Origin of the sequence: Stenotrophomonas veracruzanensis (assembly GCF_032911525.1) — a bacterium.
Lineage (GTDB): Bacteria > Pseudomonadota > Gammaproteobacteria > Xanthomonadales > Xanthomonadaceae > Stenotrophomonas > Stenotrophomonas africana.
Map to the genome: position 1 here is coordinate 1 of NZ_JAWJTI010000033.1, position 46,391 is coordinate 46,391.

47 protein-coding genes and 2 tRNA genes are annotated in these 46,391 nt (G+C 66.8%); 27 read left to right on the top strand and 22 right to left on the bottom strand.

Going from position 1 to position 46,391, the window contains the following annotated elements; all coding sequences use genetic code 11:
• Positions 1-203: 203 nt before the first annotated feature.
• From R1H25_RS16360 to R1H25_RS16395, 8 genes are all read right to left on the bottom strand, one after another.
• Positions 204-280: transfer RNA gene (locus tag R1H25_RS16360), tRNA-Arg, on the bottom strand.
• Positions 271-1,197, bottom strand: a complete 927-nt coding sequence (locus tag R1H25_RS16365) for an alpha/beta fold hydrolase (RefSeq protein WP_317224109.1) — start codon at positions 1,195-1,197, stop codon at positions 271-273. The genes R1H25_RS16360 and R1H25_RS16365 overlap by 10 nt, the downstream gene beginning before the upstream one ends.
• On the bottom strand, positions 1,194-2,003 hold the full coding sequence (gene thiD / locus R1H25_RS16370) for a bifunctional hydroxymethylpyrimidine kinase/phosphomethylpyrimidine kinase (RefSeq protein ID WP_317224110.1): 810 nt from the start codon (positions 2,001-2,003) through the stop codon (positions 1,194-1,196). Before thiD ends, R1H25_RS16365 begins: the two co-directional genes overlap by 4 nt.
• Before the next feature lie 64 nt (positions 2,004-2,067).
• Positions 2,068-2,736 carry a YoaK family protein gene (locus R1H25_RS16375; RefSeq protein WP_010484284.1) on the bottom strand — a complete coding sequence of 223 codons (669 nt, stop codon included), beginning with the start codon at positions 2,734-2,736 and terminating at the stop codon, positions 2,068-2,070.
• Positions 2,737-2,747: 11 nt separating this feature from the next.
• A complete protein-coding gene (locus tag R1H25_RS16380; RefSeq protein WP_317224111.1) occupies positions 2,748-3,254 on the bottom strand; it encodes a hypothetical protein in 507 nt (168 codons plus the stop codon).
• Positions 3,251-4,651: a PhoH family protein gene (locus tag R1H25_RS16385; RefSeq protein ID WP_010484287.1), complete on the bottom strand. Its 1,401-nt coding sequence runs from the start codon at positions 4,649-4,651 to the stop codon at positions 3,251-3,253. The genes R1H25_RS16380 and R1H25_RS16385 overlap by 4 nt, the downstream gene beginning before the upstream one ends.
• An 84-nt stretch (positions 4,652-4,735) precedes the next feature.
• On the bottom strand, positions 4,736-5,215 hold the full coding sequence (locus tag R1H25_RS16390) for a peroxiredoxin (protein ID WP_049445310.1): 480 nt from the start codon (positions 5,213-5,215) through the stop codon (positions 4,736-4,738).
• A 79-nt stretch (positions 5,216-5,294) separates the two neighbouring features.
• Positions 5,295-5,855 carry a glycine cleavage system protein R gene (locus tag R1H25_RS16395; RefSeq protein ID WP_005409051.1) on the bottom strand — a complete coding sequence of 187 codons (561 nt, stop codon included), beginning with the start codon at positions 5,853-5,855 and terminating at the stop codon, positions 5,295-5,297.
• 164 nt (positions 5,856-6,019) lie between these two features.
• Here R1H25_RS16395 and dapA point away from each other — a divergent pair, with 164 nt between their 5' ends.
• Positions 6,020-6,913 (top strand): 4-hydroxy-tetrahydrodipicolinate synthase, encoded by an 894-nt coding sequence (dapA, locus tag R1H25_RS16400; RefSeq protein ID WP_317224112.1) that lies wholly within the window; start codon positions 6,020-6,022, stop codon positions 6,911-6,913.
• Positions 6,914-6,945: 32 nt separating this feature from the next.
• Positions 6,946-7,461 carry a hypothetical protein gene (locus tag R1H25_RS16405; RefSeq protein WP_049410369.1) on the top strand — a complete coding sequence of 172 codons (516 nt, stop codon included), beginning with the start codon at positions 6,946-6,948 and terminating at the stop codon, positions 7,459-7,461.
• Between the two features lie 216 nt (positions 7,462-7,677).
• On the opposite strand, the gene fdxA is transcribed toward R1H25_RS16405, so the two are convergent.
• The gene (gene fdxA / locus R1H25_RS16410; RefSeq protein WP_004153066.1) at positions 7,678-8,001 is read right to left on the bottom strand and encodes a ferredoxin FdxA; all 324 of its coding nucleotides are present in this window, start codon (positions 7,999-8,001) and stop codon (positions 7,678-7,680) included.
• Between the two features lie 192 nt (positions 8,002-8,193).
• Here fdxA and R1H25_RS16415 point away from each other — a divergent pair, with 192 nt between their 5' ends.
• Positions 8,194-9,618 (top strand): sugar porter family MFS transporter, encoded by a 1,425-nt coding sequence (locus R1H25_RS16415; RefSeq protein WP_241881124.1) that lies wholly within the window; start codon positions 8,194-8,196, stop codon positions 9,616-9,618.
• A 526-nt stretch (positions 9,619-10,144) separates the two neighbouring features.
• On the opposite strand, the gene R1H25_RS16420 is transcribed toward R1H25_RS16415, so the two are convergent.
• Positions 10,145-10,219 (bottom strand) — tRNA-Glu (locus tag R1H25_RS16420).
• Positions 10,220-10,271: 52 nt separating this feature from the next.
• Between R1H25_RS16420 and pcnB the strand changes: the two genes are divergently transcribed.
• The 9 genes from pcnB (at position 10,272) to R1H25_RS16465 (ending at position 19,872) form a co-directional block, all read left to right on the top strand.
• Positions 10,272-11,651: a polynucleotide adenylyltransferase PcnB gene (gene pcnB, locus R1H25_RS16425; protein WP_057500709.1), complete on the top strand. Its 1,380-nt coding sequence runs from the start codon at positions 10,272-10,274 to the stop codon at positions 11,649-11,651.
• A gap of 3 nt (positions 11,652-11,654) precedes the next feature.
• Positions 11,655-12,140, top strand: a complete 486-nt coding sequence (gene folK, locus R1H25_RS16430) for a 2-amino-4-hydroxy-6-hydroxymethyldihydropteridine diphosphokinase (protein ID WP_049445301.1) — start codon at positions 11,655-11,657, stop codon at positions 12,138-12,140.
• Between the two features lie 34 nt (positions 12,141-12,174).
• Positions 12,175-12,990: a 3-methyl-2-oxobutanoate hydroxymethyltransferase gene (panB, locus tag R1H25_RS16435; RefSeq protein ID WP_049445298.1), complete on the top strand. Its 816-nt coding sequence runs from the start codon at positions 12,175-12,177 to the stop codon at positions 12,988-12,990.
• Complete coding sequence (panC, locus tag R1H25_RS16440; RefSeq protein ID WP_164158934.1) at positions 12,987-13,826, top strand: pantoate--beta-alanine ligase; 840 nt, start codon at positions 12,987-12,989, stop codon at positions 13,824-13,826. Before panB ends, panC begins: the two co-directional genes overlap by 4 nt.
• 67 nt (positions 13,827-13,893) lie before the next feature.
• Positions 13,894-14,391, top strand: a complete 498-nt coding sequence (locus R1H25_RS16445) for a hypothetical protein (protein ID WP_317224113.1) — start codon at positions 13,894-13,896, stop codon at positions 14,389-14,391.
• An 87-nt stretch (positions 14,392-14,478) separates the two neighbouring features.
• Positions 14,479-14,859 (top strand): aspartate 1-decarboxylase, encoded by a 381-nt coding sequence (panD, locus tag R1H25_RS16450; RefSeq protein ID WP_005409061.1) that lies wholly within the window; start codon positions 14,479-14,481, stop codon positions 14,857-14,859.
• Entirely contained in the window at positions 14,856-16,370 is a 1,515-nt protein-coding gene (pgi, locus tag R1H25_RS16455; RefSeq protein WP_317224114.1) for a glucose-6-phosphate isomerase, read from the top strand. The genes panD and pgi overlap by 4 nt, the downstream gene beginning before the upstream one ends.
• Positions 16,371-16,685: 315 nt before the next feature.
• Positions 16,686-16,892 (top strand): DUF6229 family protein, encoded by a 207-nt coding sequence (locus tag R1H25_RS16460; RefSeq protein ID WP_049423517.1) that lies wholly within the window; start codon positions 16,686-16,688, stop codon positions 16,890-16,892.
• Positions 16,893-16,974: 82 nt separating this feature from the next.
• A complete protein-coding gene (locus tag R1H25_RS16465) occupies positions 16,975-19,872 on the top strand; it encodes a type 2 lanthipeptide synthetase LanM family protein (RefSeq protein ID WP_317224115.1) in 2,898 nt (965 codons plus the stop codon).
• 21 nt (positions 19,873-19,893) lie between these two features.
• Here R1H25_RS16465 and R1H25_RS16470 read toward each other — a convergent pair whose 3' ends face one another.
• Both R1H25_RS16470 and R1H25_RS16475 read right to left on the bottom strand, forming a co-directional pair.
• Complete coding sequence (locus R1H25_RS16470; protein WP_054171466.1) at positions 19,894-20,457, bottom strand: response regulator transcription factor; 564 nt, start codon at positions 20,455-20,457, stop codon at positions 19,894-19,896.
• Complete coding sequence (locus R1H25_RS16475; RefSeq protein WP_049445282.1) at positions 20,454-21,680, bottom strand: ATP-binding protein; 1,227 nt, start codon at positions 21,678-21,680, stop codon at positions 20,454-20,456. Before R1H25_RS16475 ends, R1H25_RS16470 begins: the two co-directional genes overlap by 4 nt.
• A 114-nt stretch (positions 21,681-21,794) precedes the next feature.
• Here R1H25_RS16475 and ispG point away from each other — a divergent pair, with 114 nt between their 5' ends.
• The 3 genes from ispG (at position 21,795) to R1H25_RS16490 (ending at position 24,639) form a co-directional block, all read left to right on the top strand.
• Entirely contained in the window at positions 21,795-23,060 is a 1,266-nt protein-coding gene (ispG, locus tag R1H25_RS16480) for a flavodoxin-dependent (E)-4-hydroxy-3-methylbut-2-enyl-diphosphate synthase (RefSeq protein WP_317224116.1), read from the top strand.
• A complete protein-coding gene (locus tag R1H25_RS16485; protein WP_317224117.1) occupies positions 23,041-23,790 on the top strand; it encodes a phosphatase PAP2 family protein in 750 nt (249 codons plus the stop codon). The genes ispG and R1H25_RS16485 overlap by 20 nt, the downstream gene beginning before the upstream one ends.
• Positions 23,791-23,991: 201 nt before the next feature.
• Positions 23,992-24,639 carry a response regulator gene (locus R1H25_RS16490; RefSeq protein WP_004153112.1) on the top strand — a complete coding sequence of 216 codons (648 nt, stop codon included), beginning with the start codon at positions 23,992-23,994 and terminating at the stop codon, positions 24,637-24,639.
• A gap of 413 nt (positions 24,640-25,052) precedes the next feature.
• On the opposite strand, the gene eda is transcribed toward R1H25_RS16490, so the two are convergent.
• The 5 genes from eda to zwf all read right to left on the bottom strand — a co-directional run bounded on the left by eda (position 25,053) and on the right by zwf (position 31,065).
• Positions 25,053-25,712 (bottom strand): bifunctional 4-hydroxy-2-oxoglutarate aldolase/2-dehydro-3-deoxy-phosphogluconate aldolase, encoded by a 660-nt coding sequence (gene eda / locus R1H25_RS16495; RefSeq protein ID WP_049447612.1) that lies wholly within the window; start codon positions 25,710-25,712, stop codon positions 25,053-25,055.
• Between the two features lie 218 nt (positions 25,713-25,930).
• Complete coding sequence (edd, locus tag R1H25_RS16500; RefSeq protein ID WP_049447611.1) at positions 25,931-27,847, bottom strand: phosphogluconate dehydratase; 1,917 nt, start codon at positions 27,845-27,847, stop codon at positions 25,931-25,933.
• Positions 27,848-27,905: 58 nt separating this feature from the next.
• Entirely contained in the window at positions 27,906-28,628 is a 723-nt protein-coding gene (pgl, locus tag R1H25_RS16505) for a 6-phosphogluconolactonase (protein WP_057500717.1), read from the bottom strand.
• Positions 28,625-29,632, bottom strand: a complete 1,008-nt coding sequence (glk, locus tag R1H25_RS16510; RefSeq protein WP_049447609.1) for a glucokinase — start codon at positions 29,630-29,632, stop codon at positions 28,625-28,627. The genes pgl and glk overlap by 4 nt, the downstream gene beginning before the upstream one ends.
• Positions 29,629-31,065, bottom strand: coding sequence for a glucose-6-phosphate dehydrogenase (gene zwf, locus R1H25_RS16515; protein ID WP_088479157.1), 1,437 nt, complete (start codon positions 31,063-31,065; stop codon positions 29,629-29,631). The genes glk and zwf overlap by 4 nt, the downstream gene beginning before the upstream one ends.
• A gap of 352 nt (positions 31,066-31,417) precedes the next feature.
• Here zwf and R1H25_RS16520 point away from each other — a divergent pair, with 352 nt between their 5' ends.
• Complete coding sequence (locus R1H25_RS16520; protein ID WP_049447607.1) at positions 31,418-32,500, top strand: ABC transporter ATP-binding protein; 1,083 nt, start codon at positions 31,418-31,420, stop codon at positions 32,498-32,500.
• A gap of 134 nt (positions 32,501-32,634) precedes the next feature.
• Here R1H25_RS16520 and R1H25_RS16525 read toward each other — a convergent pair whose 3' ends face one another.
• The gene (locus R1H25_RS16525; protein WP_049447606.1) at positions 32,635-33,510 is read right to left on the bottom strand and encodes a folate-binding protein YgfZ; all 876 of its coding nucleotides are present in this window, start codon (positions 33,508-33,510) and stop codon (positions 32,635-32,637) included.
• A 39-nt stretch (positions 33,511-33,549) separates the two neighbouring features.
• Between R1H25_RS16525 and R1H25_RS16530 the strand changes: the two genes are divergently transcribed.
• From R1H25_RS16530 to R1H25_RS16575, 10 genes are all read left to right on the top strand, one after another.
• Positions 33,550-33,720 carry a DUF1674 domain-containing protein gene (locus R1H25_RS16530; protein ID WP_317224118.1) on the top strand — a complete coding sequence of 57 codons (171 nt, stop codon included), beginning with the start codon at positions 33,550-33,552 and terminating at the stop codon, positions 33,718-33,720.
• Positions 33,721-33,776: 56 nt separating this feature from the next.
• Entirely contained in the window at positions 33,777-34,169 is a 393-nt protein-coding gene (sdhC, locus tag R1H25_RS16535) for a succinate dehydrogenase, cytochrome b556 subunit (protein ID WP_024958620.1), read from the top strand.
• Complete coding sequence (sdhD, locus tag R1H25_RS16540) at positions 34,166-34,552, top strand: succinate dehydrogenase, hydrophobic membrane anchor protein (RefSeq protein ID WP_024958619.1); 387 nt, start codon at positions 34,166-34,168, stop codon at positions 34,550-34,552. The genes sdhC and sdhD overlap by 4 nt, the downstream gene beginning before the upstream one ends.
• A gap of 31 nt (positions 34,553-34,583) precedes the next feature.
• Positions 34,584-36,374, top strand: a complete 1,791-nt coding sequence (gene sdhA, locus R1H25_RS16545; protein WP_057500721.1) for a succinate dehydrogenase flavoprotein subunit — start codon at positions 34,584-34,586, stop codon at positions 36,372-36,374.
• Between the two features lie 66 nt (positions 36,375-36,440).
• Positions 36,441-37,226, top strand: a complete 786-nt coding sequence (locus R1H25_RS16550; RefSeq protein WP_005409079.1) for a succinate dehydrogenase iron-sulfur subunit — start codon at positions 36,441-36,443, stop codon at positions 37,224-37,226.
• A 98-nt stretch (positions 37,227-37,324) separates the two neighbouring features.
• Positions 37,325-37,573 carry a succinate dehydrogenase assembly factor 2 gene (locus tag R1H25_RS16555; RefSeq protein ID WP_317224119.1) on the top strand — a complete coding sequence of 83 codons (249 nt, stop codon included), beginning with the start codon at positions 37,325-37,327 and terminating at the stop codon, positions 37,571-37,573.
• A complete protein-coding gene (locus R1H25_RS16560; RefSeq protein ID WP_317224120.1) occupies positions 37,524-37,973 on the top strand; it encodes a hypothetical protein in 450 nt (149 codons plus the stop codon). The genes R1H25_RS16555 and R1H25_RS16560 overlap by 50 nt, the downstream gene beginning before the upstream one ends.
• 23 nt (positions 37,974-37,996) lie before the next feature.
• Positions 37,997-39,238 carry a lipoprotein-releasing ABC transporter permease subunit gene (locus R1H25_RS16565; RefSeq protein WP_049447601.1) on the top strand — a complete coding sequence of 414 codons (1,242 nt, stop codon included), beginning with the start codon at positions 37,997-37,999 and terminating at the stop codon, positions 39,236-39,238.
• Positions 39,231-39,944, top strand: a complete 714-nt coding sequence (lolD, locus tag R1H25_RS16570; RefSeq protein WP_005409083.1) for a lipoprotein-releasing ABC transporter ATP-binding protein LolD — start codon at positions 39,231-39,233, stop codon at positions 39,942-39,944. The genes R1H25_RS16565 and lolD overlap by 8 nt, the downstream gene beginning before the upstream one ends.
• A 220-nt stretch (positions 39,945-40,164) precedes the next feature.
• A complete protein-coding gene (locus R1H25_RS16575; protein WP_164158930.1) occupies positions 40,165-40,623 on the top strand; it encodes a DUF6491 family protein in 459 nt (152 codons plus the stop codon).
• A gap of 95 nt (positions 40,624-40,718) precedes the next feature.
• Here the strand turns inward: R1H25_RS16575 and R1H25_RS16580 are convergent, their stop codons facing one another.
• The 3 genes from R1H25_RS16580 to ftsY form a co-directional block, all read right to left on the bottom strand.
• Positions 40,719-40,988 carry an oxidative damage protection protein gene (locus R1H25_RS16580; RefSeq protein ID WP_014036808.1) on the bottom strand — a complete coding sequence of 90 codons (270 nt, stop codon included), beginning with the start codon at positions 40,986-40,988 and terminating at the stop codon, positions 40,719-40,721.
• Positions 40,989-40,993: 5 nt separating this feature from the next.
• A complete protein-coding gene (gene mutY, locus R1H25_RS16585; RefSeq protein WP_317224121.1) occupies positions 40,994-42,118 on the bottom strand; it encodes an A/G-specific adenine glycosylase in 1,125 nt (374 codons plus the stop codon).
• A gap of 82 nt (positions 42,119-42,200) precedes the next feature.
• Positions 42,201-43,517, bottom strand: a complete 1,317-nt coding sequence (gene ftsY, locus R1H25_RS16590) for a signal recognition particle-docking protein FtsY (protein ID WP_317224122.1) — start codon at positions 43,515-43,517, stop codon at positions 42,201-42,203.
• A 129-nt stretch (positions 43,518-43,646) separates the two neighbouring features.
• On the opposite strand from ftsY, the gene R1H25_RS16595 reads away from it, so the two are divergent.
• Positions 43,647-43,946, top strand: coding sequence for a hypothetical protein (locus tag R1H25_RS16595; RefSeq protein ID WP_049445698.1), 300 nt, complete (start codon positions 43,647-43,649; stop codon positions 43,944-43,946).
• Between the two features lie 181 nt (positions 43,947-44,127).
• Here R1H25_RS16595 and htpG read toward each other — a convergent pair whose 3' ends face one another.
• On the bottom strand, positions 44,128-46,020 hold the full coding sequence (gene htpG / locus R1H25_RS16600; RefSeq protein ID WP_317224123.1) for a molecular chaperone HtpG: 1,893 nt from the start codon (positions 46,018-46,020) through the stop codon (positions 44,128-44,130).
• Positions 46,021-46,391 lie beyond the last annotated feature (371 nt).

The window sequence follows — 46,391 nt, forward strand, 5'->3', positions numbered from 1 at the left end:
GCATGGATGCGGCTGCCAAGCCTACATGGACGTACTTGCGGCGTCCCCGCACTCCGACACCGCCCCGCCAAGCCACGGAATGCCAGCTTTTGCTTTTGCCGTTGCCGTTGCTTTGGCTTGAAGCCTCTGCAGATGCAGGGCGCAGCCCTGCCGAAAAACACACATAAAAAAACAGCAGGCCGAGGCCTGCTGTTTCGGTGTAATGGTGCGCCCGGAGAGATTCGAACTCCCGACCGCCTGGTTCGTAGCCAGGTACTCTATCCAACTGAGCTACGGGCGCCCTGCGACAGGAGCGGAATTATGCGGATGTCGGCGCGTACCGTCAACAGTTTTGTGAAAATTTTCATCCAACTGAATGAAAAAGCTGTCAGCCACGGCATCAGGGGCCTTCAGCCACGCGAAATGATCGGCGCGGGTGCCCAGTTCCTGCGCGGACAGCACGCGCACCTGCGCGTCCACATTCGGCAGCTTCGCCAGCAGCGTCTGCATCGATCCGGTGGGTGCCAACCAGTCGTGCTCCATCAGCACCGCCTGTGCGCTGCCATGCACGCGTGCCATCTGCGCGTCGAGGTTTTCATCCATGCCGGCCGCGGCGTAGTGGTTGTTCAGGCCCACGCGTGCCCAGTCGGCAATCAGTCCACGCGCTTCGGTGCCACCAAAGCCGAGGCGACGGCCATGCAGCACGCCCTGGCGCTGCGCGATCCACGGCAGGAAGCGGTAGACCAATGGCAGCAGCCAGCCACGCGGTGGCGGGAACCCGCGCCAGAACGGTGAGCCACTGGCAGCCAGCCACAGCCGGTTGAAGTCGTGCGGGTTGCGGCCGGCGTGCACACAGGCCAGCTGCCCACCGAGGCTGTGTCCACCGATGACCCAGGGCAGGGCACCGGCGTCGTCGTCCGCTGCGGCCAGTACCGCCTGGCTGGTCGGCAGATCCTGTTCGAGTACCTCGCGATAGCCCCAATCCTGCGTGCGTGACGGACGCAGCGAACTGCTGCCATTGCCTCGCCACTCATGCAGGTAGACCGCCACGCCCTTCGCCGCCAGCGCCAACGCCAGTGGCAGGTAGTGACGTGCGGCCACGCCCAGCGCAGGCAACCACAGCAGGCGCGCGATGGGCTGCGCAGGCACGCAGGCGATCACTTCGTAGCGATGGCCATCAGCGCACTGCACGGCAAGGACGTCCGGTGTGAGGCTCATGCGTGTGGTGCCGCGCCGAAGTGATCCAGCACCAGCACCTCGCTGCGGCCGGGGGCATAGCCCTGCTGCAGGCCGCGTGCAACGTAGTCGATACCGGCTTCGCAGGCATTGGCCAGGCTCAGGCCGTTGCACAACTGCGCGGCGATGGCCGAGGCCAGCGTGCAGCCGGTGCCATGTGCGTCCAGCGGCAGGCGGGCGTGGATGAATTCTTCGCTGCTCACGCCGTCGAAGTAGCGGTCGATCACGCGGTTGCCTTCATGCAGGTGGCCACCTTTCAGCAGCACTGCACCGGCACCCAGTTCAAGCAGGGCGGAGGCCGCCCGTTCGGCGTCATCGGCGTTGCCGATCTTCCGTCCGACCAGCAGCTCCGCTTCCGGCGTGTTGGGCGTAACCAGCGTCGCCAGCGGGATCAGCCGCTCACGCATGGCCTGCAATGCACTGTTTTCCAGCAGGCGTGCCCCACTGGTGGCGACCATCACCGGGTCCAGTACCACGTGCAGCGGGCGATGCTTTTCCAGTGCATCGGCGACGGCATGGATCACTTCGGCGTTGGCCAGCATGCCGAGTTTCACCGCATGGATGTCGAAGTCGTCGAAGCAGGCATCCAGCTGCGCGCGCAGGAATTCGATGGGGGGCACGTGCACGGCGATGACGCCGCGGGTGTTCTGCGCGGTCAGTGCAGCAATCGCCGAGAGGCCGTGCACACGGTGCGCGGCGAAGGCCTTCAGGTCGGCCTGGATGCCGGCGCCACCGCCGGAGTCGGAGCCGGCGATGGTGAGGGCGGAAACGGGAGTGGTCGGGCTCATCAGTTGATTGTGCCGTGGTCCCGGAGGGGAAGGTAGATCCACGCCATGCGTGGATGTCCTTGAATCAATGCCGCCAACGCGCCCACTGCTGGTACAGCACATAACCCAGCCCGGTCAGGCCGGTCAGCAGGGCGGGGGCGAGCAGGGCGTCGTACTGCCAGCGCATGAACAACCAGGCGCCGATGATGCCGCCGGCGAGGAAGCCGCTGATGATCAGGCCGCTGAGGGTCAGCCGTCGTACCTGCAGCGGCAACCCGCGCAGCAGGTGGCCCAGGCCGATGCCGAGGTCGGTGAACATGCCGCTGAGGTGGGTGGTGCGCACCACCGCGCCACTGAAGGTGGTGGCCATCGCGTTCTGCAGGCCGCAGGCCATGGCGGCGGCCAGCGCGCCCCAGATCTGGTGTTGTTCGAACAGTGGAATGGCGACCAGCAGCAGCGCCGATTCCAGTGCCAGCGCCACGCCGTAGCGCCGGCCCAGCTGCAGGGTGCTGTCCTGGATCAGCAGGCCGCTGAGCATCGCGCCCAGCGAGAACGCGATCAGCAGTCCCCACAGGTGGCCGACCGCGCGCCAGTCACCCTGTGCCAGTGCCATGCCGAGCTGGCTGGTGCTGCCGGTCATGTGGCTGACCGCCTGGTGCTCGAAACCAAGGAAACCAACCACGTTGACCATGCCGGCCACGCACGAGAGCGCGACCGCGCCGATCCAGACCCAGGTGGGCAGGCGTATTCCCATCGGCGGGGCCCTCAGGGCCCGCCGAGGCCGCCGTTGAACTGCAGCTCGCTGAAGGTGTTGCTGGCCGGGTCGAACACTGCGCCCCAGAACTGCGCGCCGCCATCGCAGACGCGGATCGCTTCACGGGCCGGATTGATGCCGCTGTCGTCGGGCAGGTGGAAGGCGTTGATGTAGATCAGCCGCTTGCCGGCGCTTTCGATGCCGACGTACTGGCGGTCGAAGTCCAGCACCTTCGGCACCTGGGCCTCCAGCGACGACAGCTGCGCTTCCAGCTGGTCGATCTGCTGCCGGCTGGGCGCCCAGTAGCCGCTGACCCGCCCGGCCTCGCGGCCGGGGCTGGCGCGCGAGCAGGTGTCGAGCACCTGTGCGGCGATGATCGGGCGGGTGACCACCCAGGACTGGCCGGTGCGCTCGGCGGTCGGCACGCTGGCCGGGCCGCGCGTGGTGGTGCAGGCGCCGAGCACGGCTGCGAGGGTGATCGCAGCCGTGGGCAGCAGCAGGCGGGTGCGGCGTTTCACAACACCTCCGAAGCGTAATCGGCCAGGCGCGAGCGCTCGCCACGGCGCAGGGTGATGTGCGCGCTGTGCGGCCAGTTCTTGAAGCGATCCACCGCGTAGGTCAGGCCCGAGGTGGTCTCGGTCAGGTAGGGCGTGTCGATCTGCTCCACGTTGCCCAGGCAGACGATCTTGGTGCCGGGGCCAGCACGGGTGATCAGCGTCTTCATCTGCTTGGGGGTGAGGTTCTGCGCCTCGTCCAGGATCAGGTAGCGTGACAGGAAGGTGCGGCCGCGCATGAAGTTCATCGAGCGGATCTTGATGCGGCTGGCCAGCAGGTCGTTGGTGGCCTGGCGGCCCCAGGTGCCGCCTTCCTGATTGTGCGTGAGCACTTCCAGGTTGTCGGTCAGCGCGCCCATCCACGGCGTCATCTTCTCTTCCTCGGTGCCGGGCAGGAAGCCGATGTCCTCGCCGACGCTGACCGTGGCGCGGGTCATGATGATCTCGCGGTAGCGTTGCTGGTCCATCGTCTGCGCCAGGCCGGCAGCCAGCGCCAGCAGGGTCTTGCCGGTGCCGGCGGTGCCCAGCAGCGTGACGAAGTCGATCTCCGGGTCCATCAGTGCATTGAGCGCGAAGTTCTGCTCGCGGTTGCGGGCGCTGATGCCCCACACGGCGTGGCTGCCGTGGCGGAAATCATCCACCAGCGACAGCACCACCTTGCCGTCGCCGACCACGCGGCTGACGCGTAGCTCGACTTCGTCTTCGCCCGGCAGGTAGACGTACTGGTTCGGGTACCACTCCTCGCCGTCCTGCGCGAGGATTTCGTAATGCGTGCGGCCCTTGTCGCTCCAGCTGCGCAGGTCGTCGCCGTGGCGCTTCCAGAAGTCTTCCGGCAGCTCGGTGGCGCCGGTGTAGAGCAGGCTGAAATCGTCCAGCGCGCGGTCGTTCTCGTAGTCCTCGGACACGATGCCGGCGATGGCGGCCTTGATCCGCAGGTTGATGTCCTTGGAAACGAACACCACCGGCAGGTCCGGGGTTTCTTCCTTCAGCGCCAGGATCGCGCCGAGGATGGCATTGTCGGGAATGACCTTGCCAAAGCTCTTGCCCGCGTCGAAATGGCTGGTCTGGAAGCGCAGCTTGCCGGCGCTCTGCTTGCCGCGCAGCTGCAGGCCATTGGGGCGCTGCAGCGGAATGCCGTCGGCCAGGTTGTCCAGGCCGGATTCCTGCACCAGCTCATTGAGGAAGCGGCTCACCTGGCGGGCGTTGCGGCTCGCCTCGGAGGTGCCCTTCTTGCCGTTGTCCAGCTCCTCGATCACCTGCATGGGCAGGTAGACGTCGTGCTCCTCGAATTTGAACAGCGCGGTGGGATCGTGCATCAGCACGTTGGTATCCAGCACGTAGATGCGCTTGCCTCGGGTCATCGTCGATTCCTGGTTACGGACAGGGAAAAACCACCACGGCCTGCTGCGGGGCAGGGTGATGGCAGACACAGTAGGCAGTGGGACTCACTTGGACTGGGAGGCCTTCAGTTCGGCGAGAACGGCATCGGCATGGCCGGCAACCTTGACCTTGCGCCAGGACTGCACGATGCGGCTGTCGGGGGAAATCAGGAAGGTGCTGCGTTCGATGCCACGTACCTGCTTGCCGTACATGTTCTTCATCTTGATCACGTCGAAGGCGCTGCACAGCGCTTCGTCGCCATCGCTGACCAGCGGGAAGTTGAAGCCCTGCTTGGCACAGAAGTTGTCGTGCGACTTCACCGAGTCGCGCGAGACACCGAGTACCACCGCGCCTGCCTTCTTGAACTTCGGCAGCAGCGCGTTGAAGTCGATGCCTTCGGTGGTGCAGCCGGGGGTGCTGTCCTTGGGATAGAAGTACAGCACCAGCCAGTGGCCGGCGTAGTCGCCGAGAGTGGCCTGTTCGCCACCGGACAGTGCCAGCGGCAGGGAGAGGGTGGTGCTGTCCAGGGTATCGCCGTTGTTCATGAGGTCCTTCTGTCGAGCCTGGGTTCTTTCTACGACAATTGCATGAAACGCCACGCGCCCGTGAGAGGCGCGCGAAGAATCAGAATTTCATCGGGTCCATGATCGCGTCCAGGTTCAGGTGGTCGCAGAATTCAAGGAAGTCGTCGCGCAGCGCGGCGATGTGCATGTTGGCCGGCACGCCGATGGTGACCTGCGCGCTGAACATCTCCGCACCGGTCTGCATGGCGCGGTAGCGCGTGCTCTGCAGGTTCTCGATGGTGATGCCCTGGCGGTCGAAGAAATCGGCCAGCTGGAACAGGATGCCCGGCTTGTCGGCGGCGATCACCTCGACGATGTACGGCAGCAGGTTGGACTGCGCCTGCTTGGCGGCGGTGCGGTACCAGACCAGCTTCAGGCCTTCCTCGCGCTCCAGCCGGGTCAGCATCGCCTCCAGCTTGGCCACCGAGTCCCACGAGCCGGTGGCCAGGGCGGTGACCGACACATCGCGGCCGACCGTGGCCAGGCGTGCGTCCACCAGATTGCAGCCGCTGTCGGCGATGCGGCGGGTGACGGACAGCAGGGGGGACTCCGGATGCGTCGTGTAGGCGTTGATCAGGAGGTGGTTTTCGCTCGGCGCGGGGCGCGGGGTGGTGTCGGTCAAGGCGATTCCGGGTAATGCATGCGTTAGTCTGAATGCCCGCCAGAGGCGGGGATCCACCGGTGTCCAGCATACTTGCCCGTGCTTTCGCGCCGCAAGTAACATTCAGGTCACCCCCGGCCTTTCGTGGCGGGCGTTTTCCCTTCCCAGCCAAGAGCAGCACGTCCTTGTCCCTTTCCGGCCTCATCACCGCGCTGGCGACCCCGTTCCGGGCCGACGGCGCCCTCGATCCCGACGGTTGGCAGCGCCTGCTGCACCTGCAACTGGAAGGTGGCGTCCATGGCGTTGTCGTTGCCGGCTCGACCGGCGAAGCGGCAACCCTCACCGATGCCGAGTACGACCTGCTGCTGGCCAGCGCGGTCGAGCGCATCGGCGGCCGCATCCCGGTCATGGCCGGCACCGGCCTGTCCGGTACCGCCAAAACCATTGAACAGACCCGCCGTGCCGCCACGCTCGGCGCCAGCCATGCGCTGGTGGTCACCCCGCCGTACGTGCGGCCGACCCAGGCCGGCCTGATCGCCCACTACTGCGCGGTCGCCGACCAGGGCGGGTTGCCGGTCGTGCTGTACAACGTGCCAGGCCGTACTGGTTGCGACATGCAGCCGGACACCGTGGCCGAACTGGCCAGCCACCCCAACATCGTCGGCATCAAGGAGGCGGTGGGCGACACCGGCCGGGTGCAGGCGCTGCTCGCCCTGCGCAGCCCGCAGTTCGCCGTGCTCAGCGGCGACGACGGTACGGCCGCGCGTTCGATCCGGGCCGGTATCGACGGCCTGATCTCGGTCGGCTCCAACGTGCTGCCAGGTGCCTACCGCCGCATGTGCGAACTGGCCGCCGCCCACGATCACGAGGCCACCGAGTCCTGGGATGCGCGCCTGCAGCCGTTCCATGAATTCTGCGGCGTTGAACCGAACCCGATCCCGGTCAAGGCGCTGCTGCGCCGTATCGGCATCGGCCACGATCTGCGCCTGCCTCTGCTGCCACTGTCGGCGCCGCATCATCCGGCGGCCGATCACCTTGCCGGCGACATCGCCGCCCTCGAAGCCCTTTCCAGCCACTGACCTTCCGTCTTGGTCTGACCCAGGAGATTCACATGCGTCAATCCGTATCCACCGTCCGCGTGCTGTCCTACGCCCTGCTTGCGGTGGCCGTTGCCGCCGGCACCACCGGCTGCTTCAAGCGTGGTGTCAAGGGCGACTACGCTCTGGCCCCGGAAATGCGTCCGCTGGAAGTGCCGCCGGACCTGAACCTGCCGACCACCACGGGTGACAACAAGGTGCCGACGCTGGCGTCGGCGACCAAGCCGGCAGCCCCGGTGGCCGCGGCCCCGGCCGTGGGCAACACCGGTTTCACCATCGCCGGTGGCAAAGATGAAGCTTTCGCCAAGGTTGGTACCGCGCTGGAAGGCGTGGAAGGCGTGACCATCGCCAGCCGCGCGCAGCTGCTGGGCTCGTACGACGTGGCCTACGAAGGCAGCAACTTCCTGGTCCGCGTGGTCGCCGTCGATGCTGGCGCCTACATCTCCGCGGTCGACCCGCGTGGCCTGCCGGCCACCGCCGAAGCGCCGGTGAAGCTGATCGCCGCGCTGAAGGCGAAGCTGGCCCAGTAAGGGCCGGTCGGGTGGGTGCGGCCCAGGTCCGCACCTGCCCGGGTAGAGGCCGATCTTGGTCGGCGCTTCTGTGCCAACCAAGGTTGGCACCTACCGGATCGCAAGGTTGGCATACCGGATCTTGCGGTTGGCATACTGGATCTTGCGGTTGGCGTTTACCGGAAAACAGAAAAGGGCGCCCGTGGGCGCCCTTTTCGTTACCGCCGCGGGCGCTTCTCAGCGCTCCAGCAGCTTCAGCTTGTCCGGCTTGCCGTCCCATTCGCCGGCGTCGGCGGGTGGGTCCTTGCGCACGGTCAGCACCGGCCACTCCTTCGCCAGCTCGGCGTTGAGGGCGACGAAGCTTTCCTGGCCGGCAGGAACATCGTCCTCCGGGAAGATCGCGTTGACCGGGCACTCCGGTTCGCAGAGGGTGCAGTCGATGCACTCATCCGGGTCGATCACCAGGAAGTTCGGGCCTTCGTGGAAGCAATCCACGGGGCACACTTCCACGCAATCGGTGTGTTTGCACTTGATGCAGTTTTCGGTGACGACAAAGGGCATGGGCTGGGGGTGGATCGATTCCTGAACCCGCCAATTCTAGAACAGGTTGGCCCCCGGTGTCGGCGCGGGACGGAAATCGGGCGTCTGGCAGGCGCGACCGTGGCGGTCATTGGCGGCGGGGTGAGGCCTGTGCGACGCTGCGGGTCAGCCGGCTGCGTCGGATGGCCGGACCCCTTCCCAGCAGGATCGTCCATGTCCCCAGCCCAACCCGACATCGCCTCCCATGGCGGTGAGAACACTGCATTCATCGTCCTGATCAGCTGCGTGGCCACCCTGGGTGGGTTCCTGTTCGGCTTCGACAGTGGTGTCATCAATGGCACGGTCGATGGCCTTCGCCAAGCCTTCAACTCCAGTGAGGCGGCGCTCGGTTTCGAAGTCGCCTCGATGCTGCTGGGCTGCGCGATCGGTGCCTTCCTGGCCGGTTGGCTGGGAGATCGCCTGGGCCGTCGTGGCGTGCTGATCGCCTCGGCGCTGATGTTCCTGGTCTCGGCGCTGGGTGCCGGTGCCGCTCACGCCTCCTGGCTGTTCATTGCCGCACGCGTGCTCGGCGGTTTCGCGGTGGGCGCGGCCAGCGTGATGTCGCCGGCCTACATCGCCGAAGTGGCCTCGGCGCGCTATCGCGGGCGCTTGGCCACGGTGCAGCAGATGGCGATCATCTGCGGCCTTTTCGCAGCTTTCCTCAGCAATTACCTGCTGGCCCGTGCCGCCGGAGCGTCGACCGAGCCGCTATGGCTGGGCCATGAGGCCTGGCGCTGGATGTTCTGGATGCAGGCACTGCCGTCGGGGCTGTTCCTGCTGTTGTTGCTGGTGATTCCGGAAAGCCCGCGCTTCCTGGTCCTGAAGGGGCGTCAGCAGCAGGCGAGGGCGGTACTCTCGCGGCTGTACGGCGAGGCCTCAGCGGCGGCCAAGCAGGCCGAGATCGAAGCCAGTCTGGCCCAGGACCAGCACAAGCCGCGCTTCGGCGACCTGCGCAACAAGGCCACCGGCAGGCTGCGCCCGATCCTCTGGCTGGGCATCGGCCTGGCCATGTTCCAGCAGCTGGTCGGCATCAATGTGGTGTTCTATTACGGCGCGGTGCTGTGGCAGGCGGTGGGCTTCTCGGAAAGCGACGCACTGCTGATCAACGTGCTGTCCGGCGCGCTGAGCATCGGCGCCTGCCTGCTGACGGTGTTGTTGATCGACCGCATCGGGCGCAAGCCGTTGCTGTGGATCGGCTCGGTCGGCATGTCGGTGGCGCTGGTGCTGATGGTGGTCGCCTTCGCCAGTGGCAGCCTGGCCGACGGTCGACTGCAGTTGTCCGACGGTATGGGTCGACTGGCGCTGGTCGCGGCCAATGTCTACGTGGTGTTCTTCAACATGTCCTGGGGCCCGGTGATGTGGGTGATGCTGGGCGAGATGTTCCCCAACCAGATCCGCGGCCCGGCGTTGGCCGTTGCCGGTGCGGCGCAGTGGACATCGAATTTCGCGATCACCGTGACCTTCCCGATGCTGCTGGCCGGCATCGGCCTGGCCGGTGCCTATGGCATCTATACGGTTGCCGCCATCCTCTCGATCTTCTTCGTGGTCCGCTACGTACGCGAGACCAAGGGCAAGGAGCTGGAGCAGATGGAAGGCTGACGGCGACTGGCTTCGGTTGCGTTCCGTTGGCGCCTGCTTGTCCAGAGTGTGAGGGGGCAGGCCGCCCTCTCCAGGACACGCAAGAGCCCATCCATGGTGCTCGATGGCGCCTAGCTCGTGTGCGCTGTCCTGCGCACACGGCAAGACCGGGGTTGGGCGTCCTGCCCAACCCGCCCGAGGCATGCCTCAGGCCCATGGCGCCAACGGTCCTGGAGAGGGCGGCCTGCCCCTCCTGACAGTTTCATGGTGCGTGCGGATGCGGCGAAGCGCTGGTCGGTTGTTGCCGCAGCTGGCGGGAAACCGTCCAGAGTCGGTGGGGTCACCCAGGGCAGGACCGTTGGCGCCAAGGATGGCGCCATCGAGCCCCCATGGATGGGTTCACGGCGTGTCCTGCCCTGGGTGACCCCACCGGCTCGAGCCGATTGCAGGGAGGCGCCAAAGCGACCAACCCGACCGCAATCACTGCAATCCCGGAAAACAGAAAAGCCCGCACAAGGCGGGCTTTTTCGGTTCCTGCTGCGGCGACTGGCGCTCCCTAGGGGACTCGAACCCCTGTTTTAGCCTTGAGAGGGCCACGTCCTAACCACTAGACGAAGGGAGCGTAACTGTGTCGCTGCCGAGGCAGGAGCGCTAGTATATGCACCTCGATGCCATTGGGCAATCCCGAAACTTCAACCGGAAGCGCCAACATCATTTCCTCTGCTACATCACCGTTCAGCCTGCGCGTCATCCCGCGCGACCAGCACACGATCTCCCGCAAGGACATCAGCCCGAACGCCCTGCGCGTGCTTTATCGCCTGCGCGATGCAGGCTTCGGCGCCTATCTTGTCGGCGGCGCGGTGCGCGACCTGCTGGTCAATGGCCAACCCAAGGATTTCGACGTGGCCACCGACGCCACGCCCGAACAGGTCAAGCAGCTGTTCCGCAACTGCCGCCTGATCGGCCGCCGCTTCCGCCTCGCCCACGTTGTGTTCGGCCGCGAGATCATCGAAGTCGCCACCTTCCGCGCCAACAGCGATGACGGCAGCGGTGACCGCGAGATGGAAAACGGCATGCTCGTGCGCGACAACGTGTACGGCACCATCGAAGACGACGCCATCCGCCGCGATTTCACCTGCAACGCCCTGTACTACGCCATCGAGGACTTCTCGGTACGTGACTACACCGGCGGCTTCGAAGACGTGCAGGCGCGCCTGATGAAGCTCATCGGCGACCCGGTGCAGCGCTACCAGGAAGACCCGGTGCGCATGCTGCGCGCGGTGCGCCTGGCGGCCAAGCTCGGCTTCCAGATCGAAGAGGGCACCGCCGCGCCGATCCCCCATCTGGCCGGCCTGCTCAACGAAGCCGCGCCGGCACGCCTGTTCGAGGAAGTGCTGAAGCTGTTCCTGTCCGGGCACGGCGTGGCCAGCTTCGAAGGCCTGGAGCGTTACGGCCTGCTCGACGTGCTGTTCCCTGAAAGCGCCAAGGCGCTGAAGTCCAACCGCACCGGCGCGCTGCGCCGCATGCTGGTCGAGGGCCTGGCCAACACCGATGCGCGCGTGGCCAACGACGAGCCGGTCTCGCCCGCGTTCCTGTTCGCGCTGCTGCTGTGGCCGGCGTTCTGCCGCGCGCAGGCGACCCTGCTCAAGCAGGGCGTGGCACCGGAGGAAGCACAGCGTCGTGCTGCCGACCGGGTGACCGTGCAGCAGCTGAGCACCATCGCATTGCCGCGCCGTTTCTCGCTGCCGATGCAGGAAATCTGGCTGCTGCAGTCGCGCTTCGGCTCGCGCCAGCGCAAACGCGTGTTCCGTACGCTCACCCACCCGCGCTTCCGGGCCGCGTTCGACTTCCTCAGCCTGCGCCAGGTGGCCTCGGCCGAGCACGCCGCCGATGTCGAGTTCTGGCGCGAGGCACAGGCGCAGTCCGGCCGCGAGCTGGAATCGTCGCTGGACGTGATGCACAGCGAAGAGGGTGATGACGAGAGCGGGGCACCGCGCAAGCGCCGCCGTCGCCGCCGTCGTCCGGGCGCCCCGGCCGGTGCGGCTGGCGAGTAAACGATGACCCTTGCCTGGATCGGCCTCGGCGCCAACCTTGGCGACGCGGCCGCCACCGTCGGGGCGGCGATTGCCGCCCTCGACGGGCTGCCCGGTACCCGCCTGCGCCAGGCCTCGAGGCTGTACGCCACGCCGGCCTGGGGCAATGAAGACCAGCCGCCGTTCGTCAACGCGGTGGCTGCGGTCGACACCACGTTGCCGGCCGACACGCTGCTGCAGGCGATGCTGGCGCTGGAGCAGCGCTTTGGTCGCGTGCGCGATCCGGCGGTGCACTGGGGCCCGCGCGCGCTGGACCTGGACCTGCTGCTGTATGGCGCGCAGGTGCTCGACCAGCCCGGTCTGCAGGTGCCGCACCCTTACCTGCACGAGCGTGCCTTCGTGTTGGTGCCGCTGGCCGAAATCGCGCCGGATCTGGCCATTCCCGGCCATGGTCGCGTGCGGGATGCAGTGGTGCGGGTGGATGCCTGCGGGATCGCACCGATAAGGTGATAATGCCCGGGTTATCTCCCCCGGTTATCAGCACATGAGCACCCACGCAGACAGCAAGCCCTGGACCGTTCCCGCCCTGGCCGAGGCCAAGCGCAATGGCCAGAAGCTGGTCATGTTGACCGCCTACGACGCTGGCTTCGCCCGCACTTTCGACGCAAATGGCGTTGACCTGATCCTGATCGGCGATTCGCTGGGCATGGTCGTGCAGGGCCATGATTCGACCCTGCCGGTGACCGTGGCCGACATGGTCTACCACACCCGCGCCGTGGCCCGTGTGCTGCAGCGCGCGCTGCTGGTGGCCGATCTGCCGTTCGGCGCCGATGCCACCCCGGAGCGCGCGCTGGATGCATCGCTGCAGCTGCTGCAGGCCGGTGCCGAGATGGTCAAGATCGAAGGTGCCGGCTTCAAGGTCGACATCATCCGTTACCTGGTCGAGCGTGAGATTCCGGTCTGCTCGCACCTGGGCCTGACTCCGCAGTCGGTGCTGCGCCTGGGTGGCTTCAAGATCCAGGGCCGTGGCGATGCCGCACGCCAGCTGGTGGAAGATGCCAGGGCCGTGGCTGCTGCGGGTGCCAGCCTGCTGGTGCTGGAGTGCATGCCGAGCCCGGTCGCCGCCGACGTCACTGCCGCTGTGGAAGTCCCGACCATCGGCATCGGTGCCGGCCCGCAGTGCGATGGCCAGGTGCTGGTGCTGCACGATTTCCTTGGCCTGGACAGTGGCCATCGCCGTCCCAAGTTCGTCAAGGACTTCCTTGCCGAAGGCGGTTCGGTGGCGGGTGCCACCCGCGCCTATGCCGACGCCGTGCGCGACGGCAGCTTCCCCGACGAACAGCACGCTTACGCCCAATGATCCAGACCTTCAACGAGCTCGGCGCATTGCGCGAGCAGATCGCCCAGTGGAAGCGCGAGGGCCTGCGCGTGGCGCTGGTGCCGACCATGGGCAACCTTCACGGTGGCCATCATTCGCTGGTGACCCTGGCCCGCCAGTACGCCGACAAGGTGGTGGCAAGCATCTTCGTCAACCCGACCCAGTTCGGGCCGAACGAGGATTTCAGTCGCTATCCGCGTACGCCCGAGGCCGATGTGGCCGGGCTTGAGCAGGCCGGCTGCGATGCGGTGTGGCTGCCCAGCGTCGAGGCGATGTATCCGCTGGGCGTGGACAAGACCACGCAGATGCACGCGCCCGGCGTCAGTGAAGTGCTGGAAGGCGCCAGCCGTCCGGGACACTTTGATGGCGTGTGCACGGTGGTCGCGCGCCTGTTCCTGCAGGTGCAGCCGGACGTGGCCGTGTTCGGCCGAAAGGACTACCAGCAGCTGGCTGTGATCAAGCAGATGGTGGCCGAGCTGTCGTTCCCGATCCAGATCGTCGGCGCGGACATCGTGCGCGACGAGGATGGCCTGGCCAAGAGCTCGCGCAACCAGTATCTGAGCGCCGAACAGCGCCCGGTTGCGACCAGTATCCACCGCACCCTGCTGGGCATGCGCGAAGGCTATGTAGCCGGGCTGGCACGTGACCGCATCGAGGCCGACGCCACGGCGGCATTGCAGGCAGCCGGTTTCCAGGTCGACTATGCGGTGCTGCGCACGCCCGATTTGACCGAGCCGACCTTCGACGGCGGCGGCCGCGTAGCGCTGATCGCCGCACGTCTGGGCACCACCCGCTTGATCGACAACCTGGAATTCTGAGCCGCATGCGGCTTGGGGGGCGCCCTCAACGGGCGCCTTTCCACTTCCCACGGATGGGAGACCTGAAATGAAAACCCCCAGCACTGATACCGGCCGTCTTGCCCAGGCCTCTATCCTGGCGGTGTTGGCGGCAGGCATGCTGCCGGCCCAACTGTTTGGCGGCCTGATGTTCGCACTTGAATTCAGGCGCACGCCGATGCCCGCGCTCACCGGCGGTGGATTGATGTTCGGACTGGGCGTCTGCATCGCCATCGCGGTGTTCCTGCCGATGGCGCTGCTCCCGCGATCTCGGCAGCCCCTGCGCCGGATCAGCTTCGTGCTTGCAGGGTCTGCCCTGGGCGCGCTGGCCATGGCCATCCATGAATGGCCGGGCGCGATCCATGGGCCGCTGCTGCAGCGCCTGCGCTATGTGGATACATTCGATGTGATCAGCTATGGGCTGACAGTGTTGGCTGCAGGGGGCCTGGGCCTGGCCTCCGGGCTGGCCTTCCATACGGTGTTCAGGCTGTCACTGCAGGGCGGTGCCGTCCATGCCACGGCGCCGCCGCCGGGCAAGGGCACCTGAACGGCCTTCAGCGTCCTGCCGCCGCCCCCTGGCGATGGCCAAGCGGGTGCTAGAATCCGCTCTTTCCTTTGCCGTTGCAGCGCCCCCATGCACCTGTCCCTGCTCAAGACCAAGATCCACCGCGCCACCGTCACCCATTCCGAGCTGAACTACGAAGGCTCGATCGCCATTGATGACAACCTGCTGGCTGCCACCGGCATCCGCGAGTTCGAGCAGGTGCACATCTGGGACGTGACCAACGGTGCGCGCTTCTCGACCTACGCCATCCGCGCCGAAGCCGGCAGCGGCGTTGTCTCGCTCAACGGTGGCGCCGCGCGCCACGTGCAGGTCGGTGACATCATCATCATCGCAGCGTTCGCCAGCATGACCGAGCAGGAAGCCGACAGCTTCAAGCCGAAGCTGGTGTACGTTGATGGCAAGAACCAGATCACCCACACCAACGACACGATCCCGACCCAGGCCGCATGACAACGAACAACGGATTCGACTCGCTGCACTCCCACGCCCAGCGCCTGAAGGGCGCAAGCATTCCCAGCCTGCTCGCCGCCGAACCCGGGCGCGTGCAGGATCTGGCGCTGCGGGTCGGTCCGTTGTACGTCAACTTCGCGCGGCAGAAATACGATGCTGCGGCGCTGCAGGCGTTGCTGGCGCTGGCTGCCGAGCGTGATGTCGGTGGCGCCATCACCCGCCTGTTCCGTGGCGAGCAGGTCAACCTGACCGAAGGTCGCGCGGCGCTGCACACCGCGCTGCGTGGCGATGTGGTCGATGCGCCGGTGGCGGCCGAGGCCTATGCCACCGCGCGCGAGATCCGCCAGCGCATGGGCGTGCTGGTGCGCGCGCTGGAAGACAGTGGCGTGACCGATGTGGTCAGTGTCGGCATCGGTGGTTCCGACCTTGGCCCGCGCCTGGTTGCCGACGCGCTGCGTCCGGTCAGCGGTGCGCGCCTGCGCGTGCATTTCGTCTCGAACGTGGACGGCGCCGCCATGCAGCGTACGCTGGCCACGCTGGATCCGTCGAAGACTGCCGGCATCCTGATCTCCAAGACCTTCGGTACGCAGGAAACCCTGCTCAACGGCCAGATCCTGCACGACTGGCTGGGTGGCAGCGAACGCCTGTATGCAGTCAGTGCCAATCCGGAACGCGCCGCCAAGGCCTTTGCCATCGCCGCCGATCGCGTGCTGCCGATGTGGGACTGGGTGGGTGGCCGTTATTCACTGTGGTCGGCGGTCGGTTTCCCGATCGCGCTGGCAGTCGGCTTCGATCGCTTCGAGCAGTTGCTGGAAGGCGCGGCGCAGATGGATGCGCATGCGCTGGATGCACCGCTGGAGCGCAACCTGCCGGTGCTGCACGGCCTGACCGACATCTGGAACCGCAACCTGCTGGGCCATGCAACGCACGCGGTGATGACCTACGACCAGCGCCTGGCGCTGCTGCCGGCCTACCTGCAGCAGCTGGTGATGGAAAGCCTGGGCAAGCGCGTGCAGCGTGACGGGCAACCTGTCACCACCGACACCGTGCCGGTGTGGTGGGGCGGCGCGGGCACCGATGTGCAGCACAGCTTCTTCCAGGCACTGCACCAGGGCACCAGCATCGTTCCGGCAGATTTCATCGGCTGCGTGCACAACGACGATCCCTACACGATCAATCATCAGGCCCTGCTGGCCAATCTGCTGGCGCAGACTGAAGCACTGGCCAATGGCCAGAGCAGCGACGACCCGCACCGTGATTACCCGGGCGGCCGCCCGAGCACGCTGATCCTGCTCGACGCGCTGACCCCGCAGGCGCTGGGTGCACTGATCGCCATGTACGAACACGCTGTGTACGTGCAGTCGGTGATCTGGAACATCAATGCCTTCGACCAGTTCGGTGTCGAGCTTGGCAAGCAGCTGGCCAGTGGCCTGTTGCCGGCGCTGCAGGGTGAGGATATTGCGATTGCCGACCCGATGACCCGCGAAATCCTGGCGCAGCTGAAGCGCTGACCCGGCCTGCGGATGTGCCGGCGCCGGCCGGCCATCCCATGTCTCTCTGCTTGCCTTCGATCCGGTCGCGCATGAATGGTGCGCGGCCACGCATTCCGTGTCGTTTGCGTGCTGCACATGCAGCGCATCCGCGTGCCTGCCGCAGCGCAGCTTGACTGCGCATCGCCTGCCATTGCAGTGTGCACGGGCGGCTGTACCTGTCATCCAGTATCGCTCGCAGCATGATGTTGATGCCAGGGACTGGCCGTATCCGAAGGGACGTGGAATCGATCCATGTCCTCAACGCCTCATGTTGTGAATGACAGGAGATTGCGAATGGATCTGAATGACGATGTTGTGTCCGGCTGGCTCAATGGCTCGGACGATGTGGATGGGTGCGCCAACCCTGCGGGTTCGCTGTTCATCTATGGCGCTGCGGCTACCGAGTCCGCACTCACGTCGGCCTCCGACACCCTGATCACCGGTGGTGGCACCGAGTGCACCACCACGATGTCCGTGGTCAATCACTGCCTGTGTTGCTGATGTAGCCCGAGCCGGCACGCAGCGCCTTGCGGCTGCGTGCCGGCAACTGGAACAGACTTCCCGATACCTTGCAGGGGGCGTAATGACCGCTTCTCCGGCTGCGGCCGCGTTTGCGCGCATCACCGAACATTTCCTTGCCCATGCGCGCGCCGCGTTGGCGGCCGGCCTGCATGACCCTGCCATTGCGCTGCAGCCCGGTGAGCGCGAACTGCTGCACGCGCAGGGCGACGCGGCGCTGCGTGAGCATGCCCAGCTCAAGCTCAACCGTGTGCTGTTGCTGGAACTACACGCAGCTGCGCGCGGCGGTGACATCGGCCCGCTTGACAGCGCCGGTGCGTTGGACGAATTCGTAGCCCTCGCCACCAGCGAGGGTTTCCGTGAACATCTGCAGCGACGCTACCCGGTGCTGTTGCCGCGGCTGTCGCGCATGCTTGAAGGACTATGCGCGGCCGTGGTGGAGCTGGCCGCGCGCATCGGCAGTGATCGTGCGCTGCTGACGGACCTGCTCGACACTCCGGCAGGAGCGCTGCGTGCGATTGCGTTGGGGCGGGGTGACCTGCACGGCGGCGGCCGGACCGTGGCACGGCTGCAGTTCGACGGCGGCGTGCTGATGTACAAACCGCGCTCGCTGCGCATCGATGCGGTGCTCGATGGCCTGCTCGCTGCGGTCTTTGGCGAGGGCCCGGGCCGGGTGCGTGTGCCGCGTGTGGTAGACCGTGGCAGCCATGGCTGGGCCGCGTTTGCCGCGCACCGTCATTGCGCCGATGACGAAGAACTGCGTGCCTACTACCGCGGTCTTGGCCATTGGCTGGCGATCCTGCGCCTGGTCGGCGGTACCGACATCCATCTGGAGAACCTCATCGCTGTCGGGCCGGTGCCGGTGGTGATCGATGCAGAAAGTGTGTTCTCGCAGGTGATCGACGTCGAGCCGTCGGGCCTGGGCGACGCCTACGATACGGCCATCAAACTGATGCGCAATTCCGTGCTGCGCACCGGCATCGTGCCGTTCCGCACCACCGGCCTCGGCATGGAGGGCGTGGACCTGTCGGCTGCCGGCGCATTGCCGGGCGAGCAGCCGCGGGTACAGGTGCCGATGATTGTCGAGGATGGGACGGGGCCGGCCCGGCTTGGCATGGTCGAGGCCGAAGTCGCCATCGCACAGAACCACCCCAGTCCACAGCCGGATGTTTCGTTGTACTGGGACCACATCAGCGAAGGCTTCATCGACGCCAGCGGGCGCCTGCGCGCACTCGATGCCAAGGGCGAACTGATGCCACTCCTGGCGGCTTTCGAAGGCTGCCAGGTGCGGGATGTACGGCGGCCGACAATGGCCTACGCCGAGCTCGGGCGGATGCTCTGGCATCCAGCCTCGCTGCACAAGGAAGCCCAGGCGGTTGAGCGCGCGATCGATCTGCTGTTGCGAAATGCAGCGGTGTCACCGGCTGCGCCATCGGATCTGGAAACCGTACGTGGAGAAGTGGACGACCTGCGCCACGGTGACATTCCGATCTTCACTTCGCGGCTGGACGCGACCCGTATCCGCTCCATCGCCGACAACTGGCGTGCGATGCGCATCGACCTGGAAGACGTGACCATCCGCAGCACGCTGGTGGCCACCGACCTGAACCAGCATGCGCTGGCCCGCGCCGAGGCTCGCTCCGGCTACAGCTATGCCGCGCAGCAGCCGCGCGCGGACGATCTGGACCTGCGCCGACGAACGCTTGCGGCACGCGCGGTGGAGAATCTTCTGCGTCTGGCCGTGCATGGTGAAGATGGTTCGATGACGTGGATCACGCCCGAGGTGACCCGCACAGGATGGACCGTCCAGCCGGTGCAGCCCGACCTGTATTTCGGGCTGGGGGGCATTGCGTTCGCACTGGCGGCCTACCGCCGGGAAGTGGAGCAGGGACGTGCCGACCCGGTGGCCGGGCTGGATCCGGCCATCGAAGGCGCCATTGCGGTGTTCCAGACCATGTGCGAGCGCCATCCCGCCGGGATCGATGGTGGATTCGTCGGCACAGGCTCGCAGATCTGGACCCTGCTGGCGTTGCACGATCTTCTGCAGCGCCCCGCGCTGCTTGCGCTGGCCGAGCGCTGTGCGGAGGGCGTGGAACGTCGTGGTTTCCAGGGGCCGGTGAAATTTGAACTGATTGATGGCGTGTCCGGCATGATCCTGCCGTTGTTGGCGCTGGCCGAGGCCACCGGCAGAACGCGCTGGCTGGAGTTGGCGGCTGCGGCCGGGCGCCGCATGCAGGAAGCGGCGATCGTCGATGCCGACGGTGCACGCTGGCCGACGCCACAGTTCCGCGAGCCGATCGGTGGCTTTGGCCACGGCGCGATGGGCATGGGCTGGGCGCTGGCGCGGCTGGCGCGGTCGGACGCCGGCAGCGTGCCTGAGCGCGCCGCCTGGCGGCAGTTGGCCGAAGGAGCGTTTGCGTTCCAGGCGGCGTTGTTCGAACCGCATACCGGGCACTGGCGTGACATCCACCTGCAGGACGGGCAGAAGAACTTCCCGACCTGGTGCCATGGCAGTGTTGGCATCGGTCTGGCCGCGGCGGATCTGTATGCCCGCACTGGCGATCCCACGCAGTTGCGTGACATGCGGCGGGCTGTGGCCGACGCGCGCGGCAAATGGGGGTTCAGCCACACCCTGTGCCATGGCGACCTGTCCACGCGGGAGCTGCTGGTGCTGGCGGCTGCGCTGGATCCGGAGGGATGCCCCTATCCGCAGGACGAGGCCGCCATCGAGATCGTTTCTTCGATCGAGGAGCACCAGGGCATGGTCGGCGGACTGACCCGCGCGGCCTTTACTCCGGGCTTGATGATCGGCCTGGCAGGTGCGATCTATGGCTTCCTGCGCATGCATCCGGCCTGCGTGCTGCCGTCGCCGCTGCTGCAGGAGACGGCAGCGGCGCGGGTCGATGCCCCGGCATCGCGTTCCAGTGCCGCGCAGGACCGAGCGGCGCTGGCCGAGGTCTGAGCCGGACCGGTCCGGTTGCGATCAGCGGCTGGGATCGCGTTCCGGGCTTGGCCGCTTTGCCAGCTTGCGCTGCAGCGAACGCCGGTGCATGCCGAGCAGGCGCGCGGCCGCGGACACGTTACCGCCGGTCTCGTGCATCGCCTGCTGGATGTGTTCCCACTGCAGGCGGCTGATCGGGGTCATCGCGTCGGGCACTTCCATTTCGCCATCGTCGGCCGGGCCGTCGTCTTCCTCGCCGAGGGCGCGCAGGATCATCGGCACCGTGGCCGGCTTCGGCAGGTAGTCGTCGGCGCCGAGCTTGATCGCCTCCACCGCGGTGGCGATGCTGGCGTAGCCGGTCACCAGCAGGATGCGCATGTCCGCGCGCAACGCGCGCAGCGGCTGGATCAGGGCGAGGCCGGAATCGCTGCCCAGCTTCAGGTCGATCAGCGCGAACGCCGGCGGATGCTGGCGGGCCAGCGCCAGTGCACTGGCGGCATCCTGCGCGGTCTGCGTTTCAAGCCCCTTGCGGGCCAGGCTGCGCTGCAGGGTGCGCAGGTACAGTTCGTCGTCGTCGACCAGCAGGCCGAGGGTTGAGGTGCTCATGGGGTTTCCTCGCGTGGGGCCAGCGGCAGGCGGAAGCCGACGCGGCTGCCGGCGCCCTGGGCCGGGCGCATCCACATCTCGCCGTCGAGGCGTTCGATGGTGGCATGGGACAGGGCCAGGCCGACGCCCATGCCCTCACTTTTGCTGCTGCCGAACAGCTTGCCCGGCAGCACGGCAGCACGGGCGTCGAAGCCATGGCCATAGTCGCGTACTTCGCCGATCAGGTCGTCGCCTTCGATGCGCAGGTCCAGGTCCACGCGTGGCCGGCCGGCCTTCTCGCCGGCGTCGGCGGCATTGTTGAGAAGGACCATCAGCAGATGGCCCACGCCCGGGTCGAGTGGCAGCCGCAGCGGCGCATCGTCGTTGCGGTGCAGGTCGATGGTCGGCCGCACCAGGCGCCACTGTTCCAGTACCTGCTGGGCACTGGAGTGGCTGCGCCCCGGTGCATCGGCCGAGGCCGGTGCGGCCAGCGCCAGCACGCGCTCACGGCACTGCACCAGCAGCTCGCGCAGGGTTTCCATGTCTTCGCGCACTTCGGGCTCTTCGCTGCGCTCGGCGACGTCATCGGCGAGCAGGGTCATGGTTGCCAGCGGCGTGTTCAGCTCATGCGCCACCGAGGCGGCATGGGTGGCCAGGGCGACGATGCCCTCGTTGCGGGCGAAGCGTTCGCGCAGGGCCGACAGCTCCAGTTCGCGCTGGCGCAGCGCCAGCGCCAGGCGGGTAGAGAACGTCAGCACGACCGCCGCGGAAATCAGGAAATTGGCGACCACGCCCCAGCGGTTGAGGTCCTGCGCGCGGAAATAGCCATCCGGCAGCGGCTGCCCGAAGATGCCGCTGGCGGCATAGCCGAGCAGGCAGGCCAGCGCGACCGCCAGCGCCCAGCGCAGGGGCAGGGCGAACGCGGCCAATGCGATCAGGATCAGGAACAGCGAACTGAACGGGTTGGCCATGCCACCGCTCCAGCCCACCATCCAGGTCAGGATGATCACGTCCACCAGGATGTGGCCGAATGCGGTCAGCGGCGCGGTGTCGGCCGCCTCCGGGCGCAGCTGGGTGTAGATGTTGAACAGGGTCAGCACGGCTACGCCGGCCCACAGCGGCAGCTGCGGCAATGGCAGGCCCAGCACCCAGGTGGCGACCAGGATGGTGGCGGCCTGGCCACCTACGGCAAGCCAGCGCAGGCTGCACAGGGTACGGAGAAACGGGGCGTCGGGACCGGTCATTCATGCTCATCGTATGCGTTCACGCGTGACCGTGCCTGCGACAATCGGCCGCAGCCGTGCCTCCGGCTGAATGCGAGTCACCCCGAATGCGGGGGCGGGCGGTAGAATGCGCCCATGCACGACGCCGTCTCCCGCCCGACTCCCCCCTCCAATGCCACCTCCTGGCCCCGCCGCCAGACCCATGCCGTGCAGATCGGCGGGGTCACCGTAGGTGGAGGCAAGCCGGTCGTGGTGCAGTCGATGACCAACACGGACACGTCCGACGTCGCCTCCAGCGTGAAGCAGGTGGCCGAGCTCTGGCGTGCGGGTTCGGAAATGGTGCGTTTGACCGTCAACACCGTTGAAGCCGCTGCGGCGATCCCGCGCATCGTCGACAAGCTGGCGATGATGGGCATCGACGTGCCACTGATCGGTGACTTCCATTACAACGGCCACCAGCTGCTCACCGCCGAACCGGCGTGTGCCGAAGCGCTGGCCAAGTACCGCATCAACCCGGGCAACGTCGGCTTCGGCAAGAAGAAGGACCTGCAGTTCGCCCAGTTGATCGAGTTCGCGATCCGCTACAACAAGCCGGTGCGCATCGGCGCCAACTGGGGCTCGCTGGACCAGGCCCTGGCGGCGAAGCTGATGGACGAGAACAACCTGCGCGAGCAGCCCTGGGACGCCGGCCGCGTGCTGCGCGAGGCGCTGATCCGCTCGGCGCTGGACTCGGCCGAGCAGGCGGTGGAGCTCGGCCTGCCGCGCGATCGCATCGTGCTGTCGGCCAAGGTCAGTGGCGTGCAGGAGCTGATCGCGGTTTACCGCGACCTGGCCCAGCGCTCGGACTTCGCCTTGCACCTGGGCCTGACCGAAGCCGGTATCGGCAGCAAGGGCATCGTCGCCTCGTCGGCGGCGCTGAGCGTGCTGCTGCAGGAAGGCATCGGTGACACCATCCGGATCTCGCTGACCCCGGAACCGGGTCAGTCGCGTACGCAGGAAGTGATCGTTGCCCAGGAACTGCTGCAGACCACCGGGCAGCGTGCCTTCACGCCGCTGGTCACGGCCTGCCCGGGCTGCGGCCGCACCACCTCCGAGTTCTTCCAGGAGCTGGCCAAGGTGGTTCAGAACCACGTGCGCGAGAAGATGCCGCTGTGGAAGATCCATCACCCGGGTGCGGAGAACATGACCCTGGCGGTGATGGGCTGCATCGTCAACGGACCGGGTGAGTCGCGCCATGCCAACATCGGCATCTCGCTGCCGGGCACGGGTGAAACGCCTGCGGCACCGGTGTTCGTCGATGGAGAGAAGAAGGTGACCCTGCGTGGCGACAACATCGCCCAGGAGTTCGTCGCCCTGATCGACGACTACGTCGAACACAAATATGTCCGAAGCGCCGGATAAGCCCGCGATCCTCGCTGCACCGGAGTCCGCCTCCGGCTTCCGCCACTGGATGGCGCGCAATGCCTGGCGCCTGGTCCTGCTGTTCGGTGGCGTGCTGCTGCCGCTGGCCGGCTTCGTCGCCCTGGCCGACGAGGTGCACGAGTTTGAATCGTTCCATTTCGACGCGCCGCTGCTGTGGCAGATGCATGGCCTGCATTCGCCGCTGCTGGACCGCTTCTTCGTGCTCATTTCCAGGCTGGGCTACGAATGGTTCCTGATCCCGGCCGATGTGCTGATCATCGCAGTGTTGCTGGGCTACCGGCGTTGGCGTGAAGCCACGTTCGTGGCGGTCAGCTTCGTCGGCTCGGCACTGCTGAACATGGGCAGCAAGCACTTCTTCCAGCGCCAGCGCCCCAGCCTGTGGGAATCGATCGCCCCGGAATCGACGTTCAGCTTCCCCAGTGGCCACGCGATGGGCTCGATGACCCTGGCGGTGACCCTGATGCTGCTGGCCTGGAACACCCGCTGGCGCTGGCCGGTGCTGTTGCTGGCGCCGGCATTCAGTCTGCTGGTCAGCGTGTCCCGGGTCTATCTGGGGGTGCATTACCCCTCCGATATCCTGGCCGGATGGTGTGCCGCGCTGGTTTGGGTGGTAGGGTGCTATCTGGTCATGTTCAGTCGCCGGCACCCATGGCGACGTCATGGCTCGCCGCCAGCGAAGGCCAGCGAAGCATCATCACAGGGGGATTGACGTGGATGGCCCTTGAGGGACGTCTACGTGATAGATCAGTTGTTTCGTTGCAGCAGGTTCTGCAAGACAGGGGGCAAGCACAACGCGCGGTACTGTGATGCGCAAGGCAGATTGCCGGGGTCGCATTCCGAACGCGCTTGCAGGGGTATCGGCACCCCACCTAGCTTGACCTGCAATGGCCGCATTCGAAGAGGTACGTGGATGACGATTCGAGTCTACCTGGTGGATGACCACGCGCTGGTCCGCACCGGGATGAAGATGATTCTGTCGGGGGAAACCGACATCGAGGTGGTGGGCGAAGCCGAGACCGGCGAAGATGCGCTGCGTGAAGTCCGTCAGCTGCTGCCGGATGTGGTGCTGTGTGACCTGCACCTGCCGGGTGTGAGCGGCATGGAAGTGACCGAGCGTATCGTGCGCAGCCACCGCAATACCCGCGTGGTGATCGTGTCGGTGCTGGAAGATGGCCCGCTGCCGAAGCGGCTGCTTGAAGCCGGTGCTGCCGGCTACATCGGCAAGGGCTGCGATGCGCAGGAGCTGTTGCGCGCGGTGCGTGACGTGGCCGGTGGCCGTCGCTACCTGGGCACCAGCATCGCGCAGAACCTGGCGCTGTCGACGGTGGAAGGCAACGGTTCGCCGTTCGACAGCCTGTCGCCGCGCGAACTGGAGGTGGCACTGCTGCTGACCCAGGGCCTGCGTCAGGAGGACATCGCGCGTCGTCTGAGCCTGAGTGCGAAGACAGTGAACACGCACAAGGCGCGGTTGTTCGAGAAGATGGGGATCCACGACAACATCGCGTTGGCGCGGATGGCCAGCCAGTACGGGCTGGTGGATCCGGCGCGGCCGCTGTAAGGGATTCGGCCAACGGCTGAGCCCCTCGCGGTGGTGGTGCGGTTGGATTGTGGTGGTTGGCCGGGCGGATGGGCTGTGCAGGGGGCGCTGCAAGTACGTCCCTGTAAGCTCGGTCGCCGCTTGCTCGTGTGCGCTGTCCTGCGCACACGGCAAGGCCAGGCTTGGGCGTCCTACCCAACCCGCCCGAGGCGTGCCTCGGGCCCGTGCGGCTCACGCCCCTGCACAACCCATCCGCCCGGCCACGGACAGGTTCCGTGCGCGTCCACCGCGGAATTGAAGAAGGAAGAGCAGGAGCGGGTCGCGCGCTTTGCGCGCTCGTTGCCCAGGGGCGGATCACTTTCCCGGCGGGAAAGGCTCTGACCCCTGATGATGCCGGAGCCGAGCATGGGCTCGGCTCTACACCTTTGTCGGGCTCAGTGGCCGCGCACGCGCTGGATGATCTTGGCGGCGTCTGCGGCGCTGGCGCGCACCTTGTCCCATTCGCCGTTGGCGATCCAGTTGCCCGGCACCATCCACGAACCGCCGATGCAGACCACGTTCTTCTGCTCGAGGTATTCGGCGGCGGTGTTCTCGGTTATGCCGCCGGTCGGGCACAGCTTCAGGTCCGCCACCGGGCCGGCCAGTCCCTTGATCATTGCCAGGCCACCCACAGCCGTGGCCGGGAACAGCTTGCACACGCGGAAGCCACGGGCGTAGAGCGACAGCAGCTCGGTCGGGGTGGCTGCACCCGGCACCACCGGCAGCGGTGCAGCGGCCAGTGCATCAGCCAGTGCCGGCGGCGTACCCGGGGTCACCAGGAAGTCCGCACCCGCATCGATCGACTGCTGCATCTGCTCCACGGTCAGCACCGTACCGGCACCCACCACCACGTCCGGCAGCTCGCGCTTGAGCATCGCCAGCGCTTCCATCGCCACCGGCGTGCGCAGCGTCAGCTCGATCGCCGGCAAGCCACCTTCCAGCAGCGCCGCACTGACCGCACGCGCCTGGTCCAGCGTATGAATCGTCACCACCGGCAGGATGCCCGCCGCATGCAACAGCTCCGCCGCCTTCACCTGATGTTGTTCGATACCCATAGCTCTGCTTCTGCCTTTGCTTCTGCTTTTGAATTTGATTTTCAGTGATCACTTCGCGGCGTCGATGCGCCGTAAAGTGTCAGGAGGGCGCGGGTAGCCCCAGCCGGGACCGTGAGCGGCATGGATGCCGCGACCGAGCCCCCATGGAGGGGTTTACGGCGTGTCCCGGCCAGGGCGCTCTACTGCCCAGGCCGGGAAGCCTGCCGCGGCTTTTCGCTTCAGGCGTCTTTTGCCTCATGCGGCGCCGCCGCTGCCGCCGCATCGTGCCCCAGCTCGTATTCCGCGTCGTACTCCCACGGCCCACCATCGGCCGCCGCAGGCCCGCACGAAATCGAAATCGCCCCCTGGTCGGCCGGACCCACCACGCGGCGGTTGATCGCGAACAGATTGCGGCCCAGGTCATGCGCGGCAGGCGCAGTGTTCGGCGCCAGCGGGCGTGCCGCCCATTCGGCCGCGTCCACCAGCACTTCCAGCGTGCCGGCCTCGCCATCCAGGCGGATCATGTCGCCCTCGCGCACCTTGGCCAGCGGGCCGCCGCGGGCAGCCTCCGGCGTCACGTGGATCGCTGCCGGAATCTTGCCCGAGGCGCCGGACAGGCGGCCGTCTGTGACCAGCGCCACGCGCCGGCCCTGGTTCTGCAGCAGGCCCAGCAGGGGCGCCAGCGAATGCAGTTCCGGCATGCCGTTCGCACGCGGGCCCTGGTAACGCACCACTGCCACGAAATGCTCGGGCAGCAGGCCACCGGCATGCAGCTTGTTCAACACCTGCGGTGCATCGACCACCACCGCCGGTGCTTCGATCGTGCGGTACTGCGGCTTCACCGCCGACAGCTTGATCAGCGACTTGCCCAGGTTGCCGCGCAGCAGCCGCAGTCCGCCCTGGTGCTCGAACGGATTGTCGACGCCACGCACCACTTCGTCATCGGCGCTGCGTTCCAGGCCCGGCAGATAGACGAGCTGGCCATCGCGCAGCTGCGGTTCGCGTGCGTAGTCGGCCATGCCGCCACGCGCGACGCTGACCAGGTCGCCATGCATCAGGCCCGCCTTGATCAGCTCGCCGAACACGAAGGCCGGGCCGCCTGCGGCCGCAAAACGGTTCACGTCGGCGTCGCCGTTCGGATAGACGCGGGCCAGCAGCGGGATCAGCTGCGACAGTTCGTCGAAGTCGTCCCAGGTCAGCACGATGCCGGCAGCACGCGCCACCGCGATCCAGTGGATGGTGTGGTTGGTCGACCCGCCGGTAGCCATCAGCGCGATGACGGCGTTGATGATCGCGCGCTCGTCGATGATCCGGCCCAGCGGGCGGAAGTCGTCGCCCAATGCGGTGATGTCCAACGCACGTTCGGTCGCTTCGCGGGTCAGTGCATCGCGCAGTGGCGTGCCCGGATTGACGAACGACGCGCCCGGCAGCTGCACGCCCATCGCTTCCAGCAGCACCTGGTTTGAGTTGGCCGTGCCGTAGAAGGTGCAGGTGCCGGCGCCATGGTAGGAGGCGGACTCGGCTTCCAGCAGTTCTTCGCGGGTGGCTTCACCGGCGGCATAGCGCTCGCGCACTTCGGCCTTCTGCTTGTTCGGGATGCCCGGTGTCATCGGGCCGGCCGGCACGAACACCGCCGGCAGATGGCCGAAGGCCAGCGCACCGATCAGCAGGCCCGGTACGATCTTGTCGCAGACACCGAGGTAGACGGTGGTGTCGAACATGTCGTGGCTGAGGCCGATCGCCGTGGCCTGGGCAATGACATCGCGCGAGAACAGGGACAGTTCCATGCCACCGCGGCCCTGGGTGACGCCGTCGCACATCGCCGGCACGCCGCCGGCCACCTGTGCGGTGGCGCCAAGCTCGCGCGCGATCTCGCGGATCTGTTCCGGATAGGTCTCGAACGGCTGGTGCGCCGACAGCATGTCGTTGTAGGCGGTGATGATGCCGAGGTTCGGCGTCACCCCGCCACGCAGGCGGCTCTTGTCGGTGCCGCCGCAGGCGGCGAACCCGTGGGCGAGGTTGCCGCAGCTCAGGCGGCTGCGGAACGGGCCCTCACGCAGGGAGGCGTCGATCGCGGCCAGATAGGCGGCGCGCGAGGCGGCGCTGCGGCGGATGACACGCTCAGTGATGGCTTGCAGTTGCGGATGGAGGCTCATTGGCTACCGGCGTTCGTGGTGGCGAGAGGCAAGCGGCGGCGCGGCGCCGCCGCCGACATCAATCAGCCCAGTGGACGCGCAGGCGCGCGCCTTCCAGGTTGATCGCGTTGAGGATCGGATACTGCTGGGCATCGTTGCTGTCCAGCGCCTGGCGCAGCACCTGCAGCTTCTGCTTGCCACGCAGCAGCAGCAGGCGCTGGCGGCACTGGCGCAGGCCGTGCGGGGTCAGCGTGATGCGCAGCGGCCACTGGTTCGCGCCCGGGCAGCCGGTGGCATCCAGTGCCGCGTAGGGCAGGGTGCTTTCCAGTGCGCGGGCCAGGTCCTTCGAGCCCGGGAACAGCGAGGCGGTGTGGCCGTCGTTGCCCATGCCCAGTGCCACCAGGCTCGGCGGCTGGCTGTGCTGGGCCTGCAGGTTGGCGGTGTAGACGCATTCCGGCAGCGGCTTGCCGATGCGCACCAGCGGGTCGAAATGCGCACCTTCGGCGCGCTTGAGCAGGTTTTCGCGCACCAGCCAGGCATTGCTGTCGCGATCCTGCGGCGACAGCCAGCGCTCGTCAGCCAGGCTCACTTCCACCCGGTCCCAGTGCACGTCCAACTCGGCCAGTGCCTGGTAGACCGGCGCCGGCGTGGTGCCGCCGGACAACAGGATGCGGGCGCGGCCCACTTCGTTGATGTCGTGGTTGAGGGTCTGCGCCATCTCGGCGGCCACTGCCTCGATCCAGCCATCGGCATCGCCGTGGTTGATGAACTCGATGCGGTCGTCGTGGAAGGTGGGGCTCATGCGGCAACTCCAGGTGCGTCACGTTCGGCGTCGGCGGCATAGGCGGCGGCGCCCAGCAGTCCGGCGTGGGGATGCATCACGGCCAAGGAGGGCACGCGCGCCATGATCGAAGAGAACCGCCCCTTGTGTTCGAAGCGCTGGCGGAAACCGGAGTGCTGCAGTGAATCGAGCATCTTCGGGGTCAGGCCGCCGGTCAGGAACACGCCGTCCCAGGCGCCCTGGGTCAGCACCAGGTCACCGGCAATGGCGCCGAACACCGCGCAGAACACGTCCACGGTGCGCATCGCCTGCGGATCACCGTGCAGGGCGCGGGCGGTCACGTCCACCGGCTGCAGCTGGCCCGGGTCGATACCGGCCATCTCACACACCGCGCGATGGATGTTGACCAGGCCAGGGCCGCAGATCAGCCGCTCGTTGGAGACGCGACCGAACTGTTCGGACAGGATTTCCAGGATGCGGATCTCCTCCGGGGTTCCCGGCGGGAAGCTGACATGGCCACCTTCGGTTTCCAGCGGGTAGCAGCGCCCGTGGCGCAGGATCAGGCCGCCGACACCCAGGCCGGTACCCGGGCCGATCACCGCGTAGTTGCGCGGCTGGCCGGGCTTGCCCGGGACCCAGGCGGCACCGCCGACCTGGACCACGTCATCGGGCTGCAGCAGTGAAATCGCCATCGCCTGTGCGGCGAAGTCGTTGATCAGGTGCAGTTCGTCGAAACCGAGCATGGCGGCGGTGCGGCTGCGCGAGATCACCCACGGATGGTTGGTGATGCGCGCTTCGTCTCCATCGACCCGACCGGCAACCGCGAACACGCCGCGGCTTGCAGTGGCGCCGATCTGTTCCAGATGGTGGCGCGCGGCATCACCCAGCGACGGGAACTCCGCCACCGCGTACTCGCGGATGCTGTCTTTCTGCAGCGGTGCGTCCAGCGAGGTGTCGGCCAGGGCGAAGCGGGCGTTGGTGCCACCGATGTCGGCGACCAGCACCGGCTGCGAACTGGCACTCATGCCGAGGCTCCAGTGTCCGGTGCGTCCACACCCTGCGGAAGGAACTCGCCCGCATTGCTCGGGCCCCATTGGCCGGCCGGGTAGGGTTCGAGCGGCAGCTTGGCGTCCTTCCAGGCATCGGCGACGCTGTCGATCCACGCCCAGGCGGCGCGCACTTCGTCATCGCGCACGAACAGCGTGTGGTTGCCATTGAACGCATCCAGGAACAGGCGTTCGTAAGCGATGCGGCGGTGCAGGCCGGTTGGCACCGACAGTTCCAGTTCCAGCGGATGCAGTTCCAGCGCGCCCCATTCCGGGCCGGCCAGGCTGCTCATCAGGCCCAGTTCGATGTTTTCCTGCGGCTGCAGCTGGAACACCAGGCGGTTCGGTGCGGCCTGCGCGCGCTGCGGGCGCTCGAACAGCCAGTGGGTGACCGGCTTCAGCGTGACCACCACCCGGGTAGTGCGCTCGGGCAGGCGCTTGCCGGTGACGAGGTGGAACGGCACACCGCTCCAGCGCCAGTTGTCGATGTGCGCGGTGACACCGGCGAAGGTTTCCACGTCGCTGCCTTCCGGCGGCTGATAGGCCTGGGCCGGTTGCCCGTTGATGGTGCCGGCGGTGTAGCGGCCACGGATGCTGTCACGCGCGGCGTGCTTGGCATCAAGCGGGCGCAGGGCGCGCAGCACCTTGACCTTCTCGTCGCGGATGCGGTCGGCTTCCAGCGAGGCCGGCGGTTCCATCGCCACCATGCACAGCAGCTGCAGGATATGGCTCTGCACCATGTCGCGCAGCGCGCCGGAGCGTGCGTAGTAGGCGTCGCGGCCGTCCACGCCTTCGCTCTCGGCCACCAGGATGTGCACCGATTCGATGTAGTTGCGGTTCCACACCGCTTCCAGCAGCGTGTTGCCGAAGCGCAGCGCGATCAGGTTCTGCACCGCTGCCTTGCCCAGGTAGTGGTCGAGGCGGAACACGCGGTCTTCGTCGATCCACTGGCCGATGGTGCTGATGATTTCCTCGGCGCTTTCGCTGTCGCTGCCGATCGGCTTCTCCAGCATCAGCCGTGCCGGTGCGGCAAGTGCACCGCCCTTGGCCAGGCCTTCGCAGGTGGAGATGTAGAGGCCCGGCGGGATGGCCAGGTAGCTGACGCACTTGCGGTCCACCAGGTCGGAGACCGCGGCGGCAACCGAGTCGACGTCGCGCAGGTCCACCGAACGGTAGTCGATGCGGCGCAGCAGGGCGCCGATGTCATCCTGCGTGGCCATCGGCATGGCCTGCTGCAGGCGCGGCCGCAGGATGTCATGGAAGGCTTCGGTGTCATGCCCGGACAGGGCCAGCGCACGGATGCGGAAGTCCTCCGGCAACAGGCCGTCGCCAAGCAGGCGAAGCAGCGAAGGGAACAGGTAGCGCTGGGCCAGATCACCTGTGGCACCGAACAGGAAGAGGGTGTCGTGCATCGCTCGAGTTTCAGATCCGGGTGACATCGTTGTCAATCGCTTCATGGCTGGGTTCGGGGGACATCCGCGCAACTGCCTGTCCGAGGTTCGTCGGGGGCGTTCTCCGGGATACCGGAAGACCGTTCCATTCGAAACCACTACCTCGGCGGAACCTTCGTTCAACCGCCGACGCAGATCGGTGCGCACCGATCATCGGATAGTGCCACGTGAAAACGTTTACATGGCAGAATGGGCAACTGTATTCGATTGCAGTGCTCGCCGTCATGCGGCAAGCGCGCAATCATCACTGCCATCGGGAGGGCCGAGGCAGTCCCAAAAGACAGCCCGGCTTCGGGCGGACCGGATAGGTGATATGGCAAAAGTGCAGTTGCAGGGTGTGCGCAAGGTCTATGACAACGGCCAGGTCGCGGTGAAGGACGCCAGCTTCGAGGTCGCCGATGGCGAGCTGATGGTGCTGGTCGGTCCGTCCGGCTGTGGCAAGTCGACCCTGCTGCGGATGGTGGCTGGCCTGGAGGAGATCAGCGGCGGCACGCTGACCATCGGTGATCGCGTGGTCAACGACGTGGCGCCGAAGGATCGCGACATCGCCATGGTGTTCCAGAGCTACGCGCTGTACCCGCACATGACCGTGGCCGAGAACCTGGCCTTCGGCCTGAAGCTGCGCGGGCATGACAAGGCGACCATCGACAAGCGCATCGCCGACGCCGCGCAGACGCTGGGCCTGACGGAGATGATGGACAAGCTGCCCAAGGCGATGTCCGGCGGCCAGCGCCAGCGAGTTGCGCTGGGCCGGGCGCTGGTGCGCGAGCCGGCGGTGTTCCTGCTCGACGAACCGCTGTCCAATCTGGATGCCAAGCTGCGCCACAGCGTGCGCACCGAGATCGCGCAGCTGCACCGCAAGCTGGGCACCACCATGATCTACGTGACGCACGACCAGGTCGAAGCGATGACCCTGGGCCAGCGCATCGTGGTGCTGAAGGACGGCATCATCCAGCAGATCGATACGCCGATGGCACTGTACGACCGCCCGGCCAACCTGTTCGTGGCGGGTTTCCTCGGCAGTCCGGCGATGAACGTGCTGCGTGGCACGCTGCAGGGCGATGCCGGTGGCGTGACCGTGGTCGACGGCGAGTGGCGTGCACCGCTGGGCCAGGCCACGATCGATCCGGCATGGCTGCAGAAGCCGATCGCGGTGGGCGTGCGGCCGGAGCACCTGCAACCGGCAGGCAGCGAAGACACGCACGCGTTCACCGCGCGCATTGAAGGCATCGAGCCCGTCGGCAACGAGATTTTCGTCAACATGAGCAGTGGCCAGCATGCACTGACCATGCGTGTTGCGCCGCAGGCGCTGCCAGCGGTGGGCGAGCAGATCCGCGTGGCGATCCACCCGCAGGGACTGCACTTCTTCAGCCCGGAAACCGGCGAGCGCCTCTAACCGGTAGTGCCGGCCGCTGGCCGGCTACCTCAATCATGCGCGGTTGCCGGCCAGCGGCCGGCACTACCATTCCTCCGCCGAAGGCGTGCGGACCAACGGTCCGCACCCACCGCGTGGATGAAGGCCCTTCAAATTCAGCGTGCCAGGCCATCCAGCAACGGCACGCGCTGCGCAATGGCATCACCCACCTGCAGCTCGGCATCGCTGGCCTCCAGCGGCAGCACCGCCAGTGCCAGGTCGCCGGCCACGCTGGCAATCGTGCCCAGCGCCGCGCCTTCCTGCTGCACGCCATCGCCGGCCTGCGCCGTTGCCGCGGTATGCAGCAACTGCACCGCGCGCTTGGCTTTGCCGAGGAAGTGGGTGCGGGCGACGATTTCCTGGCCGGGATAGCAGCCCTTCTTCACGCTGTAACCGTTCAGGCGGTCCAACCCCAGCTGCTGCGGGGTCCACACTTCGCGCTGGCTTTCTTCCAGCCGGGGCAGGCCGTAGCGCAGGTCGGCCTGGCGCCAGGCCAGTGCGAAAGCGGCCTCATCGGCTTCACTGCCGGCAGCAAAGGCATCGGCGCTGCCAATGCGCAGCGTCCGCGGCAAGGCGTCGCTGCCCAGGTCCAGCTCCCAACCGTCACCTGCGGTCTGCGCAATCGCGGCGCCACTGGCGGCCTCGGGTGCGGTGAACGCGCCGGCCACCGCCAGATCGCTGCGCAGCAGCACTTTGACCTTGCGGCGGAACACGAAGCGCTGCAGTTGCGACGCAATCGCATCGGCATCGCCGTCGGCCAGCACAAGCATCACGTGGTCTTCGGCCAGCCGAAGCAGCTGGAACACCGCCAGGGTGCGGCCCTTGGCGCTCAACCAGGCGCTCCACTGCCAGTGCTGCAGGGGCAGGGCAGTGACGTCGCTGCTGAACTGGGCGTGGGCGAAAACGGCCGCATCCACGCCCTGCAGGCTCAGCAGCTGGTGGCCGGGCAGGCGCGGATATCCGACGAAAGCAGGGGGCAGGTTGTCAGGCACGTGAACGAGGTCTAAAATTTGTGCGTTGCGAGACCGAACATGATAGGCCAAACAACCCCCACTCCCGACGACGAAGCTGAAGCCCCGCTGGTCCCTGCGGCACCCGTGCCCGTGGAACAGGAAAAGGCAGAGGAATTCGGCGGCCGCGGCGGACTTGATCCGGTGCGGTATGGCGATTGGGAGAAAAACGGACGCTGCATCGATTTCTGATCAGCATTGAGCCAACGCGGCCGCGTGCCGCCCAGCCGAGACAACGAGCCCAGCGAATGGCGACCAGACAACGCCCACTTTCCCCGCACCTTCAGGTGTATCGCTGGCAGATTCAGATGGCCACCTCGATCCTGCATCGAGCCACTGGCGTCTTTCTGTCTGTTGGTGCCCTCATCATCGCCGCCGGGCTGCTGGCCCTGATGATGGGGCCCGAGTCCTGGAACTGCTTCACCGGCCATGCCGGGGCCTGGTATGGCCGCGTGTTCCTGTTCGCGTGGACATGGTCGTTCGCCTATCACCTGTGCAATGGCATCCGCCATGTGGTGCAGGACTTCGCCATCGGCTTCAGCATCCCCGCGTTCATCCGCAGCAGCTGGCTGTCGGTCATCGGCAGCCTGGTGATCACCCTGCTGGTGTGGGCCTATGTGATGTTCGGAGGTGCCGCATGAGCAAGTTCCGTACCCCGTTGAAGAGCGTGCGCGGCCTGGGCTCGGCCAAGACCGGCACCGAGCACTTCGTGCACCAGCGCCTGACTGCCGCCGCCCTGGTGGCGCTGGGCATCTGGTTCCTGGTCTTCGTGCTGAGCCTGCTGGGCTCGGACTACGCGACCGCCGCCGCCGCCGTGGCCAAGCCGTGGAATGCAGTGCCGCTGATCGGCCTGCTGATCGCCATGTTCTGGCACGCGCAGCTCGGCATGCAGGTCGTGCTGGAAGACTACATCCACGAATCGCTGCTGGCCCTGGTGCTGCAGACCGCGGTGAAGTTCGTCGCCGTGCTCGGCATGATCGTCAGTGTGTTTGCGGTGGGCCGCATCGCCCTCGGCGTTGCCTGAGCCCAGGCACCAACACAGGAATCCAGATTAGATGTCCGCTTACAAGATCACCGAACACAAGTACGACATGGTCGTGGTCGGCGCCGGCGGCGCCGGCCTGCGCGCCACGTTCGGCCTGGCCGCCAAGGGCCTGCAGACCGTGTGCCTGACCAAGGTCTTCCCGACCCGTTCGCACACCGTTGCCGCCCAGGGCGGTATTTCCGCCGCGCTCGGCAACATGGGCGAGGACGACTGGCGCTACCACTTCTTCGACACCATCAAGGGGTCGGACTGGCTGGGCGACCAGGATGCCATCGAATACATGTGCCGTGAGGCCATCCCGGCCATCATCGAGCTCGAACACTACGGCGTGCCGTTCTCGCGCACCGCCGAAGGCAAGATCTACCAGCGTCCGTTCGGTGGCATGACCACCAAGTACGGCGAAGGCCCGGCGGCGCAGCGTACCTGCGCGGCGGCTGACCGTACCGGCCACGCGATGCTGCACACCCTGTACCAGCAGTCGCTGAAGCACGATGCGCGCTTCATGATCGAGTACTTCGCGCTCGACCTGATCTTCGACGACGAAGGCGCCTGCCGCGGTGTGCTGGCCCTGGACATGTCCGACGGCACCCTGCACCTGTTCCGCGCCCAGGGCGTGGTGCTGGCCACCGGCGGTTACGGTCGTGCCTACTTCAGCGCCACCTCGGCGCACACCTGCACCGGTGACGGTGGCGGCCTGGCCATGCGTGCCGGCATCGCCATGCAGGACATGGAGTTCGTGCAGTTCCACCCGACCGGCATCTACGGCGCCGGCTGCCTGATCACCGAAGGTGTCCGCGGTGAAGGTGGCATCCTGCGCAACAGCAGCGGCGAGCGCTTCATGGAGCGCTACGCGCCGCACTACAAGGACCTGGCCTCGCGCGACGTGGTCAGCCGTTCGATGACCATCGAGATCCGCGAAGGCCGCGGCGTCGGCGAGCACAAGGACCACATCCTGCTCGACCTGACCCACCTCGGCCCGGGCGTGATCGACGACAAGCTGCCGGGCATCGCCGAAAGCGCCCGCATCTTCGCCGGCGTCGACGTGCACAAGCAGCCGATCCCGGTCATCCCGACCGTGCACTACAACATGGGCGGCATCCCGACCAACTACCACGGTGAAGTCGTCCGCAAGGATGGCGACAACCCCGACGCGGTGATCCCCGGCCTGTACGCGATCGGCGAAGCCGCCTGCGTGTCGGTGCACGGTGCCAACCGCCTGGGTTCGAACTCGCTGCTGGATCTGGTGGTGTTCGGTCGTGCGGTGGCCAACCGCTGCGCCGAGACCATCAAGCCGGGCGCATCGCACAAGCCGCTGGCGTCTGATGCGTGCGACAAGGCACTGGGCCTGCTGGACAAGCTGCGCCACGCCAACGGCGATACCCCGACCTCGGTCATCCGCGATCGCATGCAGCGCACCATGCAGGCCGACGCGGCAGTCTTCCGCACCAGCCAGACGCTGAAGGAAGGCTGCGAGAAGATGGACAAGATCTTCGACTCGTTCCAGGACGTGAAGGTCTCCGACCGTTCGCTGGTGTGGAACTCGGACCTGATCGAGACCTACGAGCTGAACAACCTGCTGCTCAACGCGGTGGCGACGATCAACTCGGCCGAACAGCGCAAGGAAAGCCGCGGCGCGCATGCGCACGAGGACTTCCCGGACCGCGACGACGTCAACTGGCAGAAGCACACCCTGGTCAGCGTCGACGAGAAGGGCAAGTGCAGCTTCGACTACCGTCCGGTGCACATGTACACGTTGACCGACGACGTGTCCGTAGTGCCGCCGAAGCCGCGCGTGTACTGATCCGACCCCGCCTACCATGCAATCCGCGCCCAAGGGCGCGGGCCGCCTGAGCCAACGAGAGCAGCCATGGCCGAGTTTTCACTCCCCAAGAATTCCAAGATCACGAAGGGCAAGCACTTCCCCGTCAAGAACGGCGGCAAGAACGTGCGCACCTTCAAGATCTACCGCTGGAGTCCGGACGACGACAGCAACCCGCGCACCGACACCTATGAAGTTGATCTGGACGCCTGTGGCCCGATGGTCCTGGACGCCCTGATCAAGATCAAGAACGAGATCGACCCGACCCTGACCTTCCGCCGCTCCTGCCGCGAAGGTATCTGTGGTTCGTGCGCGATGAACATCGACGGCACCAACACCCTGGCCTGCACCCGAGCCATCTCGGACTGCGGCAAGAAGGAAGTGCCGATCTATCCGCTGCCGCACATGAACGTGGTCAAGGATCTGGTTCCGGACCTGACCCACTTCTACGCGCAGTACGCGTCGATCAAGCCGTGGATCCGCACCCAGACCCCGGCACCGCCGGACCGTGAGCGCCTGCAGTCGCCGGAAGACCGCAAGAAGCTGGACGGCCTGTACGAGTGCATCCTGTGCGCGTGCTGCTCGACCAGCTGCCCGAGCTACTGGTGGAACGGCGAGCGTTACCTGGGCCCGGCGATCCTGCTGCAGGCCTACCGCTGGATCATCGACTCGCGTGATGAGGACACCGGTGCGCGCCTGGACGATCTGGAAGATCCGTTCAAGCTGTACCGCTGCCACACCATCATGAACTGCGCCCGGACCTGCCCGAAGGGCCTGAACCCGGCGCTGGCGATCGCCGAGATCAAGAAGCTGATGATGGAACGCCGCGCCTGATCGGCTCTGGCTGTACCCGGTAGAGCCGCGCCATGCGTGGCCGTGCCACCCCAGTAGAGCCACGCCATGCGTGGCTTTGCTGTATCTGGAGAATCACGATGGAAGAAGACGTTCTGCTGAAGAAGCTGCGCTGGCGCTGCCGCCGCGGCATGCGCGAGCTTGACCAGCTGTTCGGCCGTTACCTGGACCGTGAATGGAGCACTGCGCCGACCGAAGAGCGCGAAGTTTTCCTGTTCCTGCTCGACTGCGAGGACGATAAGTTGTGGCGCTGGTTCATGGGCTATGAGGCCTGCCCGCATGCGCACGCGATCCCCCTCATGCAGAAGGTCCTCGCCCTCAAGCCTTGAGTGGCGCCCCTCGCGGCTGCAGGCCGCCGCCCAGCTGGCGGTACTGCTGGCCGCACCTTGGCTGCTGCGCGCATCGGATCTGCCGCCACGGCTGCTGATGCCCGCCGTGTTGCTGGCCTGGGGCGTCGGGTTGGCCGAACTGGCCTGGCGCCAGCGCAGGCCACGCGTGCAGGTGCGTCTGCCGGTACCGCCCGACCCGCTGCAGGTGGCCGGGGAGGACGTCGATGCACCACAACTGGTCGTGCGTGGCCCATGGTTGTTGCTGCTCTGGCGTGAGGATCGGCGCCGCCGGCGCCTGCTGTTCTGGCCCGATGTGCTCGATTCCGGGCAGCGACGTGAACTGCGACTGGCCGTGGCTGCACGCAGCGTTTCCCGTCGGCCCCGGTCAATGGCACCATAAGCTGAATTGACTGGCGTGCCTGCATGTTCAAACCCATTCCCGTGGCGATCGGCCTGCGCTACCTGCGCGCCAAGCGCCGCAACGGCTTCATCTCCTTCATCTCGATGGCATCGATCCTGGGCATCGCGCTCGGCGTTACGGTGCTGATCACCACCTTGGCCGTCATGAGCGGTTTCCAGAAGGAAATCCGCAGCCGCCTGCTGCAGATGACCGCGCACACCACCATCAGCCGCGACGGCGAGCCGATGCCGGACTGGATGCGCGTGGTGGACGTCGCCCGCAAGGACCCGCGCGTGGCCGGTGCCGCACCCTACATCGAGATCCAGTCGATGATCAGTGGCCCGCGCGTGCAGGGGGCGATCATCCAGGGCATCGATCCGGCGCTGGAGCCGAAAGTCTCGGTGATCGACAAGAAGGTCACCAAGGGCAGCTATGACAGCCTCAAGCCGGGCAGCTTCAACCTGCTGCTGGGCAAGGAACTGGCGATCTGGCTGGGTGTTGACGTCGGCGACCAGGTACTGGTGACGTTTGCCGAAGTGCAAGGCACGCCCGCCGGCGCGGTGCCACGGATGAAACGCTTCACCGTCAGCGGCATCTTCGAGGCCGGCTACAACGAGGTCGATCGTGGCGTCGGCTTTGCCAACATGCAGGACCTGGAGCGCGTGCTGCGCAGCGATGGTGCCACCGGCGTGCGGCTGAAACTGCACGACATGGACCGCTCGCTGGAAGTGGGCGTGGACCTGGCGCAGAGCCTCGGTGGTGCTTACCGCGTGAGTGACTGGACCCAGCAGAACGCCAACCTCTACCACTCGCTGCGCATGGAGAAGGTGGTGATGGGCATCCTGCTGTCGCTGATCATCGCCATGGGTGCCTTCAACCTGGTGTCCTCGCAGGTGATGCTGGTGACCGACAAGCAGGCCGACATCGCCATCCTGCGCACCCTTGGCCTGACTCCTGGCGGGGTGATGCAGGTGTTCATGGTGCAGGGTTCGCTGATCGGTATCTTCGGCACGCTGGCCGGCCTGATCGGCGGCATCACCCTGACCCTCAACCTGGAGCGCATCCTCGGCGCCATCGAGAGCGTGTTCAACGTCAAGCTGCTGCCGGAGGATGTGTACTACATCACCGGCCTGCCGACCGACATGCAGACCGGCGACGTGGTGGCGATCACCGTGGTCGCGCTGCTGATGAGCTTCCTGGCCACCCTGTATCCCGCCTGGCGGGCAGCACGCACCCAGCCGGCGGAGGCCCTGCGTTATGAATAAGGTCTTCAACCGCGGCGATGAAGTGATCCGCGCCGAAGCACTCGGCAAGACCTACGCCGAAGGGCGCATGCAGACCCCGGTGTTCGATGGCCTGGACCTGACCGTCACCGCCGGCGAGACGGTGGCGATCATCGGTGCCTCCGGCGCCGGCAAGAGCACGCTGCTGCACCTGCTGGGTGGCCTGGACATTCCCACAGCCGGCGAGGTCTATGTGACCGGCCAGCGCATGTCGGCGCTGTCGGACACCGCGCGCGGCCTGCTGCGCAACCAGGCGCTGGGCTTCGTCTACCAGTTCCATCACCTGCTGCCGGAGTTCACCGCGCTGGAAAACGTGATGATGCCGGTACTGCTGGCTGGCACTGCGGTCGCAGAAGCGAGCAGCCGGGCCACCACGCTGCTGGAAGCAGTCGGCCTCGGCCATCGCCTGGACCACAAGCCGGGCGAGCTGTCCGGTGGTGAGCGCCAGCGTGCTGCGGTGGCGCGGGCACTGGTCAATCATCCGGCCTGCGTGCTCGGTGACGAGCCGACCGGCAACCTGGATGACCGCACGGCTGCAACGGTGTTCGAGCTGATGCTGGAACTGAATCGTGCGCGTCACACCAGTCTGGTGCTGGTCACCCACGACCGCAGCCTGGCGCGGCGCCTGGACCGGGTGCTGGAGCTGCGCGAAGGGCGCCTGCACGCGCTGGCGCACGCCGACGTCTGAGGCGCTGGGCCCGCTTTGAAAGAGGCCGGCCCTGGTCGGCTGTTCTTGTAGGGCAAGCGCCAACCGAGGTTGGCGACTACCGGAATCCGGGCGCTTGGGTCTGCTTTGGTAGAGGTCGACCTGGGTCGACCACCGACCGGCGCCTGAATGGGGCTGCCGGTCGTCGCGCCGGGTTGCCGGCCCAGGCGCATGATGGCGACAGTTCCCCGAGGAGATCGCCATGAAGACCCCGCTTCTGCTGGCCGGCCTCTGTCTGGCCCTGGCCGCCTGTGCCACCACCGGCCGGCTCAGCAGCACCGAAAAACTGGAGTTGTACCGTGCCCATGCCGGTGCGCCGCAGAACGACATGCAGTTCTTCGGCACCCTCAACGGCTGGACCGAACTGGGTGACAGCGCGCTGGCGGTGTGGACGCGCCCGAGCGAGGCCTACCTGCTGGAGCTGAGAGGCCCCTGCCAGGACCTGCCGTATGCCACCGCCATCGGCCTGACCAGCCAGATGAACCGTGTTTCGGCGCGCTTCGACAAAGTGCTGGTGCGCGACCCTACCGGCGGCCCGCGCATGCCGTGCTTCATCAACAGCATTCGCAAGCTGGACGTGAAGGCGCTGCGTGCCTCCGAACAGGAACTGCGCCAGGCGCAGGTGCAGGAGCGCGAGGAAAACACCGCGCCGGCGAAATGATCAAAAAAGGGGACGGAGGGGATTAAGTCGTTTGTGCCACAAACGACTTAATCCCCTCCGTCCCCTTTTTGTTGGCGGCCGGCACTACCTGTGCGTCAGGCTTCCGGGGTGAAGCCTGCCGGCTTTTCCGCGTCCTTCTCGAACAGGAACTTGACCAGTTCGCCTTCAAGGAACGCGCGATGTTCCGGCGTACGCGGCGACAGGCGGTTCTCGTTGATCAGCATGGTCTGGTGCGCCAGCCACGCAGCCCAGGCCTGCTTGCCGATGTTGTTGAAGATGCGCTGGCCCAGCTCGCCGGGGTAGGGCACGAAGTCCAGGCCCTCGGCATCGCGTTGTTCGTACTGGCAGAAGACGGTTCGGGGCATGGCGCTCACTCGTGGTTGCGGGGTTTCTTGGAAGTTCGTTTTGGCGTCTTGATCGTCGCGCCGTCGAGCAGTTTGCGGATCGGCGCGGGCAGGCCCAGCGCGGGCAGTTCAGCGTAGGCGACCCAGCGCAACGTGGGTTCTTCCACGCGCAAGCCGTTCACCTGGCGCGCCAGTACCTGCAGGTGCAGCCTGTAGTGGCTGAAGGTGTGCTGCAGCACTGGCAGCTCCTCGGCATCTTCCAGCGAGCCATCGACATGGGCATCGAACCAGTCCTGCAGCACGCTGCCGGCGTCGGCCTGCGGCAGTGTCCACAGCTGCGCCCAGATGCCGGTGTCCGGCCGCTTCTGCAGCAGCACGCGCTGCTGGGCGTCGCGCAGCAGCAGGGCCACTGCTTCGCGCTCGGGCAGGGTCCTGCTGGGCTTGGGCGTGGGTAGTTCAGCGGTGCGGCCTTCGCGGCGCGCCACGCATGCGTCCTGCAGCGGGCAGATCACGCAGGCGGGTCTGGCGCGGCTGCACACGGTCGCGCCCAGGTCCATCTGTGCCTGGGTGTAATCGGCCATGCGCCCGGCCGGCACCTGCGCCACGTGCGCCTCGGCGATCGCCCACAACTGCTTCTCGATGGCCGGCAGGCCCGGGAAGCCCTCGATGCCGTGGTAGCGGCTGAGCACGCGCTTGACGTTGCCGTCGAGGATCGCGAACGGGTCGTTCCAGGCTTGGCTGAGGATCGCGCCAGCGGTGCTGCGGCCGATGCCGGGCAGGGCATGCAATGCATCGAAATCGCGCGGCAGGTCGCCGTCGTGCAGTTCCACGCAGCGCTTTGCAGCGGCATGCAGGTTGCGTGCACGGGCGTAGTAGCCGAGCCCGGCCCACTGCGCCATCACCGCGTCGTTGCTGGCGGCGGCGAGGTCGGGCAGGGTCGGGAAGTGCTGCAGGAACCGCTGGAAGTACGGGATGACCGTGGCCACCTGGGTCTGCTGCAGCATGATTTCCGACAACCAGACCCGATAGGGGCTGCGCGGATGCTGCCAGGGCAGGTCGTGGCGACCGTGGTCGTCGAACCAGTGCAGCAGGCGGGTGACGAAGCCGTCTTGCTGGGCAGTGCTGGCGCTGGCGTGCGGCTGGCGGGGCATCGGTGTTCCAGAGAGGCAGCCACCCGTGGGGTGGCTCTACCGGATTGCAGTAGAGCCACGCCTTGCGTGGCTGCGCGGTGTATCAGCCGCCCAGCGCTTCGGGCAGCAGGGCGTCGACGAAGGCTTCCGGGTCGAACACGCGCAGGTCTTCCGGGCGCTCGCCGATGCCGGCGAAACGGATCGGAATGCCGAACTCGCGGGCCAGTGCAAACACCACGCCTCCCTTGGCGGTGCCGTCCAGCTTGGTCACCACCAAACCGGTCACGTTCACCGCGGCATTGAACTGGCGCAACTGCGACAGCGCGTTCTGGCCGGTGGTGCCGTCGATCACCATCAACACCTCGTGCGGTGCAGTAGCGTCGATCTTGCCGAGCACGCGGCGGATCTTGCCCAGCTCGTTCATCAGGCCGGACTGGGTGTGCAGGCGGCCGGCGGTATCGGCGATCAGCACCGAGGTGCCACGGGCCTTGCCGGCCTGCAGCGCATCGAATGCCACCGAAGCGGCATCCGCGTTCTGCCCCTGCGCGACCACGGCCACGCCGTTGCGCTCGCCCCAGGCCTGCAACTGGGCCACGGCGGCGGCACGGAAGGTGTCACCGGCGGCCAGCATCAGGCTGTGGCCATCGTCCTTGAAGCGCTTGGCCAGCTTGCCGATGGTGGTGGTCTTGCCGACGCCGTTGACGCCGACGGTCAGCACCACGAAGGGCTTGGCGTTGCGGTCGATCACCAGCGGCTTGGCCACCGGCTGCAGGATTGCGATCAGCTCGGCGCGCAGCGCGGCCAGCAGTGCATTGGCGTCGGCGAACTCGCGCGACTTCATGCGCTTGCGCAGGCCCTCGACCAGATCGGTGGTGGCACCTACGCCGACATCGGCGGTGATCAGTGCGGTTTCCAGCTCGTCCAGCAGGTCGTCGTCGAGCTTGGGGTTGCGCGAGAACAGGCCACCGAAGCTGCGCGCGATGACGCTGTTGCGCAGGCGCTCGCGCCAGCCGGGCTTGCCGGCAGGCGCCGGAACGGCGTCGACCGAGGCGGCGGCAGGCAGATCGTCGGTGACAGGTGTGGGGGTGGGCTCAGGCAGCGGTGCGGGTGCCGGTTCGATGGCCGGGGCCGCGACGGGGGCGACGTCGATCTGCGCCGTGGGTGCAGGAGCTGCCGGAACCGGTGCGATTGGAGCCGGAACCACCGGGGTCGGCTCGACAGCGTTCGGAACGATGGCTGCGGGGGGCGGCTCGACCGGTGCAGGCTCGGTCGGTACGGCTACCGGTGCCGGCTTCTTGTCCTCGACCGGCGCGGCCGACGGGAACGCCGCCGCCAGCTCTTCAGCCGAGTAGTGCTGGGTCTTGGGTGCCTCCGTTGCGGGGGCATCCTGGGGCTTCTTGCGGCGGAAAAAACTGAGCATTGGCAAAAGGCGCTGAAATCAGAGGGATATGCTACCACTCGGGCCTGTCGGGCCGATGTGGACTCAAGGTCGCGGCCCGCCGGCCGTTAACCGGTCCGGAGGGCTGCGCAGGGCGGCCCGGAGACCGCCATGAACAACGTGATGGGAATCGCCCTCAGCGGGACGCGTGTGGCCCAGCAGGGCGTGCAGGTGGCCGCGCACAACGTGGCCAACCTGGCGACTCCCGATGCCCAACGCCTGCAGCTGCAGCGTAGCGCGGTGGAGCAGGGCGGGGTGAAGGCTTCGGTGACGTCCATTGGCGCCGATACCCGCGCACCGCTGGGTGATCTGCTGGCGGCGAAAGCCGAGGTGGTGGCCTTCGCCGCCAATGCCACGGTGATCCGCCGCCAGGACCAGATGCTGGGCTCGCTGCTGGATCGCGAGGTCTGAGCAGTCCACTTCGGTAGGTGCCAACCGCCGCCCCAGGTGGGGGCCAACCTTGGTTGGCATGCTCGACCCGCGGCGGTAGGTGCCAACCTTGGTTGGCACGCTTTTGGGGCGCCAACCAAGGTTGGCCTCTACCAGAGCACCGCCGGGTAAGCCGGGCCATGCCCGGCGACCACCCTGTCAATCAGGCCGACAGCTCCAGCAGCAGCTTGTTCAGCCGCGCCACATAGGCGCCCGGGTCCTTCAGACTGTCACCGGCGGCCAGTGCGGCCTGGTCGAACAGCACCCGGCCCAGGTCATCGAAACGCGCGCCATCGGCTTCGGCATCGAGCTTGGCGATCAGCGGGTGGCCCGGATTGATTTCCAGCACCGGCTTGCTGTCCGGCACCTTCTGCCCGCTGGCTTCCAGGATCTGGCGCATCTGCAGGCCCAGGTCCTGTTCGCCGATGGCCAGCACCGCCGGCGAATCGGTCAGGCGGTGCGACACGCGCACTTCGGCCACGTCATCGCCCAGCACCGTCTTCAGGCGCTCGACCAGGCCCTGCTTGTCTTTGGCGGCTGCTTCCTGTTCCTGCTTGTCGGCCTCGCTTTCCAGCGCGCCCAGGTCGAGGTCGCCACGGGCGATGTCGACGAAGCCCTTGCCGTCGAAATCGGTCAGGTAGCCCATGAGCCACTCGTCGATGCGGTCGGTCAGCAGCAGCACTTCCACGCCCTTCTTGCGGAACACTTCCAGGTGCGGGCTGTTGCGCACCTGGCTGTAGCTCTCGCCGGTCAGGTAGTAGATCTTGTCCTGGCCTTCGGCCATGCGGCCGAGGTAATCGGCCAGCGACACGGTCTGCGCATCGCCGTCGCCACGGGTGGAGGCGAAGCGCAGCAGGCCGGCCACCTTCTCGCGGTTGTTGTAGTCCTCGGCCGGACCTTCCTTCAGCACCTGGCCGAATTCCTTCCAGAACGTGGCGTACTGCTCCGGCTTGTCGGTGGCCAGCTTTTCCAGCATGTCCAGCGAGCGCTTGGTCAGCGCCGCCTTCATCGAATCGATGACCGGGCCGGACTGCAGGATCTCGCGCGAGACATTCAGCGACAGGTCGTTGGAATCGACCACGCCCTTGATGAAGCGCAGGTACAGCGGCAGGAACTGTTCGGCCTGGTCCATCACGAACACGCGCTGCACATACAGCTTCAGGCCCTTGGGCGCGTCGCGGTGGTACAGGTCGAACGGCGCGCGGCCGGGCACGTAGAGCAGCGAGGTGTACTCCAGCTTGCCTTCGACCTTGTTGTGGCTCCACGCCAGCGGATCGCTGTGGTCGTGCGCCACGTGCTTGTAGAACTCGGTGTACTCGGCGTCGCTGATCTCGGTGCGCGGACGGGTCCACAGCGCGCTGGCGCGATTGACGGTTTCCCATTCGACCGCGGCGCCTTCTTCGCCACCTTCCTTCGGCATCTGGATCGGAAGGCCGATATGGTCCGAATACTTCTTGAGGATGCTGCGCAGGCGCCAGCCGTCGGCGAAATCATGATCGCCGTCCTTCAGGTGCAGCACGATGCGGGTGCCGCGCTCGGCCTTGTCGACAGTGGCCACGTCGAAATCGCCTTCGCCGCGCGAGGTCCAGCGCACGCCTTCGCCTGCAGCCAGGCCGGCGCGGCGCGAGGTCACTTCCACTTCGTCGGCAACGATGAAGGCGCTGTAGAAACCGACGCCGAACTGGCCGATCAGCTGCGAATCCTTCTTCTGGTCGCCGGACAGCTGGCGCAGGAAATCGCCGGTGCCGGACTTGGCGATCGTGCCGAGATGGGCAATCGCCTCGGCGCGGCTCATGCCGATGCCGTTGTCTTCGATGGTGATGGTGTGGGCGGCGGGGTCGAAGCTGACGCGCACGCGCAGTTCGCTGTCGCCTTCCAGCAGGGCCGGCTGGGTCAGGGCCTCGAAGCGCAGCTTGTCGGCGGCGTCGGCGGCGTTGGAGACCAGCTCGCGCAGGAAGATTTCCTTGTTGGAATACAGCGAGTGGATCATCAGCTGCAGCAGCTGCTTGACTTCGGTCTGGAAGCCAAGGGTTTCGGTCTGGATGGTGTCGGTCATCGATAGGGCTCCATGTGCAATGCCGCGCCAGCGCGTGCGGCCTCGCCAAGGGGTATGGCTGATTGTCCCGAAATCAAGGGGTTGTTCGGCAGGGCTTGCAGCCCTGCACCTGCAGAGGCCGAAGCTACAGCAACAGCAACAGCAACAGCGCGCTATCCGTGGGATGGCGGGGTGGTGTGGGTTGGCAGGACACGCCGTAAACCCGTCCCTGGGGGCTCGATGGCGCCGTCCATGGCGCCAACGGTCCTGCCAACCCACACCGCCCCGCCTCTGACAGGTTCACTCGGCTGTTGGTAGGTGTCGACCTTGGTCGACACCTCTGTCAGATATCGAAATAAAACTGGGGTCAGATCCGTTTTCCGCAGGAAAAC

What these genes read in the sequence shown, in the direction of transcription:
- R1H25_RS16560 (WP_317224120.1), top strand. Translation starts at nt 37,524, where the DNA reads ATGCGCACGCGATCCCCCTCATGCAGAAGGTCCTCGCCCTCAAGCCTT.
- R1H25_RS16390 (WP_049445310.1), bottom strand. Translation starts at nt 5,215, where the DNA reads ATGAACAACGGCGATACCCTGGACAGCACCACCCTCTCCCTGCCGCTG.
- zwf (WP_088479157.1), bottom strand. Translation starts at nt 31,065, where the DNA reads ATGCACGACACCCTCTTCCTGTTCGGTGCCACAGGTGATCTGGCCCAG.
- htpG (WP_317224123.1), bottom strand. Translation starts at nt 46,020, where the DNA reads ATGACCGACACCATCCAGACCGAAACCCTTGGCTTCCAGACCGAAGTC.
- panC (WP_164158934.1), top strand. Translation starts at nt 12,987, where the DNA reads ATGATCCAGACCTTCAACGAGCTCGGCGCATTGCGCGAGCAGATCGCC.
- panD (WP_005409061.1), top strand. Translation starts at nt 14,479, where the DNA reads ATGCACCTGTCCCTGCTCAAGACCAAGATCCACCGCGCCACCGTCACC.
- edd (WP_049447611.1), bottom strand. Translation starts at nt 27,847, where the DNA reads ATGAGCCTCCATCCGCAACTGCAAGCCATCACTGAGCGTGTCATCCGC.
- folK (WP_049445301.1), top strand. Translation starts at nt 11,655, where the DNA reads ATGACCCTTGCCTGGATCGGCCTCGGCGCCAACCTTGGCGACGCGGCC.
- R1H25_RS16550 (WP_005409079.1), top strand. Translation starts at nt 36,441, where the DNA reads ATGGCCGAGTTTTCACTCCCCAAGAATTCCAAGATCACGAAGGGCAAG.
- R1H25_RS16385 (WP_010484287.1), bottom strand. Translation starts at nt 4,651, where the DNA reads ATGACCCGAGGCAAGCGCATCTACGTGCTGGATACCAACGTGCTGATG.
- R1H25_RS16580 (WP_014036808.1), bottom strand. Translation starts at nt 40,988, where the DNA reads ATGCCCCGAACCGTCTTCTGCCAGTACGAACAACGCGATGCCGAGGGC.
- lolD (WP_005409083.1), top strand. Translation starts at nt 39,231, where the DNA reads ATGAATAAGGTCTTCAACCGCGGCGATGAAGTGATCCGCGCCGAAGCA.
- R1H25_RS16475 (WP_049445282.1), bottom strand. Translation starts at nt 21,680, where the DNA reads ATGACCGGTCCCGACGCCCCGTTTCTCCGTACCCTGTGCAGCCTGCGC.
- R1H25_RS16415 (WP_241881124.1), top strand. Translation starts at nt 8,194, where the DNA reads ATGTCCCCAGCCCAACCCGACATCGCCTCCCATGGCGGTGAGAACACT.
- thiD (WP_317224110.1), bottom strand. Translation starts at nt 2,003, where the DNA reads ATGAGCCCGACCACTCCCGTTTCCGCCCTCACCATCGCCGGCTCCGAC.
- mutY (WP_317224121.1), bottom strand. Translation starts at nt 42,118, where the DNA reads ATGCCCCGCCAGCCGCACGCCAGCGCCAGCACTGCCCAGCAAGACGGC.
- sdhC (WP_024958620.1), top strand. Translation starts at nt 33,777, where the DNA reads ATGGCGACCAGACAACGCCCACTTTCCCCGCACCTTCAGGTGTATCGC.
- eda (WP_049447612.1), bottom strand. Translation starts at nt 25,712, where the DNA reads ATGGGTATCGAACAACATCAGGTGAAGGCGGCGGAGCTGTTGCATGCG.
- panB (WP_049445298.1), top strand. Translation starts at nt 12,175, where the DNA reads ATGAGCACCCACGCAGACAGCAAGCCCTGGACCGTTCCCGCCCTGGCC.
- R1H25_RS16365 (WP_317224109.1), bottom strand. Translation starts at nt 1,197, where the DNA reads ATGAGCCTCACACCGGACGTCCTTGCCGTGCAGTGCGCTGATGGCCAT.
- pgi (WP_317224114.1), top strand. Translation starts at nt 14,856, where the DNA reads ATGACAACGAACAACGGATTCGACTCGCTGCACTCCCACGCCCAGCGC.
- R1H25_RS16445 (WP_317224113.1), top strand. Translation starts at nt 13,894, where the DNA reads ATGAAAACCCCCAGCACTGATACCGGCCGTCTTGCCCAGGCCTCTATC.
- R1H25_RS16375 (WP_010484284.1), bottom strand. Translation starts at nt 2,736, where the DNA reads ATGGGAATACGCCTGCCCACCTGGGTCTGGATCGGCGCGGTCGCGCTC.
- R1H25_RS16490 (WP_004153112.1), top strand. Translation starts at nt 23,992, where the DNA reads ATGACGATTCGAGTCTACCTGGTGGATGACCACGCGCTGGTCCGCACC.
- R1H25_RS16465 (WP_317224115.1), top strand. Translation starts at nt 16,975, where the DNA reads ATGACCGCTTCTCCGGCTGCGGCCGCGTTTGCGCGCATCACCGAACAT.
- R1H25_RS16405 (WP_049410369.1), top strand. Translation starts at nt 6,946, where the DNA reads ATGCGTCAATCCGTATCCACCGTCCGCGTGCTGTCCTACGCCCTGCTT.
- ftsY (WP_317224122.1), bottom strand. Translation starts at nt 43,517, where the DNA reads ATGCTCAGTTTTTTCCGCCGCAAGAAGCCCCAGGATGCCCCCGCAACG.
- pgl (WP_057500717.1), bottom strand. Translation starts at nt 28,628, where the DNA reads ATGAGCCCCACCTTCCACGACGACCGCATCGAGTTCATCAACCACGGC.
- R1H25_RS16530 (WP_317224118.1), top strand. Translation starts at nt 33,550, where the DNA reads ATGATAGGCCAAACAACCCCCACTCCCGACGACGAAGCTGAAGCCCCG.
- sdhD (WP_024958619.1), top strand. Translation starts at nt 34,166, where the DNA reads ATGAGCAAGTTCCGTACCCCGTTGAAGAGCGTGCGCGGCCTGGGCTCG.
- glk (WP_049447609.1), bottom strand. Translation starts at nt 29,632, where the DNA reads ATGAGTGCCAGTTCGCAGCCGGTGCTGGTCGCCGACATCGGTGGCACC.
- R1H25_RS16470 (WP_054171466.1), bottom strand. Translation starts at nt 20,457, where the DNA reads ATGAGCACCTCAACCCTCGGCCTGCTGGTCGACGACGACGAACTGTAC.
- ispG (WP_317224116.1), top strand. Translation starts at nt 21,795, where the DNA reads ATGCACGACGCCGTCTCCCGCCCGACTCCCCCCTCCAATGCCACCTCC.
- R1H25_RS16565 (WP_049447601.1), top strand. Translation starts at nt 37,997, where the DNA reads ATGTTCAAACCCATTCCCGTGGCGATCGGCCTGCGCTACCTGCGCGCC.
- fdxA (WP_004153066.1), bottom strand. Translation starts at nt 8,001, where the DNA reads ATGCCCTTTGTCGTCACCGAAAACTGCATCAAGTGCAAACACACCGAT.
- R1H25_RS16575 (WP_164158930.1), top strand. Translation starts at nt 40,165, where the DNA reads ATGAAGACCCCGCTTCTGCTGGCCGGCCTCTGTCTGGCCCTGGCCGCC.
- R1H25_RS16520 (WP_049447607.1), top strand. Translation starts at nt 31,418, where the DNA reads ATGGCAAAAGTGCAGTTGCAGGGTGTGCGCAAGGTCTATGACAACGGC.
- R1H25_RS16555 (WP_317224119.1), top strand. Translation starts at nt 37,325, where the DNA reads ATGGAAGAAGACGTTCTGCTGAAGAAGCTGCGCTGGCGCTGCCGCCGC.
- R1H25_RS16595 (WP_049445698.1), top strand. Translation starts at nt 43,647, where the DNA reads ATGAACAACGTGATGGGAATCGCCCTCAGCGGGACGCGTGTGGCCCAG.
- R1H25_RS16485 (WP_317224117.1), top strand. Translation starts at nt 23,041, where the DNA reads ATGTCCGAAGCGCCGGATAAGCCCGCGATCCTCGCTGCACCGGAGTCC.
- sdhA (WP_057500721.1), top strand. Translation starts at nt 34,584, where the DNA reads ATGTCCGCTTACAAGATCACCGAACACAAGTACGACATGGTCGTGGTC.
- R1H25_RS16460 (WP_049423517.1), top strand. Translation starts at nt 16,686, where the DNA reads ATGGATCTGAATGACGATGTTGTGTCCGGCTGGCTCAATGGCTCGGAC.